Raw genomic sequence first — 43,221 nt, forward strand, 5'->3', positions numbered from 1 at the left:
AGCTCTTACAATCTGTGTTTCTGTAAAACGTGTCTTTTTCATCTTATTACTTAAATCTAAACATTTATGTCCAGTTTTAAGCTGTTTGATTTTTTTGGACACTTACATTTTCACATAATTTAAACGTGAATTGAGATTTTATAAAACTAAAGTCTGTATCTTACCCCTAAAGTTAAAAAGTTTGGATCAAAAGATTCTGCCTCAAAATAGAATTTAGATTTATAACCTATATAAGGTTGAATTTTTCCTATTTTAAATTGAAATCCTACCTGAGCATTAAAAGACAGTTCATTTCCTTTACCTTTAGTCATGTATTCATACGCAGTCCCTCCTCCAACATATATAAGTGGATTTTCTTTTAATAAAAATAAATTATAGAGGTAGTCTGCTCCTACAAAACCTATATTTGCATCACTAAAACCAAACTGTAATTGAACAGCGTGTCTTTTATTAAAATCATGTTTTCCCTGTAATCCATAGTAAAGATTATAAGAAGGTGATTCAAGCTGAAAGTCCGAAGTCAATCCTATTGAATTTTTCCTCTCCTGTCCAAGACATAAATAGGTGGAAAACAGAATTAAGCTTAATGTTAAAAAAGATATTTTCATAATAATTATAAAAACCTAGTTAGTTATCGATGTACCAATTGTATATGGAAGTGTCCAATTTACACCATTTTCGCTGTAAGTAGTCCAATTATTATTAGAAAAATTCAAATTTGAAAAAATATAATTTCGATCATAAACTTTTGTTGTGATATGGTCATCACGTTTTTCGATTATAATATCACCCTTTATATTATAAGTTTTTCCTTGCACAGTGACAGGAATGTCATAAGGAATTTTTCGTTCGTCAACTCCCCAACCTTCCCAGTCTTTTTCCATTATCACTAAAGTACTTTTATGAACTTCTGGTCTCCAGTTTGAAACCGCATTTTTATAAACATCTACCCATCGTTTTTTACTAATCGTTTTTCTAGGTCTATCTACAAAAATCATATTTATTGAAGTTGATGCTCCAATTTCGTTTGCATTTCCTCCAACATTAGAATTAACTGACGTTTCTGTAAAAAGTAGATAAAACTCTGACCCACCTTTTAACCATGGATCCCATTGTTTTGTGGCCATAAATCTACCCAATTTAACATTATATATCTGCGTGGCGGTATTACTTACTAAATTTACATTAGATTTTAAATTCTGGTTTGAAACCGATACTTTATCCTCTAAATGATTAATTTCAGAGAAGTATACATTACCCTTTGTCCTTTCTCCTGACGCAAGTGCTGGAATTTCACTGTAACTTAAATCTGACTTTTTACTAAGCACCCATACTGGATGTTTCTTTGCATAGTCTTCATCCACTATAATGGTATCAAATTTTACAGGATTATCTTTTAAAGGTATTAGCGCAGCGATCTTATCATTGTTCTCATTAGTTTCATCTATAAACACAATTGCTGGCTTTTCTTTTCCATCCCAATCTTCTACATATGGCCAATAAATTTGGTAATCTGCCTCATTTAACAAAATCTTCAATTTATCAATTCCAGAAGTACCTGCAAGTCCTTTAGAATTGGCTTGTTTAGATGAGACAGGGCTATTTTGTAAATTTTCATTAATTAATGAGATAAAAAGATCGCTCTTTATATTTTTATTGATCTTCTTAACATCATTTACGATATCTTTTAAATAAAATGTCTCATCTAAACCAAGAGACAAGGATAGTTTGGTATTAGTATAAACCTCTTGAACAATTTTACTATCAAATACGGAGTTAGCAATTATCCTCCCCATCTCTGAATAAGTATTATTTTTAATTAAAAATGCTTTCAAATCTGACTTAAGAGCATGAGCTGTTTGCGTTGGTTCCATTTTTTCAGAGTCACCTTTTCTACATGAGCCAAATCCTAAAAGACTAGACGTAGCTAGCATAAAATAAATTTTCCTTTTCATTAATCCTTTTGTTATATATTATGTTTATTAAAGTAAAATACTTAATATGGTTTGATGACAAAAAATATGATAAGCACCCATTCATCTTTAAATTAATTGGATTCTTACCCATATTTTCAAATAATTATAATCAACATGATCACAGCTAAGTAATGATCAAAAACAAAAAATACTTAAGTGCAATCACTATTACCAAAAATATATTCAAAAAATTAAAAACTATTTTCTTTTATCAATAAAAATACTCTTTAATTACACTTCACAATTACTCACCACTGTCAAAGTTATTAATTTAAAGTAAAACAACTAATTAATCAAAAGTAACAAACGCGATACATGAATATTTTATTAAAAATTAATCAGAGTAAAATATATAAAAATCTAATAATAAGGATTATATAAATAAAAATTTAAAAATTGATCTTCTATAATATTATATAAGATATACGAATAAATAGAATTATAACATTTAAAACAATATTTTTTAAGAAATTCCCTTATGAAAGAATTTCAATATTAGCAATATAAATACTAATATTGAAATTACAAAACTTAAATACACTTTGTAGTATAATTTTATTTTCCCAAAAAGTATAAAATTAAAATTTTAAAATCAATTATTTATCGAATTCAAAAACATTTGATTAACTAAGTATCATATACGGAAAATAAAAAAAATAACATCTGTTTAGTAATATTTCATTTTGAATGGAAATAAGGAAATCATCGAATGATTACAAAAATAGCGAACCACTTGGGATCGCTATTTTCTCTTAGACTATAAGGCCAAGTCAGAAAAAAAATAGCACTTTATCTATATTTTACTTCTTTATATAAACAAGACGTAAATACTTTGGTCCTGAACCGTCTTTTAAAAGCAATGATGAACCATCTAATCTTTCGATTTCAAAAGTTCTTATGCTTCCATTTATAGTAAGATTAAGTTGATCATTTTCGATATTCCAGATGACATTAGTTTTCGTACTATAGGCCTGATGTATAGCGTTACCATCGGCTCCAAAACGAAAACTATCTTTGGCATATTCAAATCCCAGCGCTACTTCTCTTCCGTTATCAACCCCAGTTGCACGATCCATGCACCAGTCACCCAGAATAAGCGTGCTGTAGTTGCTAAAATTACCTTTCGGGCTCGTTTTTATTTCAGGTATCTCTTCTACTAATGTCGCTTCGGTTTTGCTATCGGGCACATTGCCTTTCGAATCCACAAGTTCGTAGCTAAATGAAAAACTGGGATCCGGGCATTCTTCGTCTTTCACTACTTCGACATTGATCTCGGCAGACATGGAGTCTTGAGGTAACAGGGATACAAACCGATTGCCCCAATATTGGCTCTGATGTTTAGTTTGTAGAGGAATATTGAGGGTATAAATTTTATTGATTACCTCTCCTCCTGAAGGCCCGTTTTCGCCGTAGATTTTATTACAGGTGTGACCTTCAAAGTTTAAAATAGCTTTCACATGGGCTGCTTTATCACTATTGGCATTTATCACGATCCCTTTTACTTTATAAATGTCGAATGTGGTTTTACAATATTCATCGTAACGGGTACCTATTTTTTTAGGTCCATCATAACTGATGGTAAGTCCATTTTCAGTAAAGGGCAATATTTGTCCAAAGCAAAATGAAGCCATTAGTACAAATGCGACTAATAACAAATTGTGTAGATTTTTCATTTTAATGGCGTTAATAATTCAACAAATTTAGTATTGCTTTCTTGCAGTGTCTACCCCATGCTACTGAGCATTCTGGGTAGAATATGGTATGGAATCGGTCATTCCATAGCGAAGTATTTATATGCTCTAATTTACGAATAATTTAGAGTAAAAATCCAAAAATAACGTTATTATTAAACTGAAGATTGCACCCTGAGATAACATGATATTAACTCATATAAAAACATGGTTTATGTTCTTAAATAACTTAAACAAACTATGCGAACTTTAAAAAACACGGAAAATTACAGGAAAATTTTCTCCATTTGAAAGTTAGGGTATAATACTTCCTAGAGCTTAAGTCGATGGGCGAAATTGGTCAACTAAATGCAATTCAAATTGCTTATTTTAGCAATATTAAAGATCAAAAACTGATCATATGTTATTCCATAAAATGTAAATGAGCAATAGTCATATTTATATATTAAGTGGTTTAGGTGTTGACCGAAAGGTATTTTCAAAAATAAATTTTGAAGGTCTTCAGGTAATCCATATCGACTGGATCGCCCCGCTAAAAAAAGAGACTATGGCAGCATATGCTGAGCGACTGTCATTGCAGATCAATGATGAAGAACCGATACTAGTTGGTCTCTCTTTTGGGGGAATGATGGCCATGGAAATAGCTAAAATTATTAAGGTGCAGAAGATTATCCTGCTTGCCTCTGCTAAAGGTGAATATGAACTGCCTTTTCTTTACAAAATAATAGGTGCTCTAAAACTCAATTATATTCTACCGAATGCTTTTCTAAAGCAGCACAATAGGTTGGTCGATTATTTCTTTGGTATCAGCTCAATAGAAGATAAACGGATGCTCAAACAGATATTGCAAGATACTGATGTCAAATTTTTAAAATGGGCGATCAATCAAATCTTACACTGGAAAAATAACGTGGTCCCTTCCTCTGTCATCCATATTCATGGTAACAAAGATCGTATCATCCCCATTCGTAACATTAAACCAACTTATGTGATTGAAAATGCAGGTCATTTTATGACCATGACTCATGCTCAAGAAATTGAGTTGTTGCTTAAAAAAGTATTATAATTTAATGGAATTATAGTCCGAGACTCATATTCTTTATTTATACAAATTTTAAACCAGCACAATAACAACCTAGTATTACGCATACTATAGCCATAAATATGCGACAATTTAAAATATCTTTCTATCTGGTCATTGGACTTTCTATATTGATTATGATACTCCCCACTTTCTTATTAAAATTTACGGAGTTTTCTCTGGCCATAAAATGAACCGTTAATTTTTTTGTATTACCGATATTAATCGTGATGATCCCAAGTTGTTCCTTCATTTATTTGAAATTTATTAAGCAACACGAGACCAAAAATTATACAACACAAATACAGACAACCCTAAGGTCAATTTTTAGAATATTTTTTATGACACTAGGTATGACATTTATTTTTAGTGGCACAGTTGTTTCCTTTATAATTCTTAGCAACGCTTATTTTGAGGGCAGTAAGAGCATAGATATAAGTGGAAAGATTATCGATTACTCATTAGCTATAAGGAATGATAAGCATTATATTGAAATTAAAGACAATCATTTTGAAAGAATAATTAAACTGCAGGTTCAACAACCATATGAAATCGGTCAAACATTTGAAAAAACAATGTATATCGGAAAAATGGGGACTGTTATTTCTAAAGAAATAGCAAAGCAATGGGTAATCACTAATGTAAAGATAGATCACTTCGTAATTACAGTTTAAATTTAAGACCTGTCAGCTACTTATATACGAACGCTATGATATTGAAAGCACGTTTTATTTAAGCGTTGTATGACAAGGAAAAAGATCGCACCTCGCTATAGAGGAACGATCTTATGGAAATCAATTAATGTGTTTTTTATGCTTGCTTCTAATCCTGATTATGGTACACAGTTCGCCCACCGACCCAAGTTTCGAGAACCGGTATATTCCGTAGTTTCTTATACGGATCGGTTATAGCAAGTGGATCTTGCGCTAAGATTACAAAATCGGCAAATTTATCCACTTCTAAAGAACCTATCCACTTGTCTGCGTAGCATTGCCATGCTGCATCGTAGGTAATGGCAACTAACGCTTGCTCGGCACCGATACATTCATTACTGTTCAGCACTTCATGCTTTGGATCTTTTTCCATTTTCCGTGTAACGGATTGCTCCATCATCCGTAAAGGTCCCAGAGGGCTTACTTGGTTGTCACTATGCAAGGTGAGCCGCATGCCACGGTCTAAAGCAGACTTACAGCGGTCTAACAGCAGTGTTTTCTGATCTCCAAAAATAACCTGCTTAAAGGCATAACCCCAATAACCTACATGACCGATGAGAAAACTTGGCGATACTTCCAATTGCTTCATGACATCCAACTGATCATCGGTAATCAAAGAACAATGCTCAATACGATGTCGTTTACCTTTGATTTTATCTTCAGGAATTGCTTGAAACGTTTGAATAGCATAATCAACAGCTTGGTTACCGTTAGCATGTACCATCAGAGGCCATTCATTCGTGTCGATAACTGTTTTATTAATTTTTGATAGGCATCGGGAGCATTGACTGGAGGCTGCTTATCAGATAGAAATGTGCCATTATCCACATAGTCATCATCTGGATAATTATAAATACCATAATCGTCTTTACCGGTAACACAAATATACTTATCGGACTGATAGCCCGTCAATCCTTGATTAGAACCATCAGAAACGACTTTAACATGTCCATAATAGATATCTTTATACTCTTGAGGTTGTTGATAAGGTTGGAGATCGCCAATATTGCTATCGTCGCAGATCATGGCGGCCCCTACCCGTACTTTACGACGATGTGTCGACATATAAGCTTCCAATAATAGCTTAAGATGACTGTTCATACCAGCATCATACAGCATAGTAATTCCTCTTTCATTTGCTTTTTTGAAAAGTGCACCAAAATGACTAAAAGATTGTTTGAGCATTTCTGCTAATTGATTTTTGGGGATCGTTTTTAGCGCTGGCCCCATTCCCTCGGCTTCTTGGAGCTGTCCTTGCGTTTGTGAAATATAGCCTTTTACATCTCCATATATGGGTTGAAGTTTTGTCTCATTTTTTGCATAGACGGCGTTCATCGCCAAGGTATTTAAATAAAGGGTATGCATGGATGCACTCAGGACCATTAATGGATATTGGTTATTAACCTGGTCCAGCCACTGATTTGTAATCGTAACCAATGCTTTTCCAGTTTCATCAAATGCCATCAATGCAGGATCAAGACCAAAACCCAAATACCAATCTCCATTTTCTGTAAGCTTATTAATAGGGTTGTTAACCTTTGCCTTAATATATTCCTGTCCATATTCATTAATGAGATTTTGCTCATTAAAAGGACTTAAGTCTATCCAGTTTGCCATCAGTGCGGTAGGAACAATATGTACGTGGGGCTCTATTAAACCAGGCAACAAAGTTTGTCCCTCCTGAAGAATCTTTTGATTGAAGCCAGGATAGTGTTGCGTCATAAAATCATTGACCTCTTGGAATGTACCTGTGACCTTTACTTGTCCAGATGCAATTCCTATGGCATCAACTGTCGCGACAGAACCATTAATCATAGGTCGGATAATACCGCCGCTGATCATCAGCACCTGTTGGATTTCCTCCTTCTTTTCTACTTTAGGAAGAGCTTCGTAATTTTTCTGATGGAAAATATCCTCTTTTAGGATTTTTAAAACTGGATTGTTGCAGGCGCAATGCGTGCATGAATACGGGTGGGAATGATGTTGTTCCATGAATTTAAGCGTTTTGGTTATATACTACATATTTCACTAAAACACTCGTTGGGTTATTTTGTTTTTAAAAAATATAACAACAAGACAAAATCACAAGCTTAAAACGAAATAGAACCAATCATTTATTAATATAACCCAGCGCTTCCATTTGATTATTTTGATCTAAAAAACGAAGATTTTTATTAACAGAATTCTTATTGAGGATGGCATACGACCTATAATGCGAAAAGTGCATTTAATGAAAAAATTAGGCCCTCTACTTGTTTATTTCATCCAGCTTAATTCCTGGTTTTGCATAAGATAAACGACCTACAAACTCCGGAATAAAATAACGGTCCAATCCGGCAACAGCCATTGATCCTGCCTTAACATGATCGACAGTGCCATCCTCTTCGATAATCAAATCATCCAGTAAAATCTGGACGATTTCGCCAATGACAATCGTTGTTCCATTGAGCGGTACATCCATGATTTCCTTTAGGTCCAAGCCTATCCTGACAGTTGATTCTCTGACAAAAGGAGCTTTAAATCCATCGGTATACAACTCCTTGAAGTGGCACTTTTCAAATTCAGATATCCCTGAAGCATAACTGGCGCTGGTCTGGTGGGCCTGTTTATACCAATCTGGCAATACATTGTTCAAAGTATATTGGCCGGTAGCCTGGATATTTTTAAGGGTATCGTTATGCTCGCGTTGAGGTCTCATAACGAGTCCTATCAAGGGCGGGTTGGCTCCTAAGTGAAATGCTGAACTGATAATACTTAAATTAGGTGATCCATCTATGTTACAGCTACCCAAAAGATTGACTGGTTTAAAACCGATCAGACTATTGATCAGGCTGATCCGATAGAATTTTTCCATTTCATCGATCTGATTTCTTTTTATTGTGATCATCTTATTTTTTATTTAAACAATTGTTTTTGAATAGAACAGGAACATGTTATTATACTTGGTTTAATGCAAAACTACAGCTCAAAGGAGCAATTCTATAATCTTAATAGCATACAAAGTATAATAATATACTATTGCACTTAGATCTATTAAAATTATTAACAATATTAGATTAAAAAAATACTTTTTCTCTTCTATTCCCGGATGAATAGTTTATAACCTACATTTCTTACGTTAAGGATTCTGACATTTGGATCATTCTTGATATGTTTTCGTAATCTAGATACAAATACATCCATACTCCTACCTGCACATTGATTACCGTTCCAGAACTCAAAAAGGATTTCTTTACGGCCTATAACTGTATTCCGACGTTCGTACAGTCTTTTTAACAATTCACTCTCCCGAAATGACAGCTCGATGCATTCATCACCAGATCGCAAGGTATGCTGGCTTGGATTTAATTCATATTTGCCGATCAGGATTCGGTCGGTCGGATTGTATTTATTTCTCAGTCTGTTCAAGGAATTGATACGAGCCACAAGTTCGTCAATATTAAAGGGTTTTCTCAGATAATCGTTTCCTCCCATATCAAATCCTTTTAACACATCCTCCTCGGAGGTGCGGGCAGTAAGAAATATCAGCGGGATAGCGCTATCCACTTCGCGGATTTTAGAAGCCAATGTAAACCCATCCATTCTGGGCATCATGATATCGGTAACTACAATATCGGGTTTATTGAGAAAAAATGATTCCCACCCCTGTTGGCCATCCGTGCAGAACCTAACGTTAAATCCTTTGGAGACCAATACATCACGCACAATTTTGGCCATTTTTTCTTCGTCTTCTACGAATAATATATCAATCATTTTTTCATTTTTTTAGGTATAGATATGATAAAGGTACTCCCCTCATGTAACACACTTTTTAACTTTATAGTTCCACCATGCTGATGAACAATCTGCTGTACATAAGCCAGACCTAAACCAAAGCCTTTAACCGTATAGAGATCTCCTTCTGGTACTCGAAAAAAGGGTTCAAAGACTTGATCGTGATATGCAGATTCAATTCCGATACCATTATCTTGAATGGATAGTGTTACAAAATCTTCTTTCTTGATCTGTAGCACAATATGAACCTCGTCAGCACCATATTTTATCGCATTTTCTATTAAATTAGCGATTACATTTCTCATATGCTGACTGTCTCCTAGCATATATTCACTATCCGTTGATGGTGAGAAAACAAATTTAACATCATGCTGATTATTGCTCAAACGGGCACTTGATATGCACTTCTGTATCAATGCTATCAGATCATATTCTGTACAGTCTAACTGCCTATCCATTAATAGATCATCTTCGGCAATCTGTAATACTTTGTCGATCATGGAAGAAAGACGGTCGAGCTCTTCGCTGGCAATATGATGATAGGAGACCTGATCGCTTAAGGTTCCGACAGTACCATCAAGTGCTTGCAGTGCTACAGATACTGTTGTTACGGGGGTTCGTAGTTCGTGAGTCAGATTATTGACAAAGGCTTTTCTAAGTATTTCCAGTTTATTCTGTTTTAACAAGGTGTGAAAGAGATAAACAAAAGAGCCGATGATGATCCAAACCATGACCAGTGATATAATCAACTGCCAGCTCAAACTATAGAAAAAGAACTGCCAGGGATTTAGAAAATCAACGGTAACGAATTTTCTTGCGTAGGGATCTGTATCATCTATAGAAAGACTTGAAACAGTTCCAGTAGTAACTGCTTCCCCATCATTTACACTTCTCCTAGTCACTACAGAATGTTGCCCGCTTAGTAAGGTACTATCTTCTGCTGCGGGGACAACCTTCAGATCATACTTGATATCAATACCTTTTACAAGAAGATCGTTGTGAAACCGTTTCTCAATTTTGTTTAACGATTCTTGGTCCGATAAATCTCCTAAAAAACTAAACAGCGGCACTGCTATCCTACGATGCACACTTTCATTCCACAACATATCAGCGATTTCATTATCTACTGTTCCGGCAATTTGTACCGGATGCATGGTGGCGGCAACAGCAGGCATACTCCTAGTGGTGCTCACTACTCTTAATTCATTATGATACAAACTATCTAAAAAAATCTGGAGATCAGCTTCCTGTACTTGTGGAAATTTTTTGACAATCGTTTGTACTAAATGTACTGGTAGCAGCGAAGCACGACTATCAGGTAGGTCTAGATTGTCATCATGATCAAGCTCCTGCTTTTCTGCTATCGTTTCGTGTATCGCCATATATAAGGACTGTTCTGCAGTTGTTAGAAATAAGCCCATGCGCTGCTTATAACTCGCGTATAACCAGGTGCCCAAAATGAGCAGTATCCCCATGCCGCCCAACAGCACCAGAACAAGTATTAGTTTTAATTTCTTTTTCATTTACGGAACAAAAATAACAATCAAAATCACAGCTAATTAACGGGTTAACCTACTTTAACAAAATGTAACATTCGTTTACAACGCATATGATCAATTTTGAAGAAATAAGTAAAATGATATGAAAAACTTGATCTCAAAAAATCTTATACATCTACTCTTCTGTTGCTGTAGTGTATTTATTCTCGGTTGCAAGAGTGTCGATGGACTTACCATAGATATTAATGATGAAAAGTTGATGATCAATAATGCTGATACGCTTACCATCACTGCTTCATCTTTTTTATTAGATCCATTACCAACTGCGGCGAATAAGAAATTGCTCGTTGGCGGCACTGTTGATGAGCATTTTGGTCAAGTAGCAGTATCTTCCTATTTCAGATTATCACCTTCGGACCTTTCGCTAGAAAAATTACCTGACGAGGTGACATATGATTCACTTTCTATCGAATTATACTATAACAAATATAGTTATGGCGACACTAGCCGGGCGTTAAGACTAGATATTCACCGGGTGATTCAAGATATTGAACCAAAAGAACTCCCTATTGCTTTGGAAGATGATGAATATCCCGTATTTGTTTCCGAAGCTACCTTATATTCGGATCGGACTTTTGATTATGACCCTATACCACTCGGTGGTATCACGATCATACCGCGACCGAATACGAAAACAGATACCCTAAGATTTAGACTCGATGATATTTTAGGAAAACAACTACTCGGTCTGGCCGTAAATAAGGATAGCAAACTCGTTAATAACGATGATTTTGTCGAATATTTTAAAGGTCTTCTGTTACGTTCGAATGGAGCTTCACATGCAGCCATTGGACTTCAAGATTCTTTAAAACTACGCATTCATTATTCCTATGATAACGAGATTGACGGTAAAAAAGCCTCTGGTGCGTTGATGCTCGGTATTGGCCCTAGTAAATACCAGTATAATCAAATAACTGCGAACCGAAATAATACTAATCTCGCTGATCTAACCTTCGACAATCAAGAGATCGCTAGCTCCAAGACCGAAAATAAGACGTTCATACAGGGTAGTACGGGTATAGTGACAAGATTGCGCTTTCCTACCCTCCGGTCTTTTTTAAGTATTGATCATAAGGCATTGAGTAAGGCTACGATGATTATTGAAACAGAGCAGTCAGGTATTGGGAACCAGCCGCCGCCCACTTCTTTAATATTGATGGTTGCTAATAAATATGGAACTCCCACGTCAATCGTACAGGGTGCCAACGGCAATGCAACCGCTGTCTACCAACCAAACACACAGAGTGGCGGTGTTATAAATGGCAGATATGAATTCGATATCACAGATTACGTATCAAAACTAATAAAGCAAAGTGGTTTTGACGAAAAGCAGAGTCTTCTGCTCACCCTTCCTACAAAAGACTTGCTGTCTTCTGTCAATCGGCTGATCATTGCAAATCAACAAAACAAACCCGCAATAAAATTAAATATATTATATGTTAACTATTAAATACATGAAGATGAATTGGATAATGAAAGTAGTACTAATGACCGTCATGTGCAGTGTCAGTATATCTTGCCGCGACAAAAAAAATGATGATCCTGACGAGTGGACACGTGGTGCTGATTTTGAAAGTTTACCCCGTAGCGGAGCCGCCTCTTTTACCATTAATGATTTAACCTATATTACTACTGGTTATGGCACAAATTCTACCCGCTTTGTTGATACCTGGTGTTTCAATCCTAAGTTACAAAGTTGGGATAAAGTAGCAGACTTTCCTGGTGAAGCAAGAAACAATGCAGTAGCATTTGTTATCAATGGAAAAGGTTATGTCGGTCTAGGTACAAATTCAAAGGTGATGTACACCGATTTTTATGAGTATGACCCCAAAACGGATAAATGGAGCAAAATTACAGATTTTATAGGAGCAGCTCGTTATGGTGCCGTTGCTTTTACGCTAAATGGAACAGCATATGTCGGTACAGGGCGGGATTTTGATGGTCAGGATTATAATGATTTCTTCTCTTATCAGTCGACCCCGACTGGAGGCAACTGGAAGAAAATAGCGAGCACACCAAATAAACGGTCATTTCCATTTGTATTTATCCTGAATAATTTAGCTTATTTAGGTGGTGGTGCAAGTAACAATCAAAATGTAAGTTCATTTTATAGCTTTGATGGAACGACTTGGAAAGAAAAACAGCCACTTGCTGGAAGAGATGACAAATATAATTACAATCTGACAAGATTAAGTGCTTCTGCTTTTGTACTCAATAACAATGCATATATAACTGGCGGTTTGACAACAAGCAGTGGTGCTCCTGCAAACAAAACGTGGAGGTATGTTGCAACAGGAGATTATTGGCAAGAACATCAGAATTTCCCCGGTTCTGCCCGGCATCAAGCGGTTAGTTTTGTACATGGTAATGTCGCATACATTACTACAGGCCGTTCCGGAACGACTCCATTTTATGATATGTGGAATTTCACACCAAACCCCTGGTAATTGAAGGAGTGATAATCTCGTGCCAAAAAAGGCAATTTTGGGATGCCAATTGTGGGCGAGATTAATTCCAAAAATTGTCAATGAAATTTTTCATTGACACCACATAAATTAACAGCATCAAATCAAAAATATAATTCTAAAAAAATGATCCAATTCGTCATACAGGTTGAAGATCAAATTATTGGCAATTCCATTATCCTTCTTTACAGTGATATAAATGGCTGTTGGATCTCACTATTACTATTCCAAATTAATTAAAAGATATGAAACATTTTTTGACTTGCCTACTGGCAACTGCAACCTTTTCTACCTACAGCCAGACAGCAGATAAGGTATTAGCAAGAGTGCGTTATAATTTTATGCACCTACAGGACACGACTAAGAAAGATGTTATCCATAGAGAAGAAATGTTGCTTATAATCGGGAAAAATGCATCCTTATACACTAGTGGCCTTAAAATAGCGCAGGCTCAGGGTATCAAGCGTATGCTAATAGCTTCAAATGCACAACATGCTACTGTTATGTCCACAACGGCAAGTGCAGCTTCCTCGGCATCAACTACCGTAGGGTCTGAAATCAGGGATATCCCTACTTTAACAGATTACTTTTTCTTTTTTAAAGAGCAAAAATTCTATACAAAAGAACAGATCATCAAACAATATTTGGTTCAGGAAGACGCTCCAAAAATTAATTGGACAGTGACTAATGATACGACCAGCTTCTCCGGTATACATTGCCAAAAAGCAACAGCAGACTTTAGAGGTAGAAAATGGGTTGCCTGGTATTCTCCAGAACTTCCTTTCCAAAGTGGACCATGGAAATTAAACGGACTTCCAGGTTTAATTATAGAGGCTTATGATGAAAATGAAGAGGTACAGTTCAGGTTTGCAGGGATAGAAAATGTAACTGCTGCGAACAGCATGTCTCAAGAGAAAATAAAATTAGAAGCTGCTGGTATACGTCCGGAAATGCAGCTCTATATCAATGAAATTAATACGTATTTGGGAGATGAAATTAAATTACCAGAGCATATCATCAAGACAGATATAAAACAGCTCACTAAACTTAAAAAAGCACTAGAAAAAGATCCAGAGGGATTTTTTAAATCACAAATGGATTTCGGCACTGTGGATGCTCGTCACAAAACAATGCCCGCATTATCATTCGGAAGCGGTATGATCAAAAATATGAAAGAGAATAATCCCATTGAGAAAAATGATCCTAAATGAAAAAGAAGGTATGCATGACAGTTGTGTTGACATTTGGTTTTCTTTTATCTGCATTTTCACAGTTGCAGATAAAAGGAAAAATTACAAATTCAAATGGTGAGCCTATTCCTGCTGTAAATCTGATCTTGAAAACAAAAGATGGACTTGTTTTAAATTTTGGAAGTTCATCTAAAATAGGCTTATTTAACCTTACATTTCCGAACAATACCACAGACACGATTATATTAACTGTAACAGCAGTCGGTCTTAAAAATCAACGCATCATTTTAGATAAAAAAAATATTAAACCTAATTATGATCTGGTAATGATCGAAGAGCCGTTTAAAATAAAAACAGTGGATATTATAAGCAGACCAAAGATCACGTCCAATGGGGATACGCTCAATTACACAACTGCTCATTTTACCAGTAGCGAGGATCGAACAATTGCAGATGTGATCAGGAAGATGCCGGGAATTAAAATCGAAGATGATGGAAAAATAAAATATAATGGTAAAGCTATATCCAATTTCTATATAAATGGTGATAATATGCTCAATGACCGCTACAATGTCGGAACGAAAATTCCACACGGAGCAGTTGAAAAAGTTCAGGTCATTGAAAAAGATCAACCGATCAAACTTTTGCGACAGAATAATATGAGCGACAATGTTGCTATCAATCTCGTAATAAAGGATGAGGCCAAATTAGATATCATAAAGGAAGTTCGTGCAGGAATCGGAATCCCGAAAAAATTCGAAGCGAATTTTATTGCGATGTCCTTCGGTAAAAAGTTTAAATTTATTAACAATGCAACAGCAAACAATATTGGAATAGATCCTAGAATTGAAATCCAGGCACATGGGAACAATAAATATGCTAATGAAAACAATAAACCGCAGGAGCTTTTATCAACCGGAACTGGGGGTAGTCCTCCTCTACCTCAGAGCAGATATCTGTTCAATACATCAGCATTAGCAAACCTAAATAATTATTACAGGATCAATAACGATCTTACTGCAAAATTTAATTTCTCTTATCTATATCAGCATGAAACGCAACAGATGGACGTTTCATCTCATACCTATCTAAGTAACGGTGAGACATTCAGCTACGAAGAAACACAGCTCAATAAAACGAATATACAAAAAACACATAGCGAACTTGATTTAACAGGCAATACTGATTCTTATTTTTTTAACAATACGCTAATCGCAAGCTTCGACCCAAAGCAGGTGAATTCTGGAATAGCAATCAACCTCAAGGATGCTGATCAGATACTTAAACAACAAACTTTTGATATATCAAATGAACTAAACTATATAAAGAAGATGAAATCATCTCATACGGTTAACTTCCATTCTTACTTAAACCTCACATCACAACCTGAATCGCTTTCCATAAATCCAGGGTTAAATGACTCCCTGCTCAATAATGGCATTCCTTATGCAAGTTTAATACAACAAGTAGAGACGCCAACTTTTTTCACCAACAACTACGTGACATATGGTCTGCGTACTGGTAGATTTAAACAAAATTATAAAGTGGGAGTTAGTACACAAGATCAGCAACTTATTTCGAACCTCTATCGTGAACAGTATGACGAAAGCAAGCAACTGATTAACACAATGACCAATGATATTGAGTGGTTTAAAAGAAAGGTATATGCCGAAGGTTCCTACGAATATACTGGAAATAAAATCCGAGCATCTCTTATTGTACCTGTAGGATTTAATAAGATTAGTTACCTTGATGTAGATAAAAAATTGGACACCTCCTTAAACCGTGTTTTTGTTGATCCTAGTGTAAAAGTTGATTATCGGATTGGAACTGAAAATGAGATAGCAGTAAATTATAATTTCAACAATAAACTTGGTGGAATCGAAGAAGTCTACAAAGGAATAATTTTAAAAAACTATCGGTCTCTGTATGCAAATGATGCTCCAGTATCAGAACAGAAATCCCATCATGTAAACGCTACCTTTAGATTTAAGCAGTCTTTAAACATGCTTTTCTTTAATCTATCTGTCAGTTACGATCATACATCTTTCAATACTATTTCATCGTTTCGGGTCGATAAAAATCTGCAACAGAAAATAATCCTGGCTATGAAAAATAGAAATTCAGTTTTATCATTTAATGCAAACGGCAGTAAATATCTACCTCCTATACAAAGTACATTTAATGTTTCGGCTAACTACGAAATCAAGAGGTTCACACAGCTGCAAAATGGTTTAGTTGAAAATTTCAATACATCAACAGTATCTTATGCCGCAGGGATCGAATCAAAGCTTACAAATTTTCTCAGCTGGTCGTACCTTGGCAACTATTCCATCACCAACAACATACCAGGAATTGATACACAAGTAAAAATAAACCCGAAACAGCTTACGCAAAGATCCGGTTTAACTGCAAATTATTTTAAAAATTTATTTATAACCCTTTCGGCGGAGCATCGTTTTACAAAGCAGGCGGGACAGCCAAACCTAAACTTTATATTTTCAGATTTCAGCTCGAGATTCGTTTTTGTGAAAATAAAAACCGATTTACAAGTTGGATTAACAAACTTGACCAATATCAAAAAATTTGGAACGATTGATTTTTCACCAAACGCAATGAAGGTATCGAACTATCGTCTCCCAGGACGACAAATGATGATCAAAACCACATTTAATTTTTAAAAGCAGGCAAATTATTGGTCTTCACCTACCCACTTGTCAAATTGCTCCCTTCATTTATTAAGTGGGGACAAGCTTATCTACAACCTTTAGACAAACTTGTCCACTATTTTTTTACTTGGAAAGTAATGTCAGGACGGCTTCACCAACAGCTTTTGCTGATTGTGGGTTCTGTCCCGTAACCAATCGTTGGTCTACTACGACATGTTCTTGCCATACACCTGATTTTTCGTAAATACCACCTCGTTCTTTTAACTTTTCTTCTAATAAAAACGGAACTACCTGATCTAATTTTACGGCTCTTTCTTCATCATCACTAAAACCATTGACTTTCTTTCCTTCAATCAGATAACGACCATTATTTAACCGAATGTTTATTATACCAGCAGGTCCATGACATACTGCACTCACAATACCACCTTGCTCATATATTTTGGTTGCAACAGTTGCCAATTCCTTATTTTCAGGAAAATCCCACATGGCACCATGTCCGCCTGCATAGTGAATAGCAACGTAATCGGCAGGATTTATTTCACTTGGTTTTTTAGCTTGGGTTATTTTAGTATGATAAACGCGATCATTCCAAAATTCGGCATTGACCTGATCGGTTAAATCAAAGCCATCGACAGGTGACTCTCCTCCTTTTGGACTCACAAAGTCCATTTCATATCCTGCATCTTTAAATATTTTCCATGGATGGGATACCTCCGAAAGATAATAACCCGTGGGTTCTCCTGTATTTCCTTTTTTATCATGACTGGTCACCACAAATAAAATTTTCTTTTTCATATTTGGAGATTTTGCAATTTGTGCAGTTGCGGTATTTGTTAAGAAAAAAATGGCGCAACATGCAAAGGCCAATATTCCATTTCTGATCATCTTCATTGTTTGATAGTATTAATTTAAGGTATTTTATATATTAATGAGAAATATAGCGCTCGATTTCCATTACTTCGCAAGAATGTAGTCCTGCAAAAGTCGATAGCTAGGCTCTATTCGTTTTTCAGCTATGCGAAATGAGGAACAATAAACTCTGTAAACTCTTGTATCAATTCATCTGCTGGTCTTCGTGTGGGTTTGATATTTAATATTATATGTGATAATCCCTCTTTACGCTGTTCTTCCCAGAATTCAATTAAAGCGTCTCGCCCTCCTGATAAATGAAAATTGGACAACACTAGTGGACTAAAACGATCTTCCGATAAATCAAAGAATTGTCCATAACCATAAGGTATAAAACAGTCATGATCTGCAGCTTGCTCTAACTGCTGTACACGCAACTTCACATTTCTTGCCGCATCACCATGCCAGATCCATCCGTCCATATTATTGCTGATCCATTCAATACTTTGCCCCCCACGTCCAATTGAAATGGTCGGTATATGTCCTGAAATAGGTTTCGGTATCAGGTCTAAGGTACCGTCGAGGGAACCATAAAATTCAGAACGAAATTGAGGGAAGCTTTCTTCAGTAACTTTTTTTATAATTTGTCTTGCTTCGCGAAATCTTTCCGAACGGGTTTCAAAATCGCAACCAAAAGCAGGATACTCACCAAAGCGATCTCCAGAAGCAAGCCCTAAAAGAAAACGTCCTTCAGAAAGCTGATCGAGTGTCGCGGCTTGTTTTGCAACGATCAAAGGGTCACGAAGCGGGAGTACAATGCCAGCGGTACCAATCGTAATATTACTGGTCTTCCCAGCTAAATAACTGCCATATACCATAGGGTCATAGACCTGACCGGCATCGCCAAATTGGGGATCTAAAAAGGGAACATCTCTTAGCCATATGGCACTTATACCACCTTGATCTGCGAGCGAAACTATTTTTTCTAACCTGGATATATCAGGGACCGGACTGTCGGGGTAACCCACCATAGGAGACATAAAACCAAACGTGAGTTTTCCGGGTTTAAAAATATTTGAATACCCTTTATGTCTCATATTATTTTTTTTCATCATGTATCATTTAAACTTAAAAATTACCGACCACGATTCAATCGAATACTATAAAAAGTAAGTAATACTGCTCCAATTAGGAATAGTGTACCAATCCAAGGGGTACTCTGCAAACCTAGGGATGAAGTGACGACTAACCCTCCGGCGTAAGATCCGATCGCGATGCCGATATTAAACGCTGCAATATTTATTGCTGAAGCGACATCTTCTGTGCCCGGCAATTCTTTTTCGGCAATCTGAACAACAAGCAATTGTAAACCTGGTACAGTGGCGAATGACAATAGACCGATTAGAAATAAAGTGATAATACTAAGCACCGTATTGGATACCGTAAAATAGAAAACGAAAAGAACAAGTGCTTGGATAATGAACATCCAAAACAATGCTTTTAAAGGAGCTTTATTGGCAATTTTTCCGCCTACAAGATTTCCAATCGCTATCGCAATACCGTAAATCAGCAGGATAACGGTTACTGTCGACTCTTGTAAACCTGTAATCTCCTGGAGAATGGGTGAAAGGTAGGTAAAGACAACAAATGTGCCTCCATACCCCATTGCTGTCATCAAAAATGCCAAGATCAGCTTCTTATTCGTCAGAACTTTAAGTTGTGCAGTTAATGCTATTCCTTTAGCATTTTTCAATGTATTAGGTAGCAGCATAACACTTGATACCAAACCGATAATGCCCAATATGGAAACGCCTACGAAGGTTGCTCTCCAACCAAAATGCTGACCAATGAATGTACCTAACGGTACGCCAGTGACAATCGCGAGTGTAAGCCCGGCAAACATAATGGATATAGCAGTCGCTCTTTTTTCTTCTTTAACCAAAGAGGCTGCAATCGTGGATCCTATGGAAAAATATATACCATGAGCGAAACCGGTTAAAACTCGCGCAATAACTAAGGTGATAAACCCTGGAGCAAGTGTTGCAAATATATTTCCAATGATAAACAGCAAGACTATGGAAATTAACAAGGGTTTACGAGGAAATCGGGAAGTCAATGCTGTAAGTATAGGCGCTCCTATCGCTACCCCTATGGCATAAAGACTAACTAACAGACCTGCTGAGGGAATGGAAATCGCTAGATCTTTCGCGACAGTAGGCAACAGTCCTACAATAACAAACTCTGTCGTACCAATTCCAAAAGCTGTAATGGTCAGTGCCCAAAGTGCTGCTGGCAGACCTTTTTTCTCATCTCTCAAAGAGGCTTTGGGTAAATTTGATGCTATATTATTCATATTATTATAATTTACAATTTGGTCATGTATCCTTAAACTGTATTCTTAGTAAAAGCACACAATGAGATCAAGCTAATAAAGAGCGCGGCATATTTGTTTGTATACATCTGAATAGTCAATGACTTCTAAATTAAATTGATGATCCAAACATTGCAGCTCATGGCAAAATACTTCGCACATTTTATTTGCTATTTCAATACAAAGTACGGGCGGATATAGCTATCATCAAAATAATAAGAATTATAGTTATGTATAAAAATAATAATAGCAGAATGCCATTCTAATATTTGAAGAAAATGGCGCTATTTATCAGAAAAATTAGGCTGAAAAATTACTGACGGAGTTACATGTTGCGTTATCAAAATGTGCTCTATTCTTAACAAGAATAGTAGAAATCGACAAGAGGGGAAATCACTAAATAGTTAATAACATTAAAAATCGAGGATACTCCATAGATCTTTACTGAAATTAGCTGGATTGATTGCAGTGTAATAATGAAACGTTAGATAAAACAACATACAAAAAATACCGTTTGGTGGACAGGACATCTATTTTGGGATATCAATTTTGCGTCTTGGATCCATAATTACAATAACAGATCTTTAATCATATCAATTTGATGCGATGAAACGACATTTTTATTGTAGGCTAAATAGAGTTTAATAGGATGTTTTTTTAGATTAGGACAGATCTCTTTTAATTTTTTATCCTGAATATAGGATTCTGCAATATAACTTGGAACAATACTCAGACCATGCCCCTGTATAAGCGTACCTATTAAAGCATTAAAATCAGGGATAATCAAGCATGGTTTAATATTGGGTCGTTTCTTAAAATTCTCTTGCCAGAAACTCTTGACGAGTATTAAATCACTGCTATAGGTATACCATTTTTGATTTAATAGCCATTGTTCAATTTCATCTTGCTGATCGACAGATAGTATATCTAGTTCATGTGTATCCAAAGAGGAATTAGCTACAACAATATCCTCGCTTATAAAAATCTCTTCATATTGAATGTTCTTTTCTTGACCAGAATATTCACTTATTAAAAAATTTAGATTACCAAGTAACAGATTGTCCTTTAGGATCGAAAAATCATCAAATTCAAACACAAGATTAGCGGGCGCAAGTCCAACCTTTGAAGAAATTTTATTTGTATAAAAATCTCTTGAAACACCAATACAGGTAAGGGGTATATCCGATTCTCTGGTATACCTAAACTCAGATTCAAGTCGCTCCAAGCCTTCCAATGGCCCAATCAGTTGTGAATAAAACAATTTCCCATAATCCGTCGGAACCATTCTTCGGGGTTTGCGTTCAAACAATTTCTTTCCTATGTGTGCTTCTAAAAACGATAGATGCTGGCTCACATTAGGTTGTGAAATTAAGAGAACTTTTGAGGCTTGTGTTAAAGTCCCTGTATTATATATCGCTTTAAATGTTCTAAACCATTCTAAATTAACCATAGCATTTGATATAAATTATTTTATAGATATCGATAATTTAACCTATTTATTTTATAAACAAAGCTACACTAGCTTTGTGGCACACAAAAAAATAAAAATGGACAATATTTATGATTTTTATAGTCGCAAAAGTAAAAGGTATTTTGGAATTATACTAGGACTATTATTTTTAACAGCGGCTTGTTCCCCAAAAATAGAGAAATCTGAGGAGGAATCGATTACAATTCCTATCGCTGAAATTAAGAAAGAGCGTTATGAAATGGCGGACTACTTTCCTGGAGTAGCTTCTGGAATTAACAACGTTGAATTACGGCCGCAAGTCTCTGGCTATCTGGATAAAATCTTAGTGGATGAAGGTGCTTATGTAAAAAAAGGACAAGTACTATTTATTATTCAGGAAAAGACATTTCAAGAGACTTATCAATCGGCTACAGCTTCGACAGAAATGGCACAATCATTAGTAAAAAAAGGACAAATTGAATACGATAGAATTAAACAGCTTGAACGTGCAAATGTGCTTTCTAATGTTCAACTACAAACGGCTAAGGAGGAGCTCGACTTTGCAAAAGCTGCGGTTAGAAAAGCAGAAGCAGATGAAAAATTAGCGGCCATAAAGAAGAGCTTTACACATATAATTGCCCCTGTTAGTGGTTACATTGGAAGAATTCCTTACAAAAAAGGTGCGTTAGTTGGTCTACAAGAAAAGGAACCGCTCACTGTACTATCGGACATATCTGAAATTCATATTTACTTCTCCATGAGTGAAACAGATTTTTTAAAATTCAAATCGCATTATTCGGGTTCAACTATTGAAGAGAAAATTAAGCGCCTTCCTCCTGTTCAATTACAGTTACCAGATGAATCCATTTTTTCTGAAAACGGAAAAATTGACTTAGTCCTCGGGCAATTTGATGCACATACAGCGGCTATCAATTTTAGAGCGACCTTTAAAAATACGGGCAATCTGCTACGATCTGGAAACACAGGTAGAATTATTTTGCCAAAATATTATGATGATGTTATTAAAATACCCCAATCGGCTACATTTAAAATTCAAGATAAAATCATGGTTTATACTGTTGGAAAAGATAATACCGTTCATCTTGCTTCCTTAAAAATAAGGGATAAGGATGAGCATCACTATGTGGTGTCTGAAGGTGTCGACATCGGTGATCGGATTGTTTCAAAAGGCGCTGACCGCCTGAAAGAAGGACAACGTATTAACCCCGTAAACGAATAAAGATGTTAAAGAAAATAATAAATAGACCGGTTACCGCAACTGTAATCGCTTTTTTAATGGTGATCATGGGAGTTTTGGCAATGATACGTTTACCAATGGAAACTTTTCCAGAAATCGCTCCTCCCTCTGTAGTCGTCAGTGCACGTTATCCGGGAGCAAATTCAGAAACTGTGGCTCGCTCTGCCGCTATCCCTCTGGAGCAAGCTATAAATGGTGTAGAGAACATGATGTATATGACATCCTCTTCGTCTAATGATGGAAATCTAAATATCACGGTGTTCTTTAAGCTAGGTACTGATCCGGATCAGGCTGCAGTAAATGTACAAAATCGTGTAGCACAGGTGACGAGTCAGCTTCCTAAGGAAGTCATTGATAATGGTATCAGTACAGCTAAGCAAAATAACAGTATGATTATGATCATTGATTTTGAAAGTACAAATCCGAAGTATGATGCTACATTCTTGAATAATTATGACTTAATCAATATTGTTCCATACATCCAACGTATTCCCGGCGTCGGAAAAGCACAGGTTTTTGGAAGCAAAGATTATGCGATGCGCATTTGGTTAGACCCTGCCAAGATGGCTAACGCTAACATTGACGCAAAAGAAGTACTGCAAGCAATTGATAATCAAAACATAGAGGCAGCTCCTGGCAAATTTGGCGAAGGTAGCGACCTTTCTTTTGAATACAGTTTAAAATATCAGGGTAAATTTAATGATATAGAGCAGTATAAAAATATCGTTATCCGCGCAAATGCTGATGGCTTAGTTTTAAAATTAGGAGATGTAGCGAAAGTAGAATTAGGTTCCCTAGATCATTCTTTTGCAACTGCACAAACGCTAAATGGAAACCCAGGTACTGGAGTAGCAATTTTTCAGACTCCAGGTTCAAATGCAAATGAAATCCAAAAAGAAATACTCAAATTCATGGAAAAGGCTGAGAAAGATTTTCCTGAAGGTATTAAGTATTATATTGCTTATAGCACCAAAACCTTTTTGGATGCTTCCATTAGTCAAGTAAAAAGTACGTTGATAGAGGCATTTATTTTAGTCTTTCTAGTCGTTTTTCTATTTCTGCAAGATTTCCGATCCACATTAATCCCTGCAATTGCAGTTCCGGTTTCTATTATCGGCACATTCTTTTTCATGAGTATTTTTGGTTTTACGATCAATCTGCTTACTTTATTTGCTATGGTATTGGCTATTGGTATTGTGGTTGATGATGCAATTGTAGTAGTCGAAGCAGTACATAGTAAGCTGCATGGAAAAAATCAGAGTGCTAAATCGGCTACAATTTCGGCAATGGGAGAAATTACAGGACCAATATTGTCGATTACCTTAATTATGTCTGCCGTATTTTTACCAATTGGATTAATAGAAGGGCCTGTAGGAGTTTTTTATAAACAATTTGCATTTACTCTGGCTATTGCTATCGCCCTTTCTGCCATTAACGCACTAACCCTTAGTCCTGCCCTATGTGCTATTCTATTAAAAGAGCAGCACACCGAAAGCAATAAGAAAACTAAAGGCCTACAAAGATTTTTTTATGTGTTTAATGTCGGTTTTGATGCCGCCACAAATAAATATAAAAAGATCGTTTATTTATTGATAAAGAAGAAGTGGCTCGCTATAACCGGGTTGGTAATCGTAAGTATCATTACAGTACTCCTTGCAAAAAGCACACCGAAAGCATTTATCCCGACAGAAGATCAGAGTCTGGTTATGACTGCCTTTAGTTTGTCGCCAGGAACATCATTAGAAAGGACAAAAGAAGTCACAGCAAAGCTTAGTGAGAAGCTAGGCAACATAGACGGTATGTACTATAATGCGATGGTTAATGGCAATAACCTTTTGGCAGGTACCGCATCCCCTTCGTACGCGGCATCTTATTCCATTCTAAAACAGCCTAAAGATAGAGCGATCAATCATGATATCAATGTAATCATGGATTCTATACGGTACTATTTTAATCAATTACCGGAAGGAAAGCAATTGACATTTTCTATGCCCACAGTACCGGGTTTTGGAAATGTGGATGCACTAGATGTTGTTCTCAAAGATAATTCAGGAGGCGATATTCAGGAATTTGCAACAATAACCGATAGTTTCTTAAAATCGTTATCCCAAAGGAAGGAAATAGCATCGGCGTTTACCTCTTATAATGCAAAATTCCCACAATATATGATTGACGTTGATGCTATAAAGGCTAAACAACTGGGATTGGAAGTTAAAGATGTAATGGAAACGATGCAAGCATATTTTGGAGGAACTTTTACTTCAGATTTTAACCGGTTCGGAAAATATTATCGGGTAGTTGTGCAAGCAAATTCCAAATTTCGTCAAGATGAAAGCTCATTAAAAGAAGTATTCGCAAAAAATACCTATGGACAAATGGTTCCCTTACAGTCAATTGTTAATCTAAAGCCTGTATTTGGACCTGAACAAGTTACCCATCTCAATCAGGCAACTTCCATTAATTTGAATGTACAGGCTGCTAAAGGATTTTCTTCGGGTGATGCAATGACCGCTATTAATGAGACTGCAGCTAAACTTCCAGCAGGGTTCTCGCATGAATATATAGGGATGGCTAAAGAGGAAAGTGAAGCGGGTAATCAGACTGTTGCGGTATTTGTACTTTGTATTGTTTTCGTCTACTTTTTACTGGCGGCACAATATGAAAGTTATATACTTCCCTTTGCAGTCATTCTTTCCTTACCTCCAGGTATATTGGGTGTTTTTGGATTTATCAATATCATGCAGGTCAGTAATAATATTTATGTGCAGATTGGTATGATCATGCTCATCGGACTACTGGCAAAAAACGCCATTTTAATTGTAGAGTTTGCACTGCAACGCAGGCATTTTGGTCGTTCTTTGGTAGAAGCCGCAATGCAGGGTGCCGCATCACGTTTAAGACCTATTCTGATGACCTCCTTTGCCTTTATTGCAGGGATGATGCCGTTATTATTTTCAGGTGGCGCAACGAAGCAAGGAAATCTTTCCATTGCCTCCAGTACCATTGGAGGTATGTTTTTGGGTGTTATACTTGGGATTTTTATTATCCCTGTCTTATTCGTTACATTTCAATATTTGCATGAAAAAATATTTGGAGTTAAAAAAAACAATCTAATATAACGCATGAAAAGATCAACTAATATTAAAAACTTAAGCATATTTTCTCTTAGTATTTTCTTCTCTTCCTGCGCGATAGTAAAAGAAGATTACAGAAAAAATATATCGATCCAGCCACAATATAAAACGGAATTAGATTTAAATAAATCGAAAGAGGTTGATCATACTTCATTTGATTCGTGGAGTGATTTTTTTAAGGATGATTCTTTGCGTTGGGTATTGAATGAGATGCTGGCCCATAATTTCGAAATAGGAATGGCTCAACAATCTTTAAATATGTATAAAGAATATCAAAAAGAAGCTAACCTTTCGGGGTTGCCTGAAGTAAATTTAGTGCTAGGGGCAAAAATGGATTACTTTTCAGAAAAAGGATTCTACGGAAGTCAGGGGACTAACATAGCGTCGACATTAAATTCCAGAAAAATTGAAGATTATTCTGTACATGCGAATATTAATTGGGCTTTAGATTTTTACGGCAGTACAAAAAACAAAAAAAAGATTGCATTTTATAATCGTTTAAAATCGGAGATGCAATTACATAGTTTACAAGTGGCACTACTATCTTCCGCTGCACAAACTTATAGCACGCTGCAAATGCTCAATAAGCAATTACTCATTACCCGCAAAAACTTAAGCATACAGAAGAGTTTAGTAGAAATGATGAAAAGTCAGTACATAAATGGAAACATTAGTAGCCTCGCCGTACAACAAACTGAGCGCCAATATCATGATGTTTCAGGACAGATTCCAGATCTATTACAGGCAATTCAAATCCACGAAAATTATTTGAATCAATTAATGGGTAAAAATCCGGGATCTTTACTTTTCATATCTCCTAAGGCTATGGTAGATGATCAAAAAATAGTATTGGGTGTACCAGCGGACTTACTGTCCAAACGATCAGATTTAAAAGCTAAGGAACACGAAGTAGAGATCGCTTATGGGCAATTAAGTCTTAGTAAAACAAATCTTTATCCTTCCTTTATGATCACTGCAAACCAAGGCTTAAATAGCATGCGGGTAAGTGACTGGTTTAACCCCGCTTCATTTTTATCACAGTTTGTAGCGCAGATGACACAACCTTTATTTAATAGACGTAAAAATAAAACCGAAGTAAAAGTTCAAGAATTTAATATTCAGCAAAAAATATTAAGCTTTAAAAATACTTATCTTATAGCGGTAAATGAAGTATCAGATGCACTTATTCAGATCGAGCAGACCAAAGAAAAAATAAGGTCTCTACAAGAGGAAAGTAAAGTTTTGCAACTCTCGTTAAAAAATGCACAGTTAATGTTTGATAATGGTGAAGCTTTATATTTTGAAATTTTAGATGTACAACAAAACTTATTAAAGAATGAGCTACAGATCGCTGCATCAGAAAATATGCTGAACACCTCACTCATAAAACTTTACATATCACTAGGTATTAACAAGATTTAATTTTCATCGTTCTAAAAGAACATGTAACCCCTAAAAAACAAAAATTTACAACCTTTAAGCTGAAGAAGGTGAATCCCTGTGGGCTAACTGTAATGGATTAATTATTTATTGCTAATGTGTGATTAACTTCAGTACGCTTGATGATGTGTTTAAAAAGCATTATTTACTTAAAATAGTGTTTTCCATCATTATGGTGATTTCATCTATACACAGGCTAGCGAGTAATCCTGCTAGTCTGTGTATTAAGAAAATGAATCGCTACATCTTTAGCAAAAGATGAAAGTGTTTGTTTACATCTTGTCATCGATAATTAAGAACAATTGCAGGTTAATTACTTTGCGCAACAACGGGAATGCTTTCAGCATTTTTATTTAATTCAAGTACAATCACCGTATCATCTGGATTCGGTAATTGCGTTGGTAAACTTAGCGCTATACTCCCAGTAACACTTTGTGAAAAAGTAATGACATCTCCGTTTAGTATATGCGCTTTTTTGACTTTTATGCCCTTTAAAGCAGGAAGTGTGAGTACATCCTCTTTTCGATCGAAAACGTGCACATATAATATTTTGCCTTTCCGTGTGCAAGCATAGGTATTGTTCGGAATAAATGGACCTCCTTTAGTGCCATAAATACTCTCGCCATAGGTGTTTAACCAATCGCCCATTTCTTTTAATAGATTAATCTGTCTGGCTTCAATACGGCCATCCAGCATCGGGCCAACATTAAAAAGGAGATTGCCGTTTCCTGCAGCTGTTTTTGCCAAGGTCTGGATACATTCTTTAGTGGATTTTAGTACATCATTGGGTTTCCATGCCCACTGGTTCGCAATAGTCATGCAGGATTCCCATGGATAATCCATATTTAATGCACCTATCTTCTGTTCCGGTGTCGCATAATCTCCGATAGCATCCGAAGACAAGCGTGTATGGTCTTCTCTTGTCCTATCAAAATCACTTATACCTTTTAAACGATTGTTAATGATGACATCGGGCTTCAACTGTTTTAACAAAGCATATACTTCCTGTGCATGGGCATCGGTCCATTCTTTGTCCCAGTTACCGTCGAACCAAAGCATATATGGGTCGTAATTGGTCAAGATCTCCGTTAACTCATCTTTCATAGTAGCAACAAATTTTGCCATGTCAGTCGTTGCGTTGATCTCCTTTGTACCCGCACGTGCATAAGGGTAATGTGGATCGTGCCAATCCAGTACGGTGAAATATATGCAGAATTTTAGACCATGCTTTTTACAGGCTGCCGCCAGTTCGCCCACAACATCACGCTTAAAAGGTGTCTCCATAATATTCAAATCTGAAAATTTGGTCGGCCATAAGCAAAAGCCATCATGATGCTTGGCTGTAATGGTCAAATATTTCATACCTGCATTTTTTGCAGTCTTTACCCACTCTTCAGCATTGAATAATACCGGATTGAATTCTTTATACAATTGGTCATAATCCTCAAAGGGAACTTGGTTTCCTCGACTCCATCCAATTTCGGTACCACGCAACGCGACAGGCCCCCAATGGATGAACAGGCCAAAACGTAAATCCATGAACTGATCGATTATAACTTTCGATGTTTTAACAATGGGTGTCACTTTTTCAACTTGAGCAGAGAGCGGTCCGCTAATGGTCAATAACAATAGAAGGTTTAAAAAATATTTCATATCATCACTTTATTAAGTTCTTTTTAAGGCATATTTAAACACCGAAAATTAGGTTGAAAAACAGTTACTCAGCTATTGTGTCATATCAACGGAACAGTGCAAAAGGTTTATATTTCAAAATTAACCCGATATAAACCTGGGCATTGCATCTATATTACCCTGATTTGACTCAATGTTATCCTGACAGATTGATGTAGCAAATCTTTGTCTTGTTTTAGATATTAACAACGACTTTATCGATGTCACGATTTGTTTCCACTTTTAAACGCGCCTTTCCTATTTCTTCAAATGAAAAGGCTTTATGGATACTCGTTTTTAAGAGGTTTTCTTTTAATAATAAAATAACTGCAATATGCTTATATTCGGAAATTGCACAGATTAAAAAAATACACATCAACACGATGATCAATTGGAATCGATAATTTAATAGCTTTAATTTCAACTTACGCGAGGTTTTCCGAGGCTGATATTGCGATTATCAAGTCAAAATTTACACAACATAAGTTTAAGCAAAAAGAATATATTCTTCAAGAAGGTCAGGTCTCTACGCACCTACATTTTATTGCGATTGGCCTGGTACGCATCTTTTACGTAAAAGATAGCAAAGAAATAACGAGCTACTTATCGAGTGACAATGGTTTTGTTTCCTCCTATTCAAGTTTTATAAACCAGTCAAAGTCTTATGAATACATCCAGTGTCTGGAAAAATCGCAAACGCTGGCCATCAGCTACAAGGATATGCAGGAGCTTTATGAAACTGTTCCCCAATGGGAAAGAATAGGAAGATTTTTCTCAGAACAGAATGTGTTATGTTTAGCAGATCGGCTGTTAAAACTCCAATCTATTCCAGCCAAAGAAAAGTATCTTGAATTTTTAAAAACATCTTCTGAAAAAATAGTGAAACGGACACCCCTTATCCATATTGCATCGTATCTAGGTATTACTCCTGAATCGTTAAGTAGAATCAGAAGCGAGATTTCTTAACATTTATCAAGGAGAAACAATAATCGATTAGACATTTTTGTATAAAAAAATACAAAAATGAAAGAGATCGCTAAAAATGTATACCAAATTCCGGTGCTACCAAGAAACAGTATCAACTGCTATATCATTGACGATGTACTGATTGATGCAGGAATAAGAAGTTCAAGCAAAACCATACTACAGGCACTTAAATATAAAAAAATCACCACCCATGCCTTAACTCATGCCCATGCTGACCATCAGGGAAGTTCTGCTGTGCTATGCAACACGTTAAAGATTCCACTCTGGACTTCTGAATTTGAAAAAAATAATGCGGAATCAGGAAATGTCACGAATGAATATCCGGATAAAAGGCATTTTATTGCTCGGTTTCAGCAACATTATTGGGCTGGAGAAGGTCATCATGTATCCCGTATTTTAAAGGAGGGCGACACGATTGGTAGTTTTATTGTTATCGAAACTCCTGGACATGCACCGGGGCATATTTCATTTTTTAGAGAGGAAGATCAGGTTTTAATCCTCGGTGATGTGCTTGTGAATATGAATTTAGTAACCACTGTTTCCGGGTTAAGCCAACCGCCCGATCTATTTACTAAGGATAAGAAATTGAACCTAACATCTATTCGAAAAATTTATAACCTAAAGCCCAAGATCATTTGTTTTGGACACGGACCTGTTTTATATGATAAGGGAGAATTAGAACAGTTTATGACGAATCATTATTCCTAACAGAAAGTGTCTAATAAACTTATTATCAATAAGCATTGAATGCGTATAGCGAACGGAATTATTAATCATAAACTTAGTCATCGTTCACACTAACCCTCTTCGTTTCGCCAGTCTCGTTTAAAATCATAAACATACAACTATCAACCCCATAAGTACAATGCATATTGTTAAACTTAGTGGATCCTGGAAAATTGTTCATGTGTTTTGGCAATTTAACAACGCAGAACAGCATTAAATATCCATTTGAAATGAATGGTTGTTAAAAGGGTCGGACAGTAAAAGCAGCCTATCGGCGAGATCTCAAATCCCACTGCTTTTCATCTGTTCTAAAAAGGCTCTAGAAGGTGCTCTAGAGCCTTTAATGATCGGAATGGGGTACCGAATTAAAGTTTTTATATTGTGTTACGCTAAATTATACATTTTTTTTACAGATTTAAAGAAACATCATAAATAAATGTCTCTTATACATAAATAAAAAAAATAGTTATAAAGAATCATTGAGACATGAGCTACTGCTTCTAATGCCTAAGGATAAAAAAAAGAGAAGCTTCCGACGTCTTCAAATTAAAAAAAATTAATGAGTCCCAATCATAAAAGCGCTAACAAGCCTCGCTCAGACAGCTAGCTAAAAGCTACTTACGACACACCCTCGCAAGTCTATCGTTATAAAAGACAAAACTTAACGATCCTCATACACGAATAGAAATAATCAAAATAGCAATTACATTGCGTCGGAGTTTTGAATCCACGTTCAAGCTATAGCTACGCGATCGCCAGGTTTTTAAAGAGCATTCAAACCTTATGCGTACAACTACCCAGCGGTGCTGCATCTTACTAACGTATTTTGGTCTAGCGACAGCGAATATCAGATACTTTATTACGAATATAGCTTAGCCTTAGTCTTCCCCTTACCCTCTATCTATATTTGATAGTATAAACTACAATTAGTAACTCTTTAAAAACAAGAACATGAAAAAGATTTTAATGACACTTTGCGCTGTCGGATTAATGTCCTCAGCTGCATTTGCAGGATCGGGCAAGGCACCGATTAAAGCGAAAGATGCGGGAATATTCTGTGAGTATACGCTAAATATCTACGACTCCAGCGGAAATTTTTTAGACTCTGAAGTCACATTATCCTACCAGGGTAGTGGATCTTGCGGCCGATTTTTCAAAACCATGCGATCGTATTACGCATCGCAAGGATATCAACTTAATTAACAAAAACAACTGATCTTACACTAAAAATTACCAAGATGAAAAAGATATTATTTGCACTGATTGCCACATTTGGACTTTATGCTTCGAGCATGGCAACTGAAATGAATACTAAACATGTTTCTAAAGAAACTGCAGTAAAGAACGAAAAGGCATGGAGATGCACAATGTCTGTAACCGTTTATGTGAACGGTGATGCTGTAGGTTACGATCATTACATCACAACGACCAATGGCTCGTGCCACACGTTCTTTAAAGCCATTAAAAAAATGTACACTGATCAAGGTTTTTCGATGAACTAGGATATCCTAAATTGAAAAGCTTTTCTAATCTGAGCCATAGTGTTATTTTTTCTATGGCTCATATCATATTTATAGTGCTCTTCGTACGCGCTATAACCGAATCTACAATTTAAATATAATACCCATGATACGTAATGTAATTTTACTGCTTTTAGCGGTAAGCGGAAGTCTTACTTCGAAAGCCCAACAGCTGATGGCGAGTTACGAATATATTCCCTCGCCTGTTGCCACGTTTAAAGAGGATGTCTATTATGACGGTACTGTAAAGATTGCGGTCCGCGATTCGATTTCGCTGAAAAAAGAAACTGCTACAGATCAGTCTGATGATGAAATGGAATCGAGCGAGCTTTCTATTGTGCTAGATGTAGGCAAAATATTCCGTAAAATTGTTATCCAGGATCCTAAACAAAAGGGACTGATAGAAACGCGATCACTGGATAGTAAAAACTACCTGGTAGAAGATCAGACATTCAAAGCTATCAACTGGAATACCGATTATCCGGAAGAAGAAAAATTCGGGGATAAAGTGTGTAAAAAAGCGACCGCAGACTACCGGGGTACAAAAGTTGTGGCCTATTATGATCCGGCTATTCCTGTACCGGCTGGTCCGTACAAATTCGGAGGGCTCCCGGGTCTTATTGTGATGCTATACACCGAAAGCGCTCATCCGCACTATTGGTTACTGAAAAAGGTCTCCTACCCTTTCGAAGGTCAGATTCCTGTAGACCGCAACTATGTACAAACCTTGCCTAAGATGTCACTGAAAAAATATGTAGAGCAGGATGAACGTAAGATTGCAGAGCAGATGCGCATTATGCGTTCCAAACTACCTGAAGGGGTCGAATTCAGTACCGAAAATAAAACGAAGACTCGAGGCACAGTAGAGCAGGTGTATGAATGGGAGCATGGTTCGAATTAGCTTTTTGCTGTTATTTTTAATACAGTTTTCACAAAGTTACTGCCAAACCTTGATACGGGGTAAGGTAACTGCACCATCGTCTACCCCAGCTGGTATTCGCGTCAATCTCGTTACTGAGAATGGTTCTGGAGGCTCGCATTACTCCTTTACAGATGCTAAAGGCCTGTTCCTCTTTTCAGGGGTAAGCCATGGAAATTATACGCTTATTTTTCAGTCGCTGGCCTACAAGTCCCTCAACAGATCCATTCATCTCAGTTCAGATACGCTGGAACTTTCAATCGAGCTGGAAGAAAGCAGGATACAGCTGCAGGAGGTATATGTAGCACCAAAAAAATTTATTAGGGCCGGGCGCGATACTATTGAACTTGATGCCAAAAACTATCTGCAGGGCGAAGAACGTACTGTTGAAGACCTGTTGCGCAAGATTCCGGGTATGCAGATCAGTGAAAACGGTACGATCAAAGTGGGCAACAAAGAGATTGAAAAGGTTATGGTGGAAGGAGATGATTTATTTGGAAAAGGCTACAAACTGCTCACGCAGAACCTCACCGTACATCCGATAGAAAAGGTACAGGTGCTGCAGCGATACTCAAACAATAAGCACCTGAAAGGAGTTGAACATTCTGAAAAGATAGCCCTCAACCTGACCCTCAAAAGTGAAAGTAAATCGGAATGGGTAGGCAGTATCGATGCGGCAGCAAGTGTAATCCCTACTGAATTTTACGATGCACAGGTTAATCTGATGAATTTTGGAAAAAAAACAAAATATTATCTATTGGGATCGGCCAATAATAATGGTCTGGAGACTCTACGTGGCATAGACCATCTGATCTTGAGCCAGGATCCGAATGAACCTGGTCAGGTAGGTCTCCAAGTTTCAACTCCTTCCCTACTGGAGAACAAACCGAGCTTAAATGAATTTGACCCGCAACGTTCAAACTTCAACAACGACAAGCTCCTCTCCTTCAACGGTATCTTTTCGCCAAGAAAAGACCTAAAGATCAAATGGCTGGGTTTTGGCAATAGTAAGAAAAATAGTTTTGTCAGGCGGAGCTTATCCGAATACGCGATTGAAGATGTAAAATTCACAAATCACGAAGATCTTCACTACATCAATTCGGATATTAATTATTTCAGCAAAATAGAGCTGCAATATGATCCAGGTAAAAATTCGACCATTACATATATAGGTACATTGGGCAATATCAAAGCTAATGATATCGGCGAACTGACCTTCAATGGTATCGGATCATTGGAAACGATCAAAAAACGAAGCTTCCTTTCAAACCATTTACTGAGCTACACGCAGAAATTAGCCGAACGTACCGTACTGGTCTCTTCATTCCGCTGGATCAGGCAACGTTCCCCCATCAACTATGCGGTAGACCAGTTCCTGTATGGCGATCTATTCGAAGCTGAAGGTATAAAGGCTGATAGTATCAAAAACGTTTGGCAGGATACTGAAAATAATGTGGATTATTATGGAATGATCACCGAGTTAGTAAAGCGCGATGGGAAAGGCAATCCGTTCAGTGCTTCGATAGCGCATGAAATTACGTTTCGTGGCTTCAATTCGGCATTCTATCTGATGAATGGTTCTGGAGAAACTTATCGTCCAAAGGATTTTTTTAATCGGTTGAATTTTGAAGAACACAATACAGCATTATCTGCACAATATACCTGGAAATCCCGAAGGCTGGAGTTGACACCGAGCATCACAGCACGCCTGCTTCACTCTACCTTACAGGACAAGCTTGCTCCACAGGCCCAGTCCAGCATAAATAAATTATGGTCTCCAAAAGCTACTATTCTATGGAGGACGCATAGCAAGGGGGAACTGCGCAGTGATGTTTCCTACCAAATGAATATGTCGCAAAGTGCTCTTGATGTACTGCCCAATTTTGTTTATAAGGGAAACCGGACTTTTTCAAGCGGTTTAAAAGAAAATCCCATCCTGGATATATTTAGTGTCAATGCTGTCTATACTTTAGGTAAAATGACGGATAAACTGTATACAATCTTATCAGGTGGATATAGTCAGCAGTTCGATTACATCGGACAACAGCAAGAACTGAATCCTGACTACAACCGCAACAATCTTGTTCTTTTTAAGAACAGAACGCTCACTTATTTTAATGCGCAGCTGAACTATTTCGTCGCTGGAATAAAAGGTAATATAAGACTTACCGGGGATGGTCAGCTGGCAAATTACCAGACGCAGGTCAAAGGACTTCCACCCTTACCGATACAAACGGCAGTTTACCAGGTTAGTCTTGATTACCGAAGTGTCTGGGAGAGTCCGATCAATATTTTTACTGGACTGCAGTTCTATAATTCGATACTTCGAAATGGATCAACAAGAAGTGTTATCCAGTCTAAGTTTGAAGCGAATATCAATGCCCGCTTGAGTAAAAAAATACGTACATCACTGAAAAACGAACTGTACCGATTCGAAAAAGGGCAGTACAGCCCAAGCCAGTATTATCTGTTCTCGGACTTTTCTCTACAGTATTTTATCCTAAAAAAAATGCAATTGGAACTTACAGCAAAAAACATCTTCAATGTAGATACATTTACGCAATCTGTGCTTTCGGACAGCCATCAGTCCACCCAATCTTATGCGCTACGTCCAAGACAGGTTATGCTTGGTATAAACCTGAGTTTTTAGCTAGCCTCGGAAAGTATGTACCATACAACCCTATACCAGCGAGATGGGCGAGCGACAGATTGAGCTAATTTTTCGATAGTACGGGTACTTTCCATTATCTTTAAATATAATTATATTCATCTAGTATGCCTTCTTCCAAAATAAATGATATAACTGTCTTTTTAATTACACTACTGCTGTTTTCATGCGGTAAAAATAATCGCTCTTCTAGTGTAACAGAAAAGGAAAACAGCACCTCAAAAAAAGATTATATCGCCTTTCTTATAAGCACGGATACTTTACCTTTAGTGGCAAAAATAAATGCCATAACATCAGAAGACCGTATCCTTTCAAGAAGTAAAGATAGCGTCGCAATAGCGATGCATTATTTCTTTCAAGCAAAGCTTAACTATTGGGATAACAACTTTCAAAATGCGTCTATCTTGCTGGATAGTATGAAAGTAGGACACCAATCTGGCGATCTCTATTTTTTAAAAAAATGGGCTTCGCTGGAACAACAGACAAGAGGAAGTAATGTCGTAGATGCTGCAGTGATGAGAAAAATACAAGAGCTCCTGCAAAAAGCAGAAAATGCATCCAGTAGGATCACTTATCTTTTTTATGACCTCACCGCCAAGTCATTTTATCAGAATAAAAACGAAAAGGCGGCAGCAATATATGTGGACAAATATTATCACGCTCACCCCTATAAGGAGCACCCTGTTGTCAAACGACGCTACTACGATATGATATTCTTGCTAGCATCCCGACTGGATGATTATGAAAAAATGGCAAAATACAACAAACTGGCAAAACAGCTGGCATTAGCCTCTAACGATAACCTCGCCCTGGCACGTACCTACGACAACGAAGCGCAAATCTACGCCCGCATGGGATTCTATGATGAAAGTCTAAAGATGAGCAGAGCGGTTGTTTCCATTTTAGAAAAAAACAACGATATTCATGATGTAGCTTACAACAATTTAGCCAAAAGCTTTATAAATATCGGCCAACTAGATTCGGCAGTATATTATTACAAAAAAGCGATTGCAATGAATAAGAAGAATATGTCAGATAAACCTAGATATCTTCTTTACAAAGGCCTGTCCGAGGCCTATGTACTACAAAGTGATTACAGAAAAGCATATGAAACCTTAGATATGGCTAGCCAATTAGAAGTAAAAACGATTAAAGAGATCGAAGCGGCTAACATTGCGGAAATAGAAGAGAAATATGAAGCAGAAAAAAAAGACCGTAATATTTTGACCTTAAAGAGTAAAAATCAGCATAGTGAAGACATCATTAGGCAACAGAAATATATGCTGTTCTCAGGTCTAGCTTTGGCAGCTGGATTACTGGCACTTATCTATAACGTATATCAGCAAAAAAGTCTAAAGCAAAAAAACAAATTACTTCACAGTGATAACAGTAGGCTAAAACTGGAGCATAAGCTTTTGCAGACCCAGCTCAATCCACATTTTGTTTTTAACTCCATCGCCAACCTGCAAGGTCTCATCGCAACAGGAGACAGCACAGAATCTGTACGTTACCTTTCTTCGTTTTCCCAATTGCTACGGGATATATTGGAACAGAGCCGGATGGATTTTATAGATCTAAATGAAGAAATTATCTCGCTCGAAAATTATATCCATTTGCAACAGATGCGCTATCCCAACCTTTTCGGCTACCGCATAGATATAGATGAACAACTGGATACCGAAGAGGTGTTTATACCACCTATGTTATTGCAACCTTTTGTAGAAAATGCGATCGAACATGGGTTTAGGAATATTGCTTATAAGGGCGAACTTATTATCCGGGTTGAATTAGAGGAAAATGAAATTATCATAACGATCGATGATAATGGAAGCGGTCTAACACACCAAAAAACATCAAGTCAGAAAAAGAAATCATTGGCGCAAGATATATTGAGAGAACGTCTTCAGTTATTATATAGACTCAACAATCAGCAAGCACGTTTTGAGCTCATTGAAAAAAAAGCCTTTAGCAAACAAGGCATTTGCATTAAAATAAATTTACCCATTATCAAAAATATATAAGGAAATTATGATAAAGGTCTACGTTTTAGAAGACGAAAAAATTATTCTGCGCCATCTGCTGCAGATACTGAATGAAATGCCGGACATCAAGGTGCTTGGCTATACCGAAGGGATCGCTGAAGCGAAAGTGGAAATACCTCTTTTAAAACCAGATGTGATCCTTGCTGACATCAGACTGAAGGATGGCAATAGCTTTCAATTGTTTGATGAAATCGGAACAGAAAATTTCCAGATCGTTTTTTTAACAGCATACGATCAGTACGCCATTGAGGCGCTGAACCTTGGAGCACTTGGTTATCTTTTAAAACCTGTAAACAAAGAGTCCCTACATGATATGCTGGATAAATGCCGACAGCACCGTGGGCAAATGACAATGGATCCGGAACGTGTTACTCTAGCTAAAGATCACTACCTCTCTCCGGAAACCCCATTGAACCGAAGGATCGCACTCAAAAGTCAAGAGTATATCGAAATCGTATCGATGGACGATATCCTTTACTGTAAAAGCGATAAAAGTTACACTTCGTTTTTTCTCACAGATAAAAGAGAGGTGCTGGTCTCTAAAGGGCTCAAGCTCTATGAGAACATGTTGGCCAGATGTGGTTTTCTCCGTTGCCATCAGTCTTATTTAGTAAACTTCTTATATGTAAAAAAATACTATCGGGAGGGTTTTCTCGAAATGACCAATAAAGAAATGATACCGGTATCAATTAGAAAAAAGGAAGAGGTCTTATTTTATCTGGAAAATTTAGCCTGATAGCTGTCTTGCTTCACCTTCTTATGCATTAAAATTAAATGGTACAGGATGCAAAACTGCTATAAGCTATAGGAGTTTTGCATCTGATTGATAATAAATCGTATTAAAATATTTAATAGGATTCGATCATGAAAGCAGGAAATCACCAAGAAATGGATAATACTCAAAAGATTTGACTCTTCAGATCCTTGATTAGCAATTTATAGTTGCTTTTTTTTCGAGATGTAAATATTAATTGATTATAAGAACGTATATATCGAGCTACTAACGCTGAAGCTGATAATTATATCTTACAGATTAAGAAATTTAGATTATTTATACTTTTTTCACAATAGTGAGATAATTATTATTAATATTGCAAACGTTAAGTTTTAAAGTTATTTCTTTGTATTGGAGAACATAATTTGATGTTTAATAAGGTTTTAAAAATTCCCTCTTCTAATCAGGAAAGATAATGATCATTAGTCGTAATTGTAATTCATTTTTGATAATAGCTTTAGCTTCTATCGTAGGCTGGGGTCTGGTTGGCGTTTTTATAAGACTTTCCTCTTTGCAGTCTCCATTGTTGATCATATCCATGAGATTTATGATCACTTTTTCTGTTTTATTAATAGTTTTATTGGTCCAAGGAAAAACTAAACAGGTTTTCAAAGATCTTTTCTCTAATAACACAATAATTGTATTAAGTTTAGTATTATTTCTAACTTATCTTTTTGGAACGATTGCCTTTATGCTAGCTCCCATTGGAGAAGTTACATTATTGATCAGCAGCTCTCCTTTTTTTGTTATATTATTTAAGAAATTAAAGGGAATTGTAATTTCAAAAAATGAATATATAGGAACTATCATTGCTATTCTGGGAGTTGCTGTTATTTTTTACCCGCACTTAAGCACCAAATTATCGCTATCGGGATCTTCACTTCTGGGACAAATTTTTGCTTTATCCGGCGCGCTATTATTTGCTATTTTTGTGATGATTTCCAACACTCAGAATGTTTTAAATAAACAAATAAATACTTTAAGTGTAACTTTGGGAACGTGTCTTTTTGGTGCTTTAATCTTCCTATATATCTTATTATTTGACAAAACGGTTTTCCCTTTGGGAGAGTTAAACGGAGTGAATATTTTGAGTATATTTTCTCTAGGGATATTTTCGACTGCCATCCCCACTTTTGGCTTTGCATATGCGTCTAAAAAATTGCCTCCGTTACTATTATCCAACCTACTATTGATGGAGCCTGTTTTTGCTATTGTTTTTGCCTATTTATTTTTATCCGAAATTCCCAATAGCTACATTTACCCAGGTATTTTATTAATAGTTCTGGGACTTTTAAAAGTATCAAGAAAAATGAGTGCAGATAATATTGCTTAAGAAGCAGCATGATTATAAGGAACACCCTTTTGGACTTGCAAAGAAGATAGCGATCAAGGATAATGATCATGTTAATGGTATTCGAGCAATCTACACTCAAAATAACATAAAAAAGCCATTGATTCGCATTATGTTTTACTCAGTTTATGCATTTTTGAACAAAACTTAGATCAAGTCTTGAAGTTGCTCCACATGATGACTGGGAATCTGAACAGGCCTGATGCGATCAAAATAGGAGTCGGAGATTAACATCTGAACCGTTTTCTCTATAAAATCCAATTTTACTTCCTTAACCAATATCAAATTTGGTTCTACAGAGAAATAACCATAATCTTTAAATTCACAGTCAAAATCTTGTCTTAGACGAATGATATTACAGAAGTACAAATGATAATATTCTCCATTTAATAAGACATAAATATCGCTTCTGTAACCTTTGCTATACGCTTCATATTGTGCTAATTCACTATTATCTAAACAAAATATTTTATAATTATTCATTTCAATATCTGATTTAACTGCAGTAGTTTATATTAGCCATCGATCACATACTATAATATTTTTATATGCAGTGTACCATAAAATTAAAAAAACAGTATTTCATTAAATAAGTTTTTAAAATCATCCCATTTCATATTCTTTTTAATGACATTATAAAACAACTTACGGAAATAGAATTGTTATTTTTTTAAAGTAAATAAAAAGTTACATAGACATAAGAAAACCTTCACGATTTAAAAGATAATAATCTATATATTTAAAAATTACGGTTACAGATAAGTAATCCATTGTCTTATTATTACTCCAATCATTATGCGAAAATTTTATAGTTTAGTTTCTTGCGGTTACTTAATTTTCACGCTAACTTCATGTTTTTCGTCTCATTTGACAACTCAAAATCAAATAAGACAAGCAATACCTCAAAGCCGATTTGCAGATGCGCAATCAGTTGGTATGAAAAAAGAAGATATTATAAAAAAATTTGGCCTTCCATTATCAACTTCTGCTGAAGTGCAAAAGGATGTGGGAAACGAAGATTTACACTACGTAGAAGTTTTGGGCGATATCAAATTATTTACCACTATTACTTTCCAGAACGGGATTGCAATAAAACAGAAGGTCGATCAAATAACGACCAACTATGACGATCGTTTAAAAAAACTTGAAAAAGACGTAAAAATTCTGCAGACACCGAGACTCTATAACTAATAACCTGATTTATTTTTTCAGAAATATAGATCTATAGTTTCTAGTCTATATTACAAAGTTGAAATAACCCTTGGTTTAGGTGTACTTTATTGCCTTTTATTTCCATCTAAGGAATATAAAAATTAATTTAAGTAATTTGAACTTTAAATGTAGAACGCATTTTCATAAAAGTTGCTATTCATTAATCTCATATATTCTATTTAGAAATCTTAATTCTTGTTTTTCAACTTTCTCTTTCAAAAATGCTTTACACATTGCTTCTGTTATCTCTGAATTATGCCCATCCACGAATAAATAAAAACTCCAATCTGTAAATCCAATATTATCGTTTTCAAATTCAATATCCACATCTTCATTTTTAAATCTAAAATCGCAACCATAACCATGAAAAACATATCCTTTAATCTGAGAGTTTTTGATGCCAAAATTTCGATTTTGAATAAGTCCTTGGTTTTTTCGCATCAAGATTTCTTTCTCCCCAAAATTTTCCAATATATATCGCAATACTAATTTTAACTTTTCAATAAATTTGGAATAGATGACATCTAGATCTCGCATGTTTATCAGAAAAAAATTACTGTAATTACTTTGTTCCTTTCACAAGTAAAAGTAATAATCTTCTGGCCTTATTCCTAAAAATTAAAGTATTTAAGATTCAGTGATCTGTTAATACTTTTTTCGAATAATCAATCTTATCTGGTCCAAATGAGGGACATGATTATTAAAATGATCCAATTTTAGTGACATCTGAAAATTTCGAGTAAAATATTGCGAAAATCTCCTTATGATTGTAAAATGGAAACCCTAATAGTCTTGGATCTAGACGAAACCCTGCTTTATGCTGTGCAAAATAAACTTGAAAGAGATGAAGACTTCAAGATGGATTCATATTTCATTTATAAAAGACCTTATTTAGATCACTTCCTTACGTTTTTAGCAAGGGATTTCAAATTAGCGATATGGAGTTCAGCAGACGATGTTTATGTAAAACAATTGATTGAAAGAATCAAACCTGCGCATATTACATTTGAATTTGTCTGGGGAAGATCGCGAGCGACAAAAAAACGTAAAAGTGTGACTGATGACTACTACTTTGTAAAAAGATTATCTAAAATAAAGCAAAAAGGATTTAAGTTGGAAAGGACGCTTATAATCGATGATACAGCTGAAAAATCAATGCTAAACTATGGTAATGCAGTCCAGGTATCTGAATTCACCGGCGACCCTGTGGATGATGAATTGCTACAGTTATCGAGTTATCTTCAAAAACTAAAAGACGCCGAAAATGTTCGCGTAATTGAAAAAAGATTTTGGAGAAATGCATAGCAATGTTGCTAATTCTGACCACTAGGTGAGAAAAAACATGCTACAGATCAGAGATTCAGTTTTCCTTAAAAATTTAATTGCATTAGAGCTATTGAAAAGGTATACGCCCCAGCATAAATGATCACATAACTTATATTGTGGGTATGGTTAGCTAGCTAATATTTTCTTTCGAAGGAAACACCATTGAATCGATAAACACCACTCGGATTGGCTCCTCCAAACCATAATTCGCCATCATTACTTTTATATATGGTCCAGATATGTTGACTCTCGACACCGTCTGTAAGTAGCAACTTTGTATCAACAGATTTTAGCAAAAGTAATTCGCCATTACATTAGCTAAAATTAAAAAAAGGCCGCATCTTTTGGTGTGAAACAAAATCAATGTCGGCCTCTTAATAAAAACAGAGTTTTTATGTGGT

General features: G+C 36.1%; 38 protein-coding genes. 20 read left to right on the forward strand and 18 right to left on the reverse strand.

Going from position 1 to position 43,221, the window contains the following annotated elements; genetic code table 11:
* Nucleotides 1-146: 146 nt before the first annotated feature.
* The 3 genes from EDF66_RS25005 to EDF66_RS25015 form a co-directional block, all read right to left on the reverse strand.
* Nucleotides 147-608, reverse strand: coding sequence for a hypothetical protein (locus EDF66_RS25005; protein ID WP_132845951.1), 462 nt, complete (start codon nt 606-608; stop codon nt 147-149).
* 15 nt (nt 609-623) lie between these two features.
* On the reverse strand, nt 624-1,955 hold the full coding sequence (locus tag EDF66_RS25010) for a hypothetical protein (protein ID WP_132845953.1): 1,332 nt from the start codon (nt 1,953-1,955) through the stop codon (nt 624-626).
* Between the two features lie 821 nt (nt 1,956-2,776).
* Entirely contained in the window at nt 2,777-3,649 is an 873-nt protein-coding gene (locus tag EDF66_RS25015; protein ID WP_132845955.1) for a hypothetical protein, read from the reverse strand.
* A 439-nt stretch (nt 3,650-4,088) separates the two neighbouring features.
* Between EDF66_RS25015 and EDF66_RS25020 the strand changes: the two genes are divergently transcribed.
* On the forward strand, nt 4,089-4,733 hold the full coding sequence (locus EDF66_RS25020) for an alpha/beta hydrolase (protein ID WP_132845957.1): 645 nt from the start codon (nt 4,089-4,091) through the stop codon (nt 4,731-4,733).
* Between the two features lie 121 nt (nt 4,734-4,854).
* Here EDF66_RS25020 and EDF66_RS26205 read toward each other — a convergent pair whose 3' ends face one another.
* Nucleotides 4,855-5,001, reverse strand: a complete 147-nt coding sequence (locus tag EDF66_RS26205; protein WP_165902522.1) for a hypothetical protein — start codon at nt 4,999-5,001, stop codon at nt 4,855-4,857.
* An 88-nt stretch (nt 5,002-5,089) separates the two neighbouring features.
* Between EDF66_RS26205 and EDF66_RS25025 the strand changes: the two genes are divergently transcribed.
* Nucleotides 5,090-5,422 (forward strand): hypothetical protein, encoded by a 333-nt coding sequence (locus EDF66_RS25025; RefSeq protein WP_132845959.1) that lies wholly within the window; start codon nt 5,090-5,092, stop codon nt 5,420-5,422.
* Between the two features lie 148 nt (nt 5,423-5,570).
* Here EDF66_RS25025 and EDF66_RS26490 read toward each other — a convergent pair whose 3' ends face one another.
* The 5 genes from EDF66_RS26490 to EDF66_RS25050 all read right to left on the reverse strand — a co-directional run bounded on the left by EDF66_RS26490 (nt 5,571) and on the right by EDF66_RS25050 (nt 10,758).
* Entirely contained in the window at nt 5,571-6,185 is a 615-nt protein-coding gene (locus tag EDF66_RS26490) for an amidohydrolase family protein (RefSeq protein WP_132845960.1), read from the reverse strand.
* Nucleotides 6,185-7,453, reverse strand: coding sequence for an amidohydrolase family protein (locus EDF66_RS26495; protein WP_132845962.1), 1,269 nt, complete (start codon nt 7,451-7,453; stop codon nt 6,185-6,187). The genes EDF66_RS26490 and EDF66_RS26495 overlap by 1 nt, the downstream gene beginning before the upstream one ends.
* 256 nt (nt 7,454-7,709) lie before the next feature.
* On the reverse strand, nt 7,710-8,348 hold the full coding sequence (locus EDF66_RS25040; protein WP_132845964.1) for a flavin reductase family protein: 639 nt from the start codon (nt 8,346-8,348) through the stop codon (nt 7,710-7,712).
* Nucleotides 8,349-8,539: 191 nt separating this feature from the next.
* Nucleotides 8,540-9,214, reverse strand: coding sequence for a response regulator transcription factor (locus tag EDF66_RS25045; RefSeq protein WP_132845965.1), 675 nt, complete (start codon nt 9,212-9,214; stop codon nt 8,540-8,542).
* Nucleotides 9,211-10,758, reverse strand: a complete 1,548-nt coding sequence (locus EDF66_RS25050) for a sensor histidine kinase (protein ID WP_132845967.1) — start codon at nt 10,756-10,758, stop codon at nt 9,211-9,213. Before EDF66_RS25050 ends, EDF66_RS25045 begins: the two co-directional genes overlap by 4 nt.
* Before the next feature lie 118 nt (nt 10,759-10,876).
* On the opposite strand from EDF66_RS25050, the gene EDF66_RS25055 reads away from it, so the two are divergent.
* The 4 genes from EDF66_RS25055 (at nt 10,877) to EDF66_RS25070 (ending at nt 17,130) form a co-directional block, all read left to right on the forward strand.
* A complete protein-coding gene (locus tag EDF66_RS25055; RefSeq protein ID WP_132845969.1) occupies nt 10,877-12,244 on the forward strand; it encodes a DUF4270 family protein in 1,368 nt (455 codons plus the stop codon).
* A gap of 10 nt (nt 12,245-12,254) precedes the next feature.
* Complete coding sequence (locus EDF66_RS25060) at nt 12,255-13,241, forward strand: Kelch repeat-containing protein (RefSeq protein ID WP_165902523.1); 987 nt, start codon at nt 12,255-12,257, stop codon at nt 13,239-13,241.
* A gap of 263 nt (nt 13,242-13,504) precedes the next feature.
* Entirely contained in the window at nt 13,505-14,470 is a 966-nt protein-coding gene (locus EDF66_RS25065; protein ID WP_132845972.1) for a GLPGLI family protein, read from the forward strand.
* Nucleotides 14,467-17,130, forward strand: a complete 2,664-nt coding sequence (locus EDF66_RS25070; protein ID WP_132845974.1) for a carboxypeptidase-like regulatory domain-containing protein — start codon at nt 14,467-14,469, stop codon at nt 17,128-17,130. Before EDF66_RS25065 ends, EDF66_RS25070 begins: the two co-directional genes overlap by 4 nt.
* A gap of 111 nt (nt 17,131-17,241) precedes the next feature.
* On the opposite strand, the gene EDF66_RS25075 is transcribed toward EDF66_RS25070, so the two are convergent.
* From EDF66_RS25075 to EDF66_RS25090, 4 genes are all read right to left on the reverse strand, one after another.
* A complete protein-coding gene (locus EDF66_RS25075; protein WP_243656140.1) occupies nt 17,242-18,012 on the reverse strand; it encodes a type 1 glutamine amidotransferase domain-containing protein in 771 nt (256 codons plus the stop codon).
* A gap of 122 nt (nt 18,013-18,134) precedes the next feature.
* Nucleotides 18,135-19,067, reverse strand: a complete 933-nt coding sequence (locus EDF66_RS25080) for an LLM class oxidoreductase (RefSeq protein WP_207898768.1) — start codon at nt 19,065-19,067, stop codon at nt 18,135-18,137.
* A 38-nt stretch (nt 19,068-19,105) separates the two neighbouring features.
* The gene (locus EDF66_RS25085; protein WP_132845979.1) at nt 19,106-20,323 is read right to left on the reverse strand and encodes an MFS transporter; all 1,218 of its coding nucleotides are present in this window, start codon (nt 20,321-20,323) and stop codon (nt 19,106-19,108) included.
* Between the two features lie 586 nt (nt 20,324-20,909).
* Nucleotides 20,910-21,791, reverse strand: coding sequence for a LysR family transcriptional regulator (locus EDF66_RS25090; protein ID WP_132845981.1), 882 nt, complete (start codon nt 21,789-21,791; stop codon nt 20,910-20,912).
* A gap of 97 nt (nt 21,792-21,888) precedes the next feature.
* On the opposite strand from EDF66_RS25090, the gene EDF66_RS25095 reads away from it, so the two are divergent.
* Genes EDF66_RS25095 through EDF66_RS25105 form a run of 3 tightly spaced genes read left to right on the forward strand, consistent with a single transcriptional unit; the run spans nt 21,889 to nt 27,605 of the window.
* On the forward strand, nt 21,889-23,031 hold the full coding sequence (locus EDF66_RS25095; RefSeq protein ID WP_132845983.1) for an efflux RND transporter periplasmic adaptor subunit: 1,143 nt from the start codon (nt 21,889-21,891) through the stop codon (nt 23,029-23,031).
* A gap of 2 nt (nt 23,032-23,033) precedes the next feature.
* The gene (locus EDF66_RS25100; protein ID WP_132845985.1) at nt 23,034-26,168 is read left to right on the forward strand and encodes an efflux RND transporter permease subunit; all 3,135 of its coding nucleotides are present in this window, start codon (nt 23,034-23,036) and stop codon (nt 26,166-26,168) included.
* Between the two features lie 3 nt (nt 26,169-26,171).
* On the forward strand, nt 26,172-27,605 hold the full coding sequence (locus EDF66_RS25105) for a TolC family protein (RefSeq protein WP_132845986.1): 1,434 nt from the start codon (nt 26,172-26,174) through the stop codon (nt 27,603-27,605).
* Between the two features lie 327 nt (nt 27,606-27,932).
* Here the strand turns inward: EDF66_RS25105 and EDF66_RS25110 are convergent, their stop codons facing one another.
* Entirely contained in the window at nt 27,933-29,276 is a 1,344-nt protein-coding gene (locus EDF66_RS25110; protein WP_132845988.1) for an alpha-L-fucosidase, read from the reverse strand.
* 214 nt (nt 29,277-29,490) lie between these two features.
* A complete protein-coding gene (locus tag EDF66_RS26210; protein WP_165902524.1) occupies nt 29,491-29,718 on the reverse strand; it encodes a hypothetical protein in 228 nt (75 codons plus the stop codon).
* A gap of 35 nt (nt 29,719-29,753) precedes the next feature.
* Here EDF66_RS26210 and EDF66_RS26500 point away from each other — a divergent pair, with 35 nt between their 5' ends.
* The 9 genes from EDF66_RS26500 (at nt 29,754) to EDF66_RS25155 (ending at nt 40,264) form a co-directional block, all read left to right on the forward strand.
* Entirely contained in the window at nt 29,754-30,260 is a 507-nt protein-coding gene (locus tag EDF66_RS26500) for a Crp/Fnr family transcriptional regulator (RefSeq protein ID WP_259195032.1), read from the forward strand.
* Nucleotides 30,261-30,317: 57 nt separating this feature from the next.
* Complete coding sequence (locus tag EDF66_RS25120; RefSeq protein WP_132845991.1) at nt 30,318-30,989, forward strand: MBL fold metallo-hydrolase; 672 nt, start codon at nt 30,318-30,320, stop codon at nt 30,987-30,989.
* 969 nt (nt 30,990-31,958) lie between these two features.
* Nucleotides 31,959-32,210 carry a hypothetical protein gene (locus EDF66_RS25125; protein WP_046792034.1) on the forward strand — a complete coding sequence of 84 codons (252 nt, stop codon included), beginning with the start codon at nt 31,959-31,961 and terminating at the stop codon, nt 32,208-32,210.
* 35 nt (nt 32,211-32,245) lie between these two features.
* Entirely contained in the window at nt 32,246-32,509 is a 264-nt protein-coding gene (locus EDF66_RS25130; protein ID WP_021190188.1) for a hypothetical protein, read from the forward strand.
* A gap of 124 nt (nt 32,510-32,633) precedes the next feature.
* Nucleotides 32,634-33,428, forward strand: coding sequence for a GLPGLI family protein (locus tag EDF66_RS25135; RefSeq protein WP_132845993.1), 795 nt, complete (start codon nt 32,634-32,636; stop codon nt 33,426-33,428).
* Nucleotides 33,429-33,477: 49 nt separating this feature from the next.
* A complete protein-coding gene (locus EDF66_RS25140; RefSeq protein ID WP_165902525.1) occupies nt 33,478-36,096 on the forward strand; it encodes a carboxypeptidase-like regulatory domain-containing protein in 2,619 nt (872 codons plus the stop codon).
* Between the two features lie 125 nt (nt 36,097-36,221).
* Nucleotides 36,222-38,135 carry a histidine kinase gene (locus EDF66_RS25145; protein ID WP_132845997.1) on the forward strand — a complete coding sequence of 638 codons (1,914 nt, stop codon included), beginning with the start codon at nt 36,222-36,224 and terminating at the stop codon, nt 38,133-38,135.
* A gap of 7 nt (nt 38,136-38,142) precedes the next feature.
* Nucleotides 38,143-38,892, forward strand: a complete 750-nt coding sequence (locus EDF66_RS25150) for a LytR/AlgR family response regulator transcription factor (RefSeq protein ID WP_243656142.1) — start codon at nt 38,143-38,145, stop codon at nt 38,890-38,892.
* A 484-nt stretch (nt 38,893-39,376) separates the two neighbouring features.
* Nucleotides 39,377-40,264 carry a DMT family transporter gene (locus tag EDF66_RS25155; RefSeq protein ID WP_207898770.1) on the forward strand — a complete coding sequence of 296 codons (888 nt, stop codon included), beginning with the start codon at nt 39,377-39,379 and terminating at the stop codon, nt 40,262-40,264.
* A gap of 165 nt (nt 40,265-40,429) precedes the next feature.
* Here the strand turns inward: EDF66_RS25155 and EDF66_RS25160 are convergent, their stop codons facing one another.
* Complete coding sequence (locus EDF66_RS25160) at nt 40,430-40,765, reverse strand: hypothetical protein (protein WP_132846001.1); 336 nt, start codon at nt 40,763-40,765, stop codon at nt 40,430-40,432.
* A 312-nt stretch (nt 40,766-41,077) separates the two neighbouring features.
* Here EDF66_RS25160 and EDF66_RS25165 point away from each other — a divergent pair, with 312 nt between their 5' ends.
* Nucleotides 41,078-41,473, forward strand: coding sequence for a hypothetical protein (locus EDF66_RS25165; RefSeq protein WP_132846003.1), 396 nt, complete (start codon nt 41,078-41,080; stop codon nt 41,471-41,473).
* A 174-nt stretch (nt 41,474-41,647) separates the two neighbouring features.
* Here the strand turns inward: EDF66_RS25165 and EDF66_RS25170 are convergent, their stop codons facing one another.
* The gene (locus EDF66_RS25170; protein WP_132846005.1) at nt 41,648-42,031 is read right to left on the reverse strand and encodes a DUF6896 domain-containing protein; all 384 of its coding nucleotides are present in this window, start codon (nt 42,029-42,031) and stop codon (nt 41,648-41,650) included.
* 237 nt (nt 42,032-42,268) lie between these two features.
* On the opposite strand from EDF66_RS25170, the gene EDF66_RS25175 reads away from it, so the two are divergent.
* Nucleotides 42,269-42,799, forward strand: coding sequence for an HAD family hydrolase (locus tag EDF66_RS25175; RefSeq protein WP_132846006.1), 531 nt, complete (start codon nt 42,269-42,271; stop codon nt 42,797-42,799).
* Between the two features lie 155 nt (nt 42,800-42,954).
* Here the strand turns inward: EDF66_RS25175 and EDF66_RS25180 are convergent, their stop codons facing one another.
* Nucleotides 42,955-43,092, reverse strand: a complete 138-nt coding sequence (locus EDF66_RS25180; protein WP_165902526.1) for a two-component regulator propeller domain-containing protein — start codon at nt 43,090-43,092, stop codon at nt 42,955-42,957.
* Nucleotides 43,093-43,221: the final 129 nt, after the last annotated feature.

Origin of the sequence: Sphingobacterium sp. JUb20, from assembly GCF_004342035.1 — a bacterium.
GTDB classification, from domain to species: Bacteria; Bacteroidota; Bacteroidia; order Sphingobacteriales; family Sphingobacteriaceae; genus Sphingobacterium; species Sphingobacterium anhuiense.

What these genes read in the sequence shown, in the direction of transcription:
- EDF66_RS25150 (WP_243656142.1), top strand. Translation starts at nt 38,143, where the DNA reads ATGATAAAGGTCTACGTTTTAGAAGACGAAAAAATTATTCTGCGCCAT.
- EDF66_RS26490 (WP_132845960.1), bottom strand. Translation starts at nt 6,185, where the DNA reads ATGGTACATGCTAACGGTAACCAAGCTGTTGATTATGCTATTCAAACG.
- EDF66_RS25010 (WP_132845953.1), bottom strand. Translation starts at nt 1,955, where the DNA reads ATGAAAAGGAAAATTTATTTTATGCTAGCTACGTCTAGTCTTTTAGGA.
- EDF66_RS25165 (WP_132846003.1), top strand. Translation starts at nt 41,078, where the DNA reads ATGCGAAAATTTTATAGTTTAGTTTCTTGCGGTTACTTAATTTTCACG.
- EDF66_RS25100 (WP_132845985.1), top strand. Translation starts at nt 23,034, where the DNA reads ATGTTAAAGAAAATAATAAATAGACCGGTTACCGCAACTGTAATCGCT.
- EDF66_RS25070 (WP_132845974.1), top strand. Translation starts at nt 14,467, where the DNA reads ATGAAAAAGAAGGTATGCATGACAGTTGTGTTGACATTTGGTTTTCTT.
- EDF66_RS25130 (WP_021190188.1), top strand. Translation starts at nt 32,246, where the DNA reads ATGAAAAAGATATTATTTGCACTGATTGCCACATTTGGACTTTATGCT.
- EDF66_RS25050 (WP_132845967.1), bottom strand. Translation starts at nt 10,758, where the DNA reads ATGAAAAAGAAATTAAAACTAATACTTGTTCTGGTGCTGTTGGGCGGC.
- EDF66_RS25055 (WP_132845969.1), top strand. Translation starts at nt 10,877, where the DNA reads ATGAAAAACTTGATCTCAAAAAATCTTATACATCTACTCTTCTGTTGC.
- EDF66_RS25105 (WP_132845986.1), top strand. Translation starts at nt 26,172, where the DNA reads ATGAAAAGATCAACTAATATTAAAAACTTAAGCATATTTTCTCTTAGT.
- EDF66_RS25005 (WP_132845951.1), bottom strand. Translation starts at nt 608, where the DNA reads ATGAAAATATCTTTTTTAACATTAAGCTTAATTCTGTTTTCCACCTAT.
- EDF66_RS25045 (WP_132845965.1), bottom strand. Translation starts at nt 9,214, where the DNA reads ATGATTGATATATTATTCGTAGAAGACGAAGAAAAAATGGCCAAAATT.
- EDF66_RS25160 (WP_132846001.1), bottom strand. Translation starts at nt 40,765, where the DNA reads ATGAATAATTATAAAATATTTTGTTTAGATAATAGTGAATTAGCACAA.
- EDF66_RS25090 (WP_132845981.1), bottom strand. Translation starts at nt 21,791, where the DNA reads ATGGTTAATTTAGAATGGTTTAGAACATTTAAAGCGATATATAATACA.
- EDF66_RS25025 (WP_132845959.1), top strand. Translation starts at nt 5,090, where the DNA reads ATGACACTAGGTATGACATTTATTTTTAGTGGCACAGTTGTTTCCTTT.
- EDF66_RS25135 (WP_132845993.1), top strand. Translation starts at nt 32,634, where the DNA reads ATGATACGTAATGTAATTTTACTGCTTTTAGCGGTAAGCGGAAGTCTT.
- EDF66_RS25110 (WP_132845988.1), bottom strand. Translation starts at nt 29,276, where the DNA reads ATGAAATATTTTTTAAACCTTCTATTGTTATTGACCATTAGCGGACCG.
- EDF66_RS25120 (WP_132845991.1), top strand. Translation starts at nt 30,318, where the DNA reads ATGAAAGAGATCGCTAAAAATGTATACCAAATTCCGGTGCTACCAAGA.
- EDF66_RS25015 (WP_132845955.1), bottom strand. Translation starts at nt 3,649, where the DNA reads ATGAAAAATCTACACAATTTGTTATTAGTCGCATTTGTACTAATGGCT.
- EDF66_RS25125 (WP_046792034.1), top strand. Translation starts at nt 31,959, where the DNA reads ATGAAAAAGATTTTAATGACACTTTGCGCTGTCGGATTAATGTCCTCA.
- EDF66_RS25080 (WP_207898768.1), bottom strand. Translation starts at nt 19,067, where the DNA reads ATGAGACATAAAGGGTATTCAAATATTTTTAAACCCGGAAAACTCACG.
- EDF66_RS26205 (WP_165902522.1), bottom strand. Translation starts at nt 5,001, where the DNA reads ATGAAGGAACAACTTGGGATCATCACGATTAATATCGGTAATACAAAA.
- EDF66_RS25075 (WP_243656140.1), bottom strand. Translation starts at nt 18,012, where the DNA reads ATGAAGATGATCAGAAATGGAATATTGGCCTTTGCATGTTGCGCCATT.
- EDF66_RS25065 (WP_132845972.1), top strand. Translation starts at nt 13,505, where the DNA reads ATGAAACATTTTTTGACTTGCCTACTGGCAACTGCAACCTTTTCTACC.
- EDF66_RS25145 (WP_132845997.1), top strand. Translation starts at nt 36,222, where the DNA reads ATGCCTTCTTCCAAAATAAATGATATAACTGTCTTTTTAATTACACTA.
- EDF66_RS25095 (WP_132845983.1), top strand. Translation starts at nt 21,889, where the DNA reads ATGGACAATATTTATGATTTTTATAGTCGCAAAAGTAAAAGGTATTTT.
- EDF66_RS25175 (WP_132846006.1), top strand. Translation starts at nt 42,269, where the DNA reads ATGGAAACCCTAATAGTCTTGGATCTAGACGAAACCCTGCTTTATGCT.
- EDF66_RS25040 (WP_132845964.1), bottom strand. Translation starts at nt 8,348, where the DNA reads ATGATCACAATAAAAAGAAATCAGATCGATGAAATGGAAAAATTCTAT.
- EDF66_RS25060 (WP_165902523.1), top strand. Translation starts at nt 12,255, where the DNA reads ATGAATTGGATAATGAAAGTAGTACTAATGACCGTCATGTGCAGTGTC.
- EDF66_RS25020 (WP_132845957.1), top strand. Translation starts at nt 4,089, where the DNA reads ATGAGCAATAGTCATATTTATATATTAAGTGGTTTAGGTGTTGACCGA.
- EDF66_RS25170 (WP_132846005.1), bottom strand. Translation starts at nt 42,031, where the DNA reads ATGCGAGATCTAGATGTCATCTATTCCAAATTTATTGAAAAGTTAAAA.
- EDF66_RS25085 (WP_132845979.1), bottom strand. Translation starts at nt 20,323, where the DNA reads ATGAATAATATAGCATCAAATTTACCCAAAGCCTCTTTGAGAGATGAG.
- EDF66_RS26495 (WP_132845962.1), bottom strand. Translation starts at nt 7,453, where the DNA reads ATGGAACAACATCATTCCCACCCGTATTCATGCACGCATTGCGCCTGC.